The organism is Paenibacillus sp. GM2FR, assembly GCF_002803325.1.
In the GTDB taxonomy this organism is placed as follows: domain Bacteria; phylum Bacillota; class Bacilli; order Paenibacillales; family Paenibacillaceae; genus Paenibacillus_AQ; species Paenibacillus_AQ lautus.
In genome coordinates, this window is the sequence record NZ_MKZM01000008.1 from 518,218 (window position 1) to 575,888 (window position 57,671).

Annotated in this window: 53 protein-coding genes (2 of these 53 only partly in view); 35 read left to right on the forward strand and 18 right to left on the reverse strand. The window is 51.5% G+C overall.

Features of this window, described 5'->3' with window-relative positions; translation table 11 throughout:
- The 12 genes from PAEVO_RS02500 to PAEVO_RS02555 form a co-directional block, all read left to right on the forward strand.
- Nucleotides 1-86, forward strand: the 3' end of a protein-coding gene (locus tag PAEVO_RS02500) for a hypothetical protein (RefSeq protein WP_100536126.1). 376 nt of this gene lie to the left of the window's left edge; the window shows 86 of its 462 coding nt (coding positions 377-462); its start codon lies beyond the left edge, outside the window; it ends in the stop codon at nucleotides 84-86.
- Nucleotides 87-119: 33 nt separating this feature from the next.
- Nucleotides 120-1,094 (forward strand): Gfo/Idh/MocA family protein, encoded by a 975-nt coding sequence (locus PAEVO_RS02505; RefSeq protein WP_100536127.1) that lies wholly within the window; start codon nucleotides 120-122, stop codon nucleotides 1,092-1,094.
- Nucleotides 1,095-1,338: 244 nt separating this feature from the next.
- Entirely contained in the window at nucleotides 1,339-5,013 is a 3,675-nt protein-coding gene (locus PAEVO_RS02510; protein WP_100536128.1) for a nitrate reductase subunit alpha, read from the forward strand.
- Entirely contained in the window at nucleotides 5,003-6,538 is a 1,536-nt protein-coding gene (narH, locus tag PAEVO_RS02515; protein ID WP_100536129.1) for a nitrate reductase subunit beta, read from the forward strand. Before PAEVO_RS02510 ends, narH begins: the two co-directional genes overlap by 11 nt.
- Nucleotides 6,531-7,109 carry a nitrate reductase molybdenum cofactor assembly chaperone gene (narJ, locus tag PAEVO_RS02520; RefSeq protein WP_100536130.1) on the forward strand — a complete coding sequence of 193 codons (579 nt, stop codon included), beginning with the start codon at nucleotides 6,531-6,533 and terminating at the stop codon, nucleotides 7,107-7,109. The genes narH and narJ overlap by 8 nt, the downstream gene beginning before the upstream one ends.
- On the forward strand, nucleotides 7,096-7,788 hold the full coding sequence (gene narI, locus PAEVO_RS02525; protein ID WP_100536131.1) for a respiratory nitrate reductase subunit gamma: 693 nt from the start codon (nucleotides 7,096-7,098) through the stop codon (nucleotides 7,786-7,788). Before narJ ends, narI begins: the two co-directional genes overlap by 14 nt.
- 51 nt (nucleotides 7,789-7,839) lie before the next feature.
- Nucleotides 7,840-8,304 (forward strand): GAF domain-containing protein, encoded by a 465-nt coding sequence (locus PAEVO_RS02530; protein WP_100536132.1) that lies wholly within the window; start codon nucleotides 7,840-7,842, stop codon nucleotides 8,302-8,304.
- Entirely contained in the window at nucleotides 8,301-9,383 is a 1,083-nt protein-coding gene (locus PAEVO_RS02535) for a sensor histidine kinase (RefSeq protein ID WP_100536133.1), read from the forward strand. The genes PAEVO_RS02530 and PAEVO_RS02535 overlap by 4 nt, the downstream gene beginning before the upstream one ends.
- Nucleotides 9,380-10,027: a response regulator transcription factor gene (locus PAEVO_RS02540; RefSeq protein ID WP_071223733.1), complete on the forward strand. Its 648-nt coding sequence runs from the start codon at nucleotides 9,380-9,382 to the stop codon at nucleotides 10,025-10,027. Before PAEVO_RS02535 ends, PAEVO_RS02540 begins: the two co-directional genes overlap by 4 nt.
- A gap of 167 nt (nucleotides 10,028-10,194) precedes the next feature.
- Nucleotides 10,195-11,709, forward strand: a complete 1,515-nt coding sequence (locus PAEVO_RS02545) for a nitrate/nitrite transporter (protein ID WP_100536134.1) — start codon at nucleotides 10,195-10,197, stop codon at nucleotides 11,707-11,709.
- 51 nt (nucleotides 11,710-11,760) lie between these two features.
- Nucleotides 11,761-12,486, forward strand: a complete 726-nt coding sequence (locus PAEVO_RS02550; protein WP_100536135.1) for a YwiC-like family protein — start codon at nucleotides 11,761-11,763, stop codon at nucleotides 12,484-12,486.
- 79 nt (nucleotides 12,487-12,565) lie between these two features.
- Nucleotides 12,566-12,802 carry a DUF6953 family protein gene (locus PAEVO_RS02555; protein ID WP_041621962.1) on the forward strand — a complete coding sequence of 79 codons (237 nt, stop codon included), beginning with the start codon at nucleotides 12,566-12,568 and terminating at the stop codon, nucleotides 12,800-12,802.
- Between the two features lie 107 nt (nucleotides 12,803-12,909).
- Here PAEVO_RS02555 and PAEVO_RS02560 read toward each other — a convergent pair whose 3' ends face one another.
- The 4 genes from PAEVO_RS02560 to PAEVO_RS02575 form a co-directional block, all read right to left on the reverse strand.
- Nucleotides 12,910-15,399, reverse strand: a complete 2,490-nt coding sequence (locus tag PAEVO_RS02560) for a glycoside hydrolase family 38 N-terminal domain-containing protein (RefSeq protein WP_100536136.1) — start codon at nucleotides 15,397-15,399, stop codon at nucleotides 12,910-12,912.
- A gap of 21 nt (nucleotides 15,400-15,420) precedes the next feature.
- Nucleotides 15,421-16,425, reverse strand: coding sequence for an ROK family protein (locus tag PAEVO_RS02565; RefSeq protein ID WP_100536137.1), 1,005 nt, complete (start codon nucleotides 16,423-16,425; stop codon nucleotides 15,421-15,423).
- The gene (locus PAEVO_RS02570) at nucleotides 16,412-18,298 is read right to left on the reverse strand and encodes a class I mannose-6-phosphate isomerase (protein WP_100536138.1); all 1,887 of its coding nucleotides are present in this window, start codon (nucleotides 18,296-18,298) and stop codon (nucleotides 16,412-16,414) included. The genes PAEVO_RS02565 and PAEVO_RS02570 overlap by 14 nt, the downstream gene beginning before the upstream one ends.
- Nucleotides 18,299-18,420: 122 nt before the next feature.
- Nucleotides 18,421-19,353, reverse strand: a complete 933-nt coding sequence (locus PAEVO_RS02575; RefSeq protein ID WP_100536139.1) for an AraC family transcriptional regulator — start codon at nucleotides 19,351-19,353, stop codon at nucleotides 18,421-18,423.
- A gap of 207 nt (nucleotides 19,354-19,560) precedes the next feature.
- Between PAEVO_RS02575 and PAEVO_RS02580 the strand changes: the two genes are divergently transcribed.
- Nucleotides 19,561-20,151: a YdhK family protein gene (locus PAEVO_RS02580; protein ID WP_100536140.1), complete on the forward strand. Its 591-nt coding sequence runs from the start codon at nucleotides 19,561-19,563 to the stop codon at nucleotides 20,149-20,151.
- 72 nt (nucleotides 20,152-20,223) lie between these two features.
- Here the strand turns inward: PAEVO_RS02580 and PAEVO_RS02585 are convergent, their stop codons facing one another.
- Nucleotides 20,224-21,129 carry a TIGR01777 family oxidoreductase gene (locus PAEVO_RS02585; RefSeq protein ID WP_100536141.1) on the reverse strand — a complete coding sequence of 302 codons (906 nt, stop codon included), beginning with the start codon at nucleotides 21,127-21,129 and terminating at the stop codon, nucleotides 20,224-20,226.
- A gap of 224 nt (nucleotides 21,130-21,353) precedes the next feature.
- Between PAEVO_RS02585 and PAEVO_RS02590 the strand changes: the two genes are divergently transcribed.
- Nucleotides 21,354-22,319 carry an arsenic resistance protein gene (locus tag PAEVO_RS02590; RefSeq protein WP_100536142.1) on the forward strand — a complete coding sequence of 322 codons (966 nt, stop codon included), beginning with the start codon at nucleotides 21,354-21,356 and terminating at the stop codon, nucleotides 22,317-22,319.
- Between the two features lie 13 nt (nucleotides 22,320-22,332).
- Here the strand turns inward: PAEVO_RS02590 and PAEVO_RS02595 are convergent, their stop codons facing one another.
- The 5 genes from PAEVO_RS02595 to PAEVO_RS02615 all read right to left on the reverse strand — a co-directional run bounded on the left by PAEVO_RS02595 (nucleotide 22,333) and on the right by PAEVO_RS02615 (nucleotide 28,058).
- Entirely contained in the window at nucleotides 22,333-23,523 is a 1,191-nt protein-coding gene (locus tag PAEVO_RS02595; RefSeq protein WP_100536143.1) for an ornithine--oxo-acid transaminase, read from the reverse strand.
- A 94-nt stretch (nucleotides 23,524-23,617) separates the two neighbouring features.
- Nucleotides 23,618-24,523, reverse strand: a complete 906-nt coding sequence (gene rocF / locus PAEVO_RS02600) for an arginase (protein WP_100539304.1) — start codon at nucleotides 24,521-24,523, stop codon at nucleotides 23,618-23,620.
- Between the two features lie 232 nt (nucleotides 24,524-24,755).
- Nucleotides 24,756-26,117: an ABC transporter substrate-binding protein gene (locus tag PAEVO_RS02605; protein WP_100536144.1), complete on the reverse strand. Its 1,362-nt coding sequence runs from the start codon at nucleotides 26,115-26,117 to the stop codon at nucleotides 24,756-24,758.
- A 139-nt stretch (nucleotides 26,118-26,256) separates the two neighbouring features.
- On the reverse strand, nucleotides 26,257-27,081 hold the full coding sequence (locus PAEVO_RS02610; RefSeq protein ID WP_100536145.1) for a carbohydrate ABC transporter permease: 825 nt from the start codon (nucleotides 27,079-27,081) through the stop codon (nucleotides 26,257-26,259).
- A complete protein-coding gene (locus tag PAEVO_RS02615; protein WP_100536146.1) occupies nucleotides 27,078-28,058 on the reverse strand; it encodes a carbohydrate ABC transporter permease in 981 nt (326 codons plus the stop codon). Before PAEVO_RS02615 ends, PAEVO_RS02610 begins: the two co-directional genes overlap by 4 nt.
- A gap of 237 nt (nucleotides 28,059-28,295) precedes the next feature.
- On the opposite strand from PAEVO_RS02615, the gene PAEVO_RS02620 reads away from it, so the two are divergent.
- The 7 genes from PAEVO_RS02620 (at nucleotide 28,296) to PAEVO_RS02650 (ending at nucleotide 35,253) form a co-directional block, all read left to right on the forward strand.
- Entirely contained in the window at nucleotides 28,296-29,279 is a 984-nt protein-coding gene (locus PAEVO_RS02620) for a LacI family DNA-binding transcriptional regulator (RefSeq protein ID WP_100536147.1), read from the forward strand.
- Nucleotides 29,279-30,157, forward strand: a complete 879-nt coding sequence (rbsK, locus tag PAEVO_RS02625) for a ribokinase (RefSeq protein WP_100536148.1) — start codon at nucleotides 29,279-29,281, stop codon at nucleotides 30,155-30,157. Before PAEVO_RS02620 ends, rbsK begins: the two co-directional genes overlap by 1 nt.
- A gap of 2 nt (nucleotides 30,158-30,159) precedes the next feature.
- Entirely contained in the window at nucleotides 30,160-30,558 is a 399-nt protein-coding gene (gene rbsD, locus PAEVO_RS02630; RefSeq protein ID WP_100536149.1) for a D-ribose pyranase, read from the forward strand.
- Between the two features lie 15 nt (nucleotides 30,559-30,573).
- Entirely contained in the window at nucleotides 30,574-32,055 is a 1,482-nt protein-coding gene (locus PAEVO_RS02635) for a sugar ABC transporter ATP-binding protein (protein WP_100536150.1), read from the forward strand.
- Nucleotide 32,056: 1 nt separating this feature from the next.
- Nucleotides 32,057-33,025: a ribose ABC transporter permease RbsC gene (gene rbsC / locus PAEVO_RS02640; RefSeq protein WP_076320794.1), complete on the forward strand. Its 969-nt coding sequence runs from the start codon at nucleotides 32,057-32,059 to the stop codon at nucleotides 33,023-33,025.
- A 15-nt stretch (nucleotides 33,026-33,040) separates the two neighbouring features.
- Complete coding sequence (gene rbsB / locus PAEVO_RS02645; RefSeq protein ID WP_100536151.1) at nucleotides 33,041-33,958, forward strand: ribose ABC transporter substrate-binding protein RbsB; 918 nt, start codon at nucleotides 33,041-33,043, stop codon at nucleotides 33,956-33,958.
- A 218-nt stretch (nucleotides 33,959-34,176) separates the two neighbouring features.
- A complete protein-coding gene (locus PAEVO_RS02650) occupies nucleotides 34,177-35,253 on the forward strand; it encodes a Gfo/Idh/MocA family protein (RefSeq protein ID WP_100536152.1) in 1,077 nt (358 codons plus the stop codon).
- Nucleotides 35,254-35,391: 138 nt separating this feature from the next.
- Here PAEVO_RS02650 and PAEVO_RS02655 read toward each other — a convergent pair whose 3' ends face one another.
- On the reverse strand, nucleotides 35,392-37,014 hold the full coding sequence (locus PAEVO_RS02655; RefSeq protein ID WP_100536153.1) for a response regulator: 1,623 nt from the start codon (nucleotides 37,012-37,014) through the stop codon (nucleotides 35,392-35,394).
- Complete coding sequence (locus PAEVO_RS02660) at nucleotides 37,011-38,747, reverse strand: sensor histidine kinase (protein ID WP_100536154.1); 1,737 nt, start codon at nucleotides 38,745-38,747, stop codon at nucleotides 37,011-37,013. Before PAEVO_RS02660 ends, PAEVO_RS02655 begins: the two co-directional genes overlap by 4 nt.
- 315 nt (nucleotides 38,748-39,062) lie before the next feature.
- Between PAEVO_RS02660 and PAEVO_RS02665 the strand changes: the two genes are divergently transcribed.
- The 5 genes from PAEVO_RS02665 to PAEVO_RS02685 all read left to right on the forward strand — a co-directional run bounded on the left by PAEVO_RS02665 (nucleotide 39,063) and on the right by PAEVO_RS02685 (nucleotide 44,779).
- A complete protein-coding gene (locus PAEVO_RS02665) occupies nucleotides 39,063-39,992 on the forward strand; it encodes an ABC transporter permease (RefSeq protein WP_100536155.1) in 930 nt (309 codons plus the stop codon).
- A 20-nt stretch (nucleotides 39,993-40,012) separates the two neighbouring features.
- Complete coding sequence (locus PAEVO_RS02670; RefSeq protein WP_100536156.1) at nucleotides 40,013-40,933, forward strand: carbohydrate ABC transporter permease; 921 nt, start codon at nucleotides 40,013-40,015, stop codon at nucleotides 40,931-40,933.
- A 43-nt stretch (nucleotides 40,934-40,976) separates the two neighbouring features.
- Complete coding sequence (locus tag PAEVO_RS02675; RefSeq protein ID WP_100536157.1) at nucleotides 40,977-42,596, forward strand: extracellular solute-binding protein; 1,620 nt, start codon at nucleotides 40,977-40,979, stop codon at nucleotides 42,594-42,596.
- Nucleotides 42,597-42,929: 333 nt separating this feature from the next.
- On the forward strand, nucleotides 42,930-43,664 hold the full coding sequence (locus PAEVO_RS02680) for a ThuA domain-containing protein (RefSeq protein WP_100536158.1): 735 nt from the start codon (nucleotides 42,930-42,932) through the stop codon (nucleotides 43,662-43,664).
- A 29-nt stretch (nucleotides 43,665-43,693) separates the two neighbouring features.
- A complete protein-coding gene (locus PAEVO_RS02685) occupies nucleotides 43,694-44,779 on the forward strand; it encodes a Gfo/Idh/MocA family protein (RefSeq protein ID WP_100536159.1) in 1,086 nt (361 codons plus the stop codon).
- Here PAEVO_RS02685 and PAEVO_RS02690 read toward each other — a convergent pair.
- From PAEVO_RS02690 to PAEVO_RS02700, 3 genes are all read right to left on the reverse strand, one after another.
- Nucleotides 44,774-45,748 (reverse strand): hypothetical protein, encoded by a 975-nt coding sequence (locus tag PAEVO_RS02690; protein WP_100536160.1) that lies wholly within the window; start codon nucleotides 45,746-45,748, stop codon nucleotides 44,774-44,776. The two genes, PAEVO_RS02685 and PAEVO_RS02690, sit on opposite strands and share 6 nt — an antisense overlap.
- Before the next feature lie 256 nt (nucleotides 45,749-46,004).
- Nucleotides 46,005-46,568 carry a redoxin domain-containing protein gene (locus PAEVO_RS02695; protein ID WP_100536161.1) on the reverse strand — a complete coding sequence of 188 codons (564 nt, stop codon included), beginning with the start codon at nucleotides 46,566-46,568 and terminating at the stop codon, nucleotides 46,005-46,007.
- 86 nt (nucleotides 46,569-46,654) lie between these two features.
- A complete protein-coding gene (locus PAEVO_RS02700; protein ID WP_165789605.1) occupies nucleotides 46,655-47,323 on the reverse strand; it encodes a Crp/Fnr family transcriptional regulator in 669 nt (222 codons plus the stop codon).
- Between the two features lie 185 nt (nucleotides 47,324-47,508).
- Between PAEVO_RS02700 and PAEVO_RS02705 the strand changes: the two genes are divergently transcribed.
- Together PAEVO_RS02705 and PAEVO_RS02710 are read left to right on the forward strand one after the other, a co-directional pair.
- Complete coding sequence (locus tag PAEVO_RS02705; protein ID WP_100536163.1) at nucleotides 47,509-49,140, forward strand: cobyric acid synthase; 1,632 nt, start codon at nucleotides 47,509-47,511, stop codon at nucleotides 49,138-49,140.
- A gap of 3 nt (nucleotides 49,141-49,143) precedes the next feature.
- On the forward strand, nucleotides 49,144-49,296 hold the full coding sequence (locus PAEVO_RS02710; RefSeq protein ID WP_207797443.1) for a hypothetical protein: 153 nt from the start codon (nucleotides 49,144-49,146) through the stop codon (nucleotides 49,294-49,296).
- 456 nt (nucleotides 49,297-49,752) lie between these two features.
- Here the strand turns inward: PAEVO_RS02710 and PAEVO_RS02720 are convergent, their stop codons facing one another.
- Together PAEVO_RS02720 and PAEVO_RS02725 are read right to left on the reverse strand one after the other, a co-directional pair.
- The gene (locus PAEVO_RS02720; RefSeq protein WP_100536165.1) at nucleotides 49,753-50,970 is read right to left on the reverse strand and encodes an MFS transporter; all 1,218 of its coding nucleotides are present in this window, start codon (nucleotides 50,968-50,970) and stop codon (nucleotides 49,753-49,755) included.
- A 123-nt stretch (nucleotides 50,971-51,093) separates the two neighbouring features.
- A complete protein-coding gene (locus tag PAEVO_RS02725) occupies nucleotides 51,094-51,945 on the reverse strand; it encodes an AraC family transcriptional regulator (RefSeq protein WP_100536166.1) in 852 nt (283 codons plus the stop codon).
- A gap of 69 nt (nucleotides 51,946-52,014) precedes the next feature.
- On the opposite strand from PAEVO_RS02725, the gene PAEVO_RS34585 reads away from it, so the two are divergent.
- The 3 genes from PAEVO_RS34585 (at nucleotide 52,015) to PAEVO_RS02740 (ending at nucleotide 53,756) form a co-directional block, all read left to right on the forward strand.
- The gene (locus PAEVO_RS34585) at nucleotides 52,015-52,458 is read left to right on the forward strand and encodes a transposase (RefSeq protein ID WP_279300461.1); all 444 of its coding nucleotides are present in this window, start codon (nucleotides 52,015-52,017) and stop codon (nucleotides 52,456-52,458) included.
- 192 nt (nucleotides 52,459-52,650) lie between these two features.
- Nucleotides 52,651-53,523 carry a hypothetical protein gene (locus PAEVO_RS02735; protein ID WP_100536168.1) on the forward strand — a complete coding sequence of 291 codons (873 nt, stop codon included), beginning with the start codon at nucleotides 52,651-52,653 and terminating at the stop codon, nucleotides 53,521-53,523.
- Nucleotides 53,524-53,546: 23 nt separating this feature from the next.
- A complete protein-coding gene (locus tag PAEVO_RS02740; RefSeq protein ID WP_243390615.1) occupies nucleotides 53,547-53,756 on the forward strand; it encodes a glutaredoxin family protein in 210 nt (69 codons plus the stop codon).
- Nucleotides 53,757-53,950: 194 nt separating this feature from the next.
- On the opposite strand, the gene PAEVO_RS02745 is transcribed toward PAEVO_RS02740, so the two are convergent.
- The gene (locus PAEVO_RS02745; protein WP_100536169.1) at nucleotides 53,951-54,889 is read right to left on the reverse strand and encodes an NAD(P)-dependent oxidoreductase; all 939 of its coding nucleotides are present in this window, start codon (nucleotides 54,887-54,889) and stop codon (nucleotides 53,951-53,953) included.
- 330 nt (nucleotides 54,890-55,219) lie between these two features.
- Between PAEVO_RS02745 and PAEVO_RS02750 the strand changes: the two genes are divergently transcribed.
- The 4 genes in view from PAEVO_RS02750 to PAEVO_RS02765 are tightly spaced (at most 24 nt apart) and all read left to right on the forward strand, a layout consistent with a single transcriptional unit that may run on beyond the window.
- Nucleotides 55,220-55,435, forward strand: a complete 216-nt coding sequence (locus PAEVO_RS02750; protein ID WP_100536170.1) for a hypothetical protein — start codon at nucleotides 55,220-55,222, stop codon at nucleotides 55,433-55,435.
- A 24-nt stretch (nucleotides 55,436-55,459) separates the two neighbouring features.
- Nucleotides 55,460-56,140 carry a hypothetical protein gene (locus tag PAEVO_RS02755; protein WP_100536171.1) on the forward strand — a complete coding sequence of 227 codons (681 nt, stop codon included), beginning with the start codon at nucleotides 55,460-55,462 and terminating at the stop codon, nucleotides 56,138-56,140.
- Entirely contained in the window at nucleotides 56,137-57,336 is a 1,200-nt protein-coding gene (locus PAEVO_RS02760) for a glutathionylspermidine synthase family protein (protein ID WP_100536172.1), read from the forward strand. Before PAEVO_RS02755 ends, PAEVO_RS02760 begins: the two co-directional genes overlap by 4 nt.
- A protein-coding gene (locus PAEVO_RS02765) for a hypothetical protein (RefSeq protein WP_100536173.1) crosses the window boundary here: on the forward strand, nucleotides 57,337-57,671 show its 5' end (the start). The gene runs 340 nt beyond the window's last position; the window shows 335 of its 675 coding nt (coding positions 1-335); it begins with the start codon at nucleotides 57,337-57,339; its stop codon lies off the right edge, out of view. It abuts the gene before it with no gap.

A 57,671-nucleotide genomic window follows, 5' to 3' on the forward strand; every position in this document is an offset into this window, starting at 1 on the left:
CGGAGATCGTCATCATCGCTTATGTCCTGATGCTGGTTGTGTTCGCTGCAGGATTTGTATATCAATGGCTGAGAAGAAAACCATAGTGTCTCTAATCAAAGGGGAGGTCTTAGGATTACATGGCATTGCGAATTGGAATCATAGGCACAGGCTGGTTTAGCAAAGTACATGCAGATATTTTGTCCAACATGGATGGAGTTAACGTTGCCGCCTTCGTTGGGACGAGTCAGGAGAAAGCGGAACAAGCGGTGCGGGGCTATGCCGGGGCCAAGGCGTACAGCAACGTTGAACAGATGCTGGATGCAACGAAGCCGGATGCGGTTTATATCTGCGTCCCGCCGTTTGCGCACGGAGAGATCGAAGCCCAGATCGTGGAGCGGGGCATTCCTTTTTTGGTCGAAAAGCCGCTGGGCTCGAACCTGGATACGCCAAGGCAGATTCTGCATGAGGTGAAGAAGGCCGGTTTGATTACGTCTGCCGGGTACCATTTCCGTTATACGGATGCAGCCATCAAGGCTGCCGAGCTGCTGGAAAGCCGGGAGATCGGGATGGCGCTTGGCTACTGGATGGGAGACATGCCGCAGGTGTACTGGTGGAGACAGCAGGAAGGCTCGGGAGGGCAATTCATCGAGCAAACCACCCATATAGTTGACCTGCTTCGCTGCCTGCTGGGTGAAGCGGATGAAGTGTATGCGGCTTATGCCCATCGAGCAATGAAGGATATTCATGAGGGGGTAACGGTGCACGACGTAGGTACCGCGACGCTGAAATTAAAATCCGGCGCCGTGGCAACGATCTCCAATACCTGCATGCTGCCGGAGTCGGATCGGGCCGGCTTGGATATTTATACGGAGCAGGGGGTCATCGGCATTCAATCCGATAAACTCATCGTTAAGGAAAAAGGAAGAATGACGGAAATCCGCAATGCAGCTAATCCTTATCTTCGAGAGAATGAAGCTTTCATCCATGCGCTGCGCACAGGCGATGCTTCCGGAATCTTATCGACCTATGAGGATGCCGTCAAAACCATGGAAGTTACCTTTGCTGCTTTGCAGTCGGCCGAAACGGGGGTCCCGGTGAAGATCGGGGAATGATCATATCCCGTTAGAACCCCAAGATGTCCCAGAAGACCATCAGGTCTTCCGGGGGCATCTTTTTTTCGTTTCAAAGAGAACCGTGCATGAATCGCGCCTGCCTTAACCAAGGGAATTCTCGCAGGAATATAGGTGTTTCCCTAATAGGAACCGATGAAGAAGGCACCCATAATAAAGCTATACGAAGGACGGCACATTGATTCCCCAATCATTGTCTTTCAAGCAGAAGGAGTTGAACTGTCCTATGAAACGAAAGTCGGGGCTGAAGTTCTTCAAGAGGATGGAAAGCTATTCTGACAATTGGTCCGTTCTGGAGGAGAAAAGCAGGGAATGGGAAGATATGTACCGCAAGCGCTGGTCGCATGACAAAGTGGTACGGACGACGCATGGCGTGAACTGCACAGGCTCCTGCAGCTGGAAGGTTTTTGTAAAGAACGGGATCATCACTTGGGAAAACCAGCAGATTGATTATCCCTCCTGCGGGCCGGATATGCCGGAATTCGAACCGCGCGGCTGTCCGCGCGGAGCTTCATTTTCCTGGTATGAATACAGTCCGCTGCGGGTGAAATACCCTTATATGCGCGGCCGGCTATGGCATATGTGGCAAGAAGCCTTAAGCCAACACAGCGATCCGATCGCCGCTTGGGCCAGCATCGTCGAAGATCCGGAGAAATCCAAGTCCTATAAACAAGCACGCGGGAAAGGCGGTCATGTCCGTGTGTCCTGGCAGGAGGCCACGAAGCTGATCGCCGCCCAGTTAATCTATACGATCCGTAAATACGGCCCGGACCGCATTGCCGGGTTTACGCCCATTCCGGCCATGTCGATGATCAGTTATGCTTCAGGGGCCAGATTTATTTCCCTGCTTGGGGGAGAAATGCTCAGCTTCTATGACTGGTATGCGGACTTGCCGCCGGCATCTCCACAAATCTGGGGAGAGCAGACCGACGTGCCGGAGTCCAGCGATTGGTACAATGCCGGTTACCTTATCATGTGGGGCTCGAACGTGCCGTTAACGCGGACGCCGGACGCCCACTTCATGACGGAGGTGCGGTACAAAGGCACGAAGGTTGTGTCGGTCGCGCCGGACTATGCCGAGAACGTTAAGTTCGCCGACAACTGGCTGGCTCCGAATCCCGGAACCGATGCGGCCATTGCACAGGCCATGACGCATGTCATCTTGAAAGAATTCTATCATGATCGTCAGGAACCGATGTTCCTGAATTATGCGAAGCAATATACGGATATGCCTTTCCTGATTCTATTGGATGAGTTTGAGGGGGGATACAAGGCAGGACGTTTCCTCCGGGCAAGCGATCTGGGAGATACCACGCAGCATGCCGAGTGGAAGCCGGTGATTATCGACGAGAACACCAATGAAATCACGGTTCCGAACGGCACGATGGGACAGCGCTGGGAGCAGGACAAGAAATGGAACCTGATCCTGGAGCGCGAGGACGGCTCGGTCATTGCGCCGGCGCTATCCGTGGAGCCTCAGGGTGGGGAGCGGCAGGTCATTTCCTTCCCGTTCTTCGACAACAACGCCAACGGCACCTTCAAACGCCAAATTCCGGCGAAGACCATTCAGTTGGCGGACGGAACGGAGCGTCTGGTGGTAACGGTTTACGATCTGATGCTGAGCCAATATGGCATTGGACAGGCAGACAGCGGGCTGGGTGCAGACGGATATAAGGATGCGGACTCCTTCTATACCCCGGCCTGGCAGGAGAAGATCACCGGTGTGAAGCCCTCCGTCGTAGTCCAGATCGCCCGGGAATTTGCGCAGAATTCGCTGGATACCGGCGGCCGCTCCATGATCATCATGGGCGCGGGTATTAATCACTGGTTCAACAGCGACACGATCTACCGCTCCATTTTGAATCTGGTCATTCTAACGGCTTCCCAAGGCGTAAACGGCGGCGGCTGGGCGCATTACGTCGGCCAGGAGAAATGCCGCCCGATCGAGGGCTGGTCCACGGTCGCCTTCGCCAAAGACTGGCAGGGACCGCCGCGTCAGCAAAACGCCACTTCGTTCTTTTATTTTGCGACCGACCAATGGAAGTACGAAGAGATGGGTGCCGATTCCCTGAAATCGCCAACGGGCGGGGAGATCCGTTACCAGCATCCGGCGGATTACAACGTGCTCGCCGCGAGACTGGGATGGCTCCCATCTTATCCGCAGTTTAACAAAAACAGCTTGAAGTTTGCGGAGGAAGCAGCTCAGCTGGGGAAAACCACCCATGAGGAAATTGTGAAGCATACGCTTGAACAAGTTGTTTCCGGGGATACGAAGTTTGCGGCCGAAGATCCCGATGCGCCTGAAAACTTCCCGAGATCGCTGTTCGTTTGGCGTTCGAACCTGATCTCGAGCTCTGCCAAGGGTCAGGAATATTTCATGAAGCATTTATTGGGCGCTTCCGACAGCCTGCTCTCGACGCCGAATGAAGAGGATAAGCCGGAGGAAATGGTCTGGCGCGATAACGTGGAAGGCAAGCTGGATCTGCTGGTTGCCTTGGACTTCCGGATGACATCAACTCCGATGTACGCAGATGTCGTTCTTCCGGCAGCAACCTGGTATGAGAAAACGGACTTGTCTTCAACCGATATGCATCCTTTCGTGCATCCGTTTAACCCGGCAGTCGATCCCCTCTGGGAATCACGGTCGGACTGGGATATATACAGAACGATTGCCGAAGTCTTCTCCGACATGGCGAAGACTCATCTGCCGGGAATTTATAAGGATTTGGTCACCACACCGCTCTCTCATGACTCCATTAGCGAGATTGCCCAGCCATACGGTGAAGTGAAGGATTGGCGCAAGGGCGAGATCGAAGCGATTCCGGGCAAAACGATGCCTAATCTGACGGTGGTTGAGCGGGACTATACGAAAATTCACGATAAATATATTACGCTCGGTCCGAACCTGGCTACAGGCAAAGTCGGAGCTCACGGCGTCAGCTTCTCGGTCGCCGAAGAGTATGAAGAGCTGAAGCGTTTGAACGGAACGTATTTCGATGACACCATCAAAAATGGCCTGCCCAAACTCCATACGGCAAGAAATGCGGCGGACGCCATTTTGAATCTGTCTTCGGCCACGAATGGCAAAGTATCACAGCGAGCCTGGGAATCGGCGGAGCAGGACACCGGCGTGCAGTTGAAAGACATTTCCGCGGACCGCGCCGCAGAGCGCATCACGTTCCAGAGCATTACGGCCCAGCCGCGGGAGGTTATTCCGACGCCGGTATTCAGCGGATCGAACAAAATGGGAAGAAGATACTCCCCGTTCACAACGAATATTGAACGGCTCGTGCCTTTCCGTACGCTGACCGGCAGACAGCATTTTTATATCGACCACGAAATTTTCCAGCAGTTCGGAGAGGCGCTGCCGGTGTATAAACCGACGCTTCCGCCCATGGTATTCGGACCGCGCGACAAGCAGATTACCGGGGGGAAGGATACACTCGTGCTCCGATATCTGACGCCGCATGGCAAATGGAACATTCACAGCACCTATCAGGATAATCTGCACATGCTGACGCTGTTCCGCGGAGGCCCGACGGTATGGATTAACAACGATGACGCAGCGGCTAATGACATCCAGGACAACGATTGGCTGGAAGTCTACAACCGCAATGGCGTTGTCACCGCCCGCGCCGTCGTCAGCCACCGTATGCCGAAAGGCACGATGTACATGTATCACGCCCAGGATAAACACATCAACGTGCCGGGCTCGGAAATTACGAAGGACCGCGGAGGCAGCCACAACGCGCCGACGAGAATACATGTGAAGCCGACCCAGATGGTCGGGGGCTATGCGCAGCTCAGCTATGGATTTAACTACTACGGACCGATCGGCAACCAGCGGGATGTGTACGTGGCTGTCCGCAAAATGAAAGAGGTGGATTGGCTTGAAGATTAAGGCACAAGTCGCCATGGTCATGAATCTGGATAAATGCATCGGCTGCCATACGTGCAGCGTCACCTGCAAGAGCACCTGGACGAACCGTCCGGGTGCGGAATACATGTGGTTTAACAACGTGGAAACGAAGCCGGGCGTAGGCTATCCGATCCGCTGGGAAGACCAGGAGAAGTACAAGGGAGGCTGGACGCTGAAAAAGGGCAAGCTGCAGCTGAAATCCGGCAGTAAGCTGTCCAAAATCGCGCTCGGCAAAATCTTTTACAATCCGGATATGCCGGAAATGAAAGATTACTATGAGCCGTGGACCTATAACTATGAGCATCTAACCAATGCCGGGGAGAAGAAGCATCAGCCGGTGGCCCGTCCGAAATCGGCGGTAACCGGCGAGACGATGAATCTGGAATGGGGTCCGAACTGGGAAGACGATCTGGCGGGAGCCCATGTGACCGGCCCAAAAGATCCGAATATCGAAAAGATCGAGGAAGAAATCAAGTTCAACTTTGAACAGGCGTTCATGATGTATTTGCCCCGCCTGTGCGAGCACTGCCTGAACCCGAGCTGCGTAGCGTCCTGTCCTTCCGGAGCCATGTACAAGCGGGATGAAGACGGCATCGTATTGGTGGACCAGGAAGCCTGCCGCGGCTGGCGGTACTGCATGACGGGCTGCCCGTACAAAAAGGTGTATTTCAACTGGAAAACGAACAAGGCGGAGAAATGCACCTTCTGTTTTCCGAGAATTGAAGCCGGGCTGCCTACGGTATGCTCCGAAACCTGTACAGGACGTATCCGGTACTTGGGCGTGCTGCTGTACGATGCCGACAAGGTACAGGAGGCAGCCTCCACGCCGGATGAGAAGGATCTCTATCAAGCTCAGTGCGATCTGTTCCTGGATCCGCATGATCCGGCTGTGATCGAGCAGGCGCGCAAGGACGGATTAACCGAAGAATGGATCGAAGCTGCCCAAAACTCGCCCGTATATAAACTGGCCATTGAATACAAGCTGGCCTTTCCGCTCCATCCGGAGTACCGGACGCTGCCGATGGTTTGGTACGTGCCGCCGCTCAGTCCGATCATGAACTATTTTGAAGGCAGGGATTCGATTGAGAACCCGGACATGATTTTCCCGGCAATCGAGGAGATGCGTACACCGATCCAGTATCTCGCGAATCTGCTCACGGCAGGGGATACGGTGACGGTGAAGGAAGCTCTGCAAAAAATGGCCATGATGCGTTCTTACATGCGTGCGCAATCGTCGGGGACTGCGTTTGATGAGACACGGCTAGCACGGGTTGGCTTGACCGCTTATCAAATGAATCAGATGTACCGGCTGCTTGCCATCGCTAAATACGATGACCGATTTGTTGTTCCGACTTCGCATAAAGAAAGCCATATGGATGTTTACCGTTCACAGGGTTCCGAAGGCTTTAGCGCAAGCTGCGGCGGCTGCGGACCGGAGGGTTTGCAGGGCAAAACGGGCAAAGAGCTGTACGAAGAAAACTTCTACGGGGGGATCTGGCGTGATTAATCTCGGAAAGCTGCATGATAATAAACATGTTTTCGGCTTTTTCGCTCAGCAGCTCACGTATCCGGAAAAGCTGGACTTCCATCCGTCGGTCATGGAGGAGTCGCTTGGCTCCTCAGACCCGGCCTATGAATCCGTCAGAACGTACTGGACGACCATGCATGAATACAGCATGGAACAGATTGAAGAGCTCTACGTCCAGACCTTCGACTTTCAGGCGAAATCTACGTTGTATATGACCTATTATAAATTTGAGGATGGCAGGGAACGTGGTCAGATGCTTGCCAGACTTAAAGAGACGTATGAGATGTTTGGCCTCGGCATCGAGGGCTCGGAATTATCGGATTATCTTCCGCTGATGTGTGAGTTTTTGTATGCAGCGAATTGGCAGGGGCGTGAAAAGGAAGCGGCGGAGAGCCTGGATTTGATGATGGCTGTCATGGAAGACGGTACCTATCATCTGCTGAAAGCTTTAGAGAAGTATAAGAGTCCGTATCGCTATCTCATTCAAGGTCTGCGAGAGACGTTCAAAGCGTGTGTCCATCGGGAGGCGGCAGCTCATGAGCATGATTAATCAGTTTCTGTGGGTCATTTTCCCCTACATCTGTCTTGCCGTGTTTATTGTCGGTCATATTTACCGATACCGTACGGACCAGTTTAACTGGACGGCAAAATCCAGTGAGTTTATCGAGAAGAAGCATCTCAAGCTCGGCAGTCTCATGTTTCATCTAGGCATCATCCCGGTTATCGGAGGGCACGTCGCAGGTCTAGCTATCCCTCAATCCTGGATGGAGTCGCTGGGCGTCAGTGATCATATGTACCATATCGGGGCGGTGTATATCGGGAGCGCATTTGGCTTTCTAACGCTGGCAGGTATGGTATTGTTAACCGCCAGGCGGTTCACCATTCGAAATGTCCGAAAACTCAGCTCCGCATCCGATATGATGGTTAATGTCCTCCTGCTGTTTATCGTATTTATGGGGATGTACAGCACGCTCGTCACGAACGCGGTGCAGCCGGAATTCAATTATCGGGAAACGGTCTCCGTGTGGTTCCGTGGGTTGTTTATGCTCCGTCCGGATGCTTCATTGATGGTGAATGTGCCACTATCGTTTAAAATTCACATTCTGGCGGGATTTGGCATTTTCGGCTTATGGCCGTTTACCCGATTGGTGCATGTGTGGAGTGTTCCGTTGAATTATGTGGGTAGAAGATATATCCTGTATAGAAAGCACCGTAAATTTGAATCGTAGAGCGGAAGAAGGCTGTTTGGCCTTCTTTTCTACGTCAGAGGAGTAATGGAAATGAAGAATCAGCCGATCTTTAATTACCAAAGTGAAATGGATAAGCTTCGAGCCCGGTTTCAATTCGATTTCGTGTCCATGGCGTTGGTGCAGCCGGCTGAAGACCGATTTGTATTGACCTGGCAGTATGCCTCGGGAAACATAAACGAGAGGTATAAGCGTATCGTTTTACATTCCGGCAAAGGCATCGCCGGCATGGTGTTTAAGACCGGAAAACCGATGCTGATTCAAAACGTGAATGCCGATATTGAATCAAAGGACTTGTATAATTATCCGATTATCGTTGCCGAGCAGTTGAAAAGCCTTGGCGCATTACCGCTGTGGGAAGGCTCTCGCGTCAGGGGGGTTTTGCTTGTGGGCTATCGCAAGGAAAACGTGCTGGATCCACTGTCCTTTGAATCGTTTCAGGAAGGAATAGGCACGGAATTTGGGGCTTTTTATGCCAAGGAGGTATCACAGCCTTGATTCAAATGACGGATGAGCATTTAAGCGAACTGCTTAGAAATATGTATCAGAATAGCATGGAGGCCATTTTTTTTATTGACGAAAAGGGCAGCGTGGTGGCAATGAATCCGGCAGCGGAGAACATCCTAGACATTGAAGTGATCGAGAGGATGCAGTCCGGTGCGGATGGTTCCTTCTGCCAAACCTGCAAAGGCTACACCGATGAACAGGATCTCATAACCTGCTCCACTTGCTATCTGGATTATCCGGATGGAGAGTTTTCATCGTTCCAAGTCTATCTGAAGACACGTGGCGAAGGAATCGTTCCCTATGCGGCCAGTTACCATATCATCGATGAAGCTCGCGGCATCCGGGTCATGATGCTCCTCGATCTGACGAAGCAGCAGAAGACACAGGAAATACTGCAGCGGACGAATATGCTGAAATACGTTATCAAGGCACAGGAGGACGAGCGCAAGCGGATATCCCGCGAACTGCATGATAGCGTGGCTCAAGAGCTGCTCAGCTCACTGGTCGACCTGCGTGTTGTTAAATATATGAACGTGGGCGAGGATGTGCTCAAGAAACTGCACCAGACCGAGGTATCTTTAACCAGGCTTCTGGATGATATCCGGCATTTATCCGTTGAACTCAGGCCGGCTTCATTAGATGATTTGGGGCTTGAGGCTGCCTTCCGCTCCCATTTTAAATGGATTGGAAAGAACTACGGAGTGCTGGTTGATTTTTCTGCCGAGTTAGCGGCAGCACGCTACGGCAGCGAGATTGAAACGGTTGTGTACCGGGTATGCCAGGAAGCGGTGCTGAATGCCATGAAATATTCAGGAACGGATGAGGTGCATGTACGCTTATGTGAAGTGAATGGCTACCTTCAGTTAACCGTCCGGGACCGTGGAGTCGGGTTTAACAGGGTCATTGATGAAGCTAAGGGAACCGGACTGGGACTGTACGGGATGCGCGAACGCGCAGAGCTGGTCGGTGGTCAGTTTATTTTGCTTTCCGCTCCCGGTGAGGGTACGACGATTCAGCTTAACATTCCGCTTACGAATGGTGACGACAAGCTGGAGGTGATGGGTACATGAAAATTGTGATTGCGGATGATCATGCCGTGGTCCGCAGCGGATTTTCCATGATTCTGAATTACCAGGAAGATATGGAGGTTGTCGCGACGGCGGCAGACGGCATGGAAGCTTACACCATGGTGGCGAAGCACCGGCCGAATGTGCTGTTGATGGATTTAAGCATGCCTCCCGGCGAAAGCGGGCTGATTGCGACCGGCAAGATCAGCAGTGAATTTCCGGAAACGAAAATTCTGATTCTAACCATGTATGATGATGACGATTATCTGTTTCATGTTTTAAAAAACGGGGCTTCAGGTTACGTACTCAAAAATGCGCCGGATGATGAATTAATCTCCGCCATCCGCATGGTGCATAAGGGAGGGACCTATATCCATCCCCAGATGGCTACATCCCTGGTTCGGGAGTTTATTAAGAAAGATAGTGAGAGTGCGGAGCAAGATCCGTTTAACAGTCTGTCCAAAAGGGAGATTGAGATCCTGCCTCTGATCGCCAAGGGTTATGGCAATAAGGAAATCGCAGAAAAACTATTCGTATCGGTCAAGACGGTGGAAGCGCACAAGGCCAAAATCATGGAAAAGCTGAATTTGAAAAGCCGTCCGGAGTTAGTGGAATATGCATTGAAGAAAAAATTGCTGGATTTTTAGTCCTTACATATACAAGAGGGCGCAATTAAGGGTCGTTGCTTTAAGGAATAGGGAAGTTCCCCGGAGAGATTCAGGGAACTTCCCTATTAGCATTGTGAATAGGTGCACGTACAATAGGAGCTGGGGATCAATATGCCATTCATTATGCTTTAGAAAAGGTGATGGAAATGATCAAAAAGCTGCAGCTTCCGCTGCAAACAATGAATCTGGTGCTTGGCTTTATGGTATGGGTCATCATCTCCGCGCTCCTGCCGTTTATTCGAGAGGACATCTCCATTTCGGCCGACCGGCTCGCGATTCTGACGGCTATTCCGGTGGTGCTGGGTTCCGTTCTCCGGATTCCGCTTGGCTATTACGCCAATGTGGTGGGAGCACGAATTGTTTTTATCGCCAGCTTCATCCTGCTGCTGTTTCCGGTCTATTTTATCAGCGCGGCTTCCTCCTTTACGCATCTGGTGATCGGAGGTTTGTTCCTGGGGATCGGGGGGGCCGTGTTCTCGGTTGGCGTGACCTCATTGCCTAAATATTATGCGAAAGAGAAGCTGGGACTCGTGAATGGGATTTACGGGATGGGCAACATCGGTACCGCCATTACCACATTTGCTGCACCGGTCATCGCGACTCAGATCGGATGGTCCAAAACCGTCCAGCTGTATTTGGTTCTACTTCTGATATTTGCCGTGCTAAATGCATTTTTAGGCGATCGCAAAGAAATAAAGGTAAAAACACCGGTAATGGAACAGATCAAGGGCGTGTATAAAAATGAAAAATTGTGGTTTTTCTCGCTTTTTTATTTTATTACATTCGGTTCGTTCGTGGCCTTTACAGTGTACTTGCCAAACTTCCTGGTGACCCATTTTGAGCTTGCGAAGGTGGACGCCGGGATGCGGACGGCAGGGTTCATTTTGGTAGCCACTTTATTACGTCCCGTAGGCGGCTGGCTTGCGGATAAATTTAAACCGCTGTTCTTATTAATGGGCGTATTCATAGGGCTCACGGCTGCGGCCATCCTGTTGGCATTCTCTCCGTCCATTGGCTTATATACGGCCGGATGCTTAACCATTGCCGTTGGTGCCGGTCTCGGAAACGGGGTTATTTTCAAACTCGTGCCCCTTTACTTCAACAAGCAGGCCGGCATTGTAAACGGTATTGTGTCCATGATGGGCGGCCTTGGCGGATTCTTCCCGCCGCTGATGCTTTCCTTCATCCATTCGGCTACGGGGCAGTACTCCATTGGATTTATGGCCTTATCGCAGGTTGCGCTCGCCAGTTTCGTTATTGTGGTATGGATGTACTACCAGGACAAACTCACCGTACAATCGGAGGTGTTTAACTCCACCGACCAGGGGATTCTGGTTACGGATCCGAACGGTAGGATCAATGCCGTCAATCCGGCATTCACGAAGTTAACCGGATATTCGGAGGAGGAAGTACTCGGCAAAAATCCGAGCGTATTGAAGTCCGGAAGACAATCACCGGCGTTTTATCAGGCGATGTGGTCTGAAATCAGGGAACACGGGAGCTGGCAGGGGGAGATTTGGAACCGCCGGAAAGACGGAGAAGAGTACTTGGAGCTGCTGACGATTAACGCGGTAAAGGACGAATCGGGTGACATCGTTCAGTATGTGGGTACCTTCAGCGATATTACTTATCATCCGCCTGGCCGTTGTTCGAATGGCTGAAGATATGAATCACGATGGCTATGAGTTGATGGATTGGAGAGGGGGAAACGCATGAAAAAGACGAGGATTGTCATCCCGCGGGAGCATGGTGGCTGGGCTATGGTCAGTGTACCCTATATCATAGGAATGGCGGCAGCCAAGCCGGCTCTGCTGCACCTTCCGCTATTTTTGGCGTGGTTATGTTTATACATGGCATCCTATCCGTTTCTGCAATCCTTAAAGAAGACGTCCCAACGTAAAACTTGGATATCCTGGGGGATCATTTATACCCTTATCGCCGTGGTTTTTCTGATTCCGGTGCTTGTCTTCAAACCGTCGATGCTCTGGTTTGCACCTGTGCTGCTCATCCTGATCATGGTGAACGTTTGGCATGTCCTTCAGAAAGCGGAGCGTGCACTGTTAAATGATATTTGCGCGATTCTGCTGTTCTGTACCGGAGGTGCCGCAGCTTATATGCTGGGAGGCGGTGGTTTCGATTCGATCCTTGCCGCCGTCATTGCGTATAATTTCCTTTATTTCACAGGTACTGTGTTCTTCGTCAAATCCGTCTTCCGTGAACGCAAAAACAGACGCTGGACCGTATACGCAAAATGGTATCATGCTGTGATGTTGGTTCTGCCGATCATCTTCGGGAATCCATGGATGTGTCTGCCATTCCTTTTTCCGTTCATTAAGACGTTACTGTATTCCGGAAAAGCAATGAAACCGATGAAGGTCGGAATCATCGAGATTGTAGGTTCCGTCCAGTTTTTGTTGCTGTCCATGATGTTGATGTAGTCTGCCGTTTTCATAAAAATCGATTCCATCGTCCATTCTGTTATAATAAGTGGAGGCTACAGAAGGGAACGATGTTTATATGACATATACAGCGCAGCAGGTGGCTGAATGGATGGTGGAGGAAATCCGGTTTACGGGTAATTTGTATCAGACGGAGGCCATCCGCTATGTACGCGAGAACTTCGGGGAAGAGTTTGTTTTCGTTAACGAAAACGGGAATGCCTCACTGTCCAAGGACGTGAAGAAGGCATTCCGCAAACTGCATGGCGGTCGGATCGCTTGGGATCGTGACGGATTCATGTGGGCATGGACGTAGTCTTGCTTCGAAAAAAATAATAAGGGCTGGAGCGGCTTGAAGGCCATCCTGCCTATCATAATGAGAACAGCTGCCTTGAAACCAGGGCAGCTGTTTTTCATTACGACTTATTTGATTCGGTGAACCGTGAATTGTCCGGTTGAAGCGTGCAGGGTCTTCGCAGCCTGCTCCGGGTCCAGCTGGCGATGCCGTTCTACCGCATAGCGGAACTCGTAGAAGCCGCCAAGCGTAGCCTTGAAGTTGGTTTCCCAGTAGTTGGTCAATATCCAGGCATACGTGGAAGGACGGCTGTCCGCAGGCTGCATGGTGTGGAGCTGCCGGGGCGCGTGCTCCAGCGTTCCCAGCTGTACGAGCGGCGTGTCTGTCATGGACAGGATGAGCGCTTCCCGTTCTTTAGCCGAGTGCCAGAATATCCCCTCTTGGACGCTGGTGTAATCCAGGCAGGATCCGGGAATCTGATCCTTCCATGGGCGGATGTGACAGCCTGCTTTTTCTACATATAGCTCGGCTTCAGTGCCCATGGTGAATGGCAAAGCCACGTAAACATTTTCCGGCAGCCAGACGCTGTCTTTGTGGAAGCGGACGGACACCTCGACACGAGGCTGATTCGCATACATCTTGATGTGGAGGGCATAGTAGCTGAGCCCTTTCACGTCAAAGACCAGCTCCACCAGGGCAAACAGGGGTCCGTTGTCCAGCACGGTGACTCGGGTCAAGCGTCCGGTATCCCGCTGGACGTTCGTGCCCTTCCGGTTGCGTCCCATGCGGCGGCGGGTTGAGCATATTTCGGACGGATTATGCTCATCCTGTGCCGGCGTTACCTCGTACACGGGGGTGAATGGCGCGTGCTCGCGTGCATCGTCCAGCAGGTCTGCCGAGCGTGTCTTATCGATCCATGCCGTAATGCCTTCGTTCATCTCCCATTCGATCCGGAAGGATTCGGATTCGATCGAACGCTTGCCCACCACGATTGGATATGGAGTTATGGGCTGAGTCTGGATGTCTGCGATTCCTTCGCACGCAATCGGTTCGGTGTTGCGCGCGGTCACCATGTTCCCGAATTCGGAGAGGGCATCTGGTGTTTCGTGCGGATGGATGTACAAGATCCGGGACTCATCCGGTTCAAGTGAGAGCTGCGTGACAAGCGCCCCCGTGTGTGCCAATTGGTACGGTAGCGCCTGCCCGGTCGTTTCGTCGATGAGCTCGAACTTTTTCTTCAAGATCACATGTTCCCAACCATCCAGCGGGATGGCGACCTGCAGCGTCGCCGCGGCCGGCTCCGTGTTGATCACCTCGTAGCGCAAGGGACGATGAGGGGCAAGCAGTGCGCCCTGACGGGTCACGAGCGCTTTGTCCAATGCCCGGTAAGCAAGTTTGCTGGCTTCCGCCGCATAGGCCTGCTTCCGTACCTCCAGCATTTGCACCTGCGGATGCCATGGCTCATACACGGAGGAATGATAGCCCCATGTATGCTCCGCGTACATGGTCAGCGCCTGTGAGGCATCCTCGATCTCGGCGAGGCTTGCCGCACCATGGGCCGGATCGAGCCGCTTGACTTTGCGAAGGGTACGCTGGGCATCCCGGTAAATCTGGGTATGCATCGCTGTTGAAGCCACCCCATCGGTCCACCAGTCCGGCCAATCCCCCCGGTGTACCGGAAGCTCGGACAGGTCCTCCTGTTTCAAGGCCGCAAAAAATTCGGACAGCGTAGCCAGCTTAATGGTGATTCGGTCGCCGTATTGTTCATTCCACTTCGTCATCCACTCCGCGATATCCGCATTCGGGGATGCATTGTCCGTGCCCAGGCCGGAGACCATGACCGGAACGAAGGAATACGGGTAGGCTTCCTGCTCGAGATTCCATAAATACCGGTTAATCCGTAAAGCAGCGATGTCGTTATGACGTTGTTCAGGCTCCATCAGGTTATGCTGAAGCTCGTCCTTGATGATGTATTTACCCAGTGCGTCCGGACAGAACCCGAGCTCGTTGCCGAACATGTAATGCTCGCCGTTCCAAACAAGCAGTCTGCCGCCGTTCGGGCTTTCCCACCAGAACGGAGTTTGTTTGCGGCCCAACGGATACATGCCGTGATGCGTATGAATGCATGAAAATAGATGCTCGATGTTATTTTGCAGCAGGCTATCCGCGTACCCCCAGCCGTACCCGTTAATGTCGGCGGTCATGGCGCTGTCGATCCGATGTCCGAAGGTCTCCGCGAACCTTTGCGCCTTGCCGTGGTTCCGCAGTAGGAGGTCGTAATCCGGGAGTTCGGTCATATTGAGATAGGTTCCGGACAGTTCGATATCGCCGCGTTTTACCGCTTGTTGAAAAGCTTCTTTTTCTGCCGGAGTTGCAGCCTCGAGAAATTTCTCTACGGCCCAAAAGGTTTCGCAAGTCCAGCGGAATGTTTTCCATTCCGGGCGATCTCCGCTGTTTGCGGCTTCCGCGATGCCTAGTGCCTGGCGGATAAAATCAACATGGTACTGCTCAATCCTCTCTTGGCGCTCGGTGTAGCCGATATCCGTGTGAGAATGATGAATGACATAAATCGTCCAGGGGCGGGCGGGTTCATGACCGCCTTGGGTGGATAGGTTCATATAATGGTGACCTCCTATAGATTAATTGGGAGCGGATGCATGATGATCCGTATCCTCGAATAGCTTCTCAATGCCGTTATACACAGCCGCCGTCCCATCCGCGAGACCGTGAACAGGAACGGCGTACCTGCCTAAAGCCAGTTGGATATCTCTTTCCCATAAGGGTAAGCTGCCCGAGATTTGTCCGCCCAGCACCAGGCGGCTCGGTTTGAACTCGGATAGATAAGGCAGCAGCATCTCTCCCAGCTTGCTGCCGTATTCCCGGAATACATCCTGAGCTTGTGCGTTACCGCTCTTGGCTGCTTCAGCGAGATCGGCTACGTCGATCCCGTCAGCCAGGAGCCCCCGCTCCGAAGCCATGTTCAGAATACCCCTTCTCCCGAAATAGCTGTCCACGATGTGATCCCGGTAAGGCTCCGCAAACAGCATTCCGCTGCTTGGGATGCCGTGCCTGCCGGCTACGATTTGACCATTCTCCACAAAGGCAGAGCCGAGGCCTGTACCGAGCGTAAGGCATAGGAGACGTTCCGAAGGGAACCGGATGGAGGCCCCAAGCCCGAACATGAAGGCGTCATTCCCGAACCGGATATCGGCGGCGGTCAGTCGATTCATCGTGACACCCGGGAAGAATGGCTTGAGTCTCTGAAATTCGAAGCGGAGCAGATCCCGAACCGACAGCTTGAACAGAGCTTCATATTTGCCGATGCCTTGAAGAAGCGCGATGCCTTTTGCGTAATCGAAGGGCCCCGGGAAAGCAAAGCCGATCCGAATGGAATCGTGATAATCCAACGGCCGGTAGGCCGAAGCGTAATAGGTGATCAGATCATGACAGGCTTGGGCGAAGCTGGCGATCGTATCGGCCGCAGCCCCTTGCGATTCCGAGGGCCGGGTTAGGAACGATCCGGGAACAAGCTGCCCGTTCACGATAAGCGCTCCCTTCAAGGCGGTGCCGCCGGCATCCAGCGCGATGGTAATGGGGGCCGGGGTGGGCATGCCCCCAGGATCCGCCCCATCATTCCGTAACATGGAAATTCTCCGTTCCGGTTGTCCGGGAAGGCGGAAGCAGGGGATGATTCCACTCGGGATTGACTCTGGCGGCAATCAAGGTGCATGGGGACCCGGACAGGTTCTCCAGACGGTATTCTCCCACACATGCCGGGACGATGTAGGATTCCGCGTATCCCCATTCAACGGCCGCACCCTCGTCCGCTGCCGGTACAAGGCGGACGCGTTCGCCATCCACGAGGTTGTACATGACGAATTCTCCTTGTGTGTCCGCATTCCATGTTTCATGCAGGGTCAGCCTGCTGACCTGGAACAGCAGATCATCCCGTTGACCGAGCAGCTCCTCCGAACTGCTGCCTTGTCGCCTTATGACGGTTGGCTGGGCGATAAGACCGTTTTCTACCGCTGACGTATTCATGGCGTCATTGATATTGTGGCGTGCATGCTCAGGGTTCATCGGGCGTGGCTTGCCATCCGCGTCCAGCCGCAGATAATCGTAGATTTTGAACGTAAACCACCAGGTGGTCGAGGAGATTTCCAGCACCAGATTATCCCTGCCGGAGCAGTGGACTGTGCCCGGTGGAATGAGGTAGAGATCCCCCGTTTGCGAGTAGTACTCGTTAACGTAGTCGGAAAGCTCAAGCGGCTCTTCCCGAAGTTGGGCGTCTTCCACTGCTGCAAGCAGCCGTCCGCCGCTTATTCCTTCCTTCAGCCCGAGATACACCTTGGCTCCCGGGGCATTCCGCATGATGTAGTACGACTCTTGCTGTGTCATATGTTCATTGAACCGCGACTCGGCATATTCTTGCAGCGGATGCACCTGCAGCGACAGTTCGCCGCCCTGCATCGTATCTAGATAATCAAACCGGATCGGGAAGTAATCGCCGAATAGCCGGGCGTTCCGCTCTCCCATGATCTCTTGGGGAGCCGATTCCATTAATAACGTGAACGGAACCTCAAGGGTGATATCCTGCACGCGCAGCAGAAGTGTATTCTCGGGAGCGATGGGTTCAAAGCTCCAGGCACAGTTCGGCCATTCGTCGGGAAGACCGCACAATTCCTTAAGGTATTGACCGCCCCATATCCCCGGAGCAAAAAACGGCTTGACCCGAAACGGCTGCCGACTAGCTTTATGCAGTACGTTCACCAAGTCTGCTGTCGGCAGCCACACCGGCTCTTCCGGACGATTTAAGTCCATGTAGTAAGCTTGGTTATCCGAGTGTTCGGAATGGGTATAATGGGCTAACCAGTCGCGACGGTAAGTCTCCCAGACGGGCCATTCGAGAAATAAACAATTCTTGTAAGTCTCAACCTTATCGTTGGAGCTGCCCAAGCCAAAGCTGCCCATATGCTGGGCATGGCGCCGCTGCTGATTTTCGCGGGAATAATCGGCGTAGAAGCGAAGGTCGGGGGTCTGGCCTTCAAGCAGCGAAGCACCGGGTCCGTGCAGTACGTATATGCCTTGCATTGCATCAAATTCAAGCGCGCTTTTTTTCAAGGCAGTCCGTGCGTCCTGTTGAAAATATTGAATGGGGAGGACATCGGTTGCTTTATAGCCGAATGCCCGATTATCAGTCAGATATGAAGCCATCTCGACCCGGAGCTCGGCTTCGGGTTTGACGTAATTGGATGTGGAATCGCATGAGAAGGCGATCCCTTCCTGCTCACAGGTTTGCTGAAGCTTCCCCAGCAGTTTATCGAAACCGGCGCCGTGCGTTCCGTCAAGTGTAATGAAGGTACTGCGCTTTTCTTGTACTAGATGCTGGTTTTTTTGTTTGTAGGCCGACATGATAAGCGAGCACCAGGAGTCGATCCCATTCTTCATAAATAGGGGTTGGTTGCGAAAGTCCAAGTGGTTGATTGGGTGTGATTGAAAGGCCGTTGCAGGTTTCATGGATTGATGGATCCTCCCTTCAGGAATGTCTGTTACGACTTCATTGTAGAAGGGCAAGGGAGGATCCGTCTTTATAAAAAGAGGAAGTGTTTTTGTACGATCAGGACATCGGCCCCTAAGCACTAAAGCTCGGAGTCGTAACGTCCTTCCGAAAACTGCGATCGCCGGAAGCGGGCCGGGGTTACGCCAAGCTTGGACGTAAACACCCGGGTGAAGTAGTGCACGGACTCGAATCCGCAAGAGACGGCAATCTCTTTGATCTGCCGGTCTGTATTCAGAAGCAGGTGTTTAGCCTGCTGCACGCGCTGCTCCTGCACATAATGAACAAAGGATTGATGTCCGTATTTACGGAACAGCCGGGTCAAATGACGGGTCGTAACGTGAAGATGGCCAGCCACCCGCTCCAGAGAGAGCGGCTCGCCCAGATTATCCTTGATAAACAATTCGGCTTGATGAAACATCGAAGCCCCTTCTTCGTTTGCTCCAACTTCGGAAGGTTCTTGGTAGAAACCGGGGCCGTGCGCAGCCAGAATCGATAATAGGAGCGAAATCGCCATGCTGTTCAGCATATGCGGCGGGTGCTGCTTACCGCCAGAGCCCGAATGAAACACCGATAACAGCGAAAGCCACAAGAGTCCGGGCGCTTGCCCGGCACCTTCCTGAAGCACCGGAATGCCTTGGCTGGCTAACCTTCGAAAAGCAGCCGTATGGAGATCGTTGTTTGCCGATTCATCCAGTTCAAAGGCAACATAACATAAAGCCAAGCCTTCCCTGCTCTTAATTTGGTGCTGAATGCCCGGCCTGGAGAGAAACAGGGTGCCTGGATGAAGATGGAATTCTGTCTCGTTTTCGATATACGAGCCGCAGCCTGTCAACACGTAACAAGCTTCAAAAAATGAATGCTTATGCTCCGTATTGTCGAAGTGGCGCGGCATAAATCCCCAGTAGTGGATCCGGACGTTCAGTTCCTGCTGTTCAATACGGTTCAAGGTTCGGTTTAATATGGAATTGGCCCGTTTAAATAAGGGGATGAAAGCATCGTCATCGATGTGCATGGGAGATGGTACTCCTTTTCGGAATTGGCGGATTTCCCTGCCAAGAATATGGGCTAAATGGGACTAATGATCACTCTCTATTTTATATCATAGATATGTTTTTATTGAAAAAATGGGTATCGTGATGTCATGCATAGACAGCTACACAAGTTCTTCATAAGTAGTTGCTATGCTATGAACATTCAATATAAGAGAGGAGTTCATTACATGTCAGCTACGAAACGATTGAAGCCGCTTTTTCTGGTTACGTTAGCATCCCTTATCCTCATACTGGGTGCCTGCGGAAATACGAAAAGCGCAGATCCGGATAGCAAGGAAAGCACGGAGGCCACCGGGAACATGGATGGCATGGATCATGGCAGCATGAATCATTCCGGCTCGGGCGAGGTTCCGGATGGGTTGAAGTCGGCAGAGAATCCAACCTATGCGGTCCAGACCCAGGCGATGATTGAATCCGATCACATGCCCGGAATGAAGGGGGCAAAAGCAACGATAGTCGGAGCTTATGATACGACGGTGTACACCATATCGTATACGCCGACGAACGGCGGACCCGAAGTGAAGGATCATAAATGGGTAATTCATGAGGAGCTGAAGGAAGCCGGAAAGGAGCCCTTGGAACCTGGAACGGAAGCGGTCGTGAATGCGGATCATATGGAGGGGATGAAGGGAGCCACTGCCGTCATCGATTCCGCCGAACAAACGACGGTCTATATGGTGGATTTCACGACAACAACCGGCGAAGAAGTCAAGAACCATAAGTGGGTGACAGAGAGTGAGTTATCCCCGGTCCAATAAAGTTTCATAGAATAAAACCATCGCTCTCTTAAGACAAGAGAGCGATGGTTTTTTATGCATATGGGGGGATGCTCAGCTTCCTTTGATCTGCTGCAGTGCACCCGTCACTTCCGGATATCGAAACTGGAAGCCGTGACGCAGCGCTTTGGCCGGAAGGATTCGCTGGCCCTTTAGCAGAATGAGCGACATTTCACCCAGGATGGCTTGGAGCATGAAGGCAGGCAGGGGGAGCCAATGCGGACGGTGATAAACCTTGGCGACGCTCCTGCCGAATTCCTCATTCGTGACCGCATGCGGGGAAGCGGCGTTCACGGCTCCTGAAATGTCCTCGTGCCGGATGCAATAATCGATTAAATCCACGATGTCGTCGATATGTATCCAGGATAGCCATTGCTTGCCGCTGCCGATCTTGCCGCCAACGCCCAGTTTGTAAGGCAGCAGCATTTTGGGGAGTGCACCGCCTTGATTGCCAAGCACGACGCTGATGCGCAGCTTGATTAACCGGTCGACCGGGATGCGGTCGGCCGCCTGCTCCCATTGCTGCACAACCTCGGACGGGAAGTCCATAATCGTTGCAGGGCTTTCCTCATCAAACGTTGCCTGCTCGGATGTGCCGTATATGGCCATCGCCGATGCTTGAAGAATGACCGGAGGTTTGTGTTCCAGGCGGTGCATCAGGTCGGCTACGGCAGATACGGTTCGTTGCCGGGATTGAAGAATTCTCTGCTTGCCTGCTTGCGTCCAGCGCTGGCTCAGGGAGGAACCCGCAAGGTTAACGAGTGCATCCAAATCCTCAAGCCGCTCCGGATGAGACTTCATCTCATCCCAAGTCAAGTAGGATACCTGCTTTTTTATCTGATGAGCGGGAGTTTCCGGCTTCAACCTGGTGACGATGATAACGTCATGGCCGTCGCGCTGCCAGCGCTTGCTTAATGCTTGGCCAATGAAACCGGTGCCCCCGCAGATGGCTATTCTCATGAGTGAACCTCCTTAAACGTATAATTAACCCGTCAAAACTTGGCTGAGAATCATTACTCGTAATGCATTAAAATGAGCGGAGAAGGTAATAAGAGTACGTTTCCTTACGAAGATGAAGCCAATATTATACAATCCATTATACAAGAAATGAGGTATGATTCCGTTATATGATTTTTCGGTCATCACTTCAGTTTGTCATGATTCGAAACGGGAAGGGGTGCGGGATGGGACTAATAGAGAAACTTCAAACTTTGATCATTATGGGCGCGGTGGCGATGGGGCTGGCATTGGGGCAGCTGCCGGCTGCCGCAGACTATGCGGAATATGGGATTGTTCCTTTTTTGCTGCTGATGTTATATGGATTATTTTTGACGATACCGCTGCAGCAGCTAAGAGAGGCGTTCAAGAACATCAAGTTTCTGGGGGCGAGCACGCTCATTAATTTTATCTGGACGCCGCTGCTTGCCTGGGGACTTGGCGCTGTCATTCTGTCGGATCACCCGGCGCTCTGGATCGGATTCATCATGCTGATGGTGACCCCCTGTACCGACTGGTATTTGGTGTTTACCTCGATTGCCAAGGGGAACGTGCCCTTGTCAACCTCGATACTGCCCGTTAATCTGATCCTCCAGGTGCTGCTCCTTCCGCTATATTTGCTCTTGTTCTCCGGCACGATCGAAACGATAGCGATGGCAACGCTGATCGAAAGCGTGCTGCTTGTGCTCGTTGTTCCGGTTACTCTTGCACATCTCACCCGTTTCTTGCTGAGAGCGAAGAAAGAGGTGTTGGAGCACAAGCTGATGCCATTCTTTGGCCGGGCACAGATTGTCTTTCTGGGTCTTGCCATAGTCGCGATGTTTGCGTCTCAAGGGTCATACTTATGGAACAACTTGGACATGATGTATATCCTCATTGTTCCGATCTTGATTTATTTCATGATGAATTACATGCTGGGCAGCGTGGTAGGCAGAATGCTGCGTTTCTCCTACGAGGATTCGGTCAGCCTTCATTTAACGATCATTGCCCGGAACTCCCCGGTAGCCCTCGCGATCGCCGTGACGGCTTTTCCGGAACAGCCCGTGATTGCCCTTGCCTTGGTCATCGGACCGCTGATCGAACTGCCCGTGCTTGCCGCTGTCTCTCAGCTGCTGCTAGTAACAAGAAGAATGAAGCGAAAGTCGATTTCATAACTAGATCGATTCGTCACGCAAACGCCTGCCTTAAGATCTCCGCTGCCTGGTCCAGCTCCGTTTTTGTGATAATGAGCGGAGGGGCGAAGCGGATAATGGATTCATGGGTTTCTTTGCAGAGCAGGCCGAGATCCTTTAGTTTCTCGCAGTAGGATCTGGCCGGGACCTTGAGTTCCATGCCGATAAATAAACCTCTGCCGCGCACCTCCTTAATATCGGGATGCGGGATGGATCGAAGCAGCTGGAGAAAATATTCGCCGAGCTCCAGGGAGCGAACCTCCAGCCCTTCCTCAATGCATACATCCATGGAGGCGATGGCCACCGCGCAGCCGAGCGGATTCCCGCCAAAGGTGGAGCCGTGGGACCCCGGCTCGAATACACCGAGAATATCCGCATCCGCCGCCACGGCAGAGACGGGAAAGACGCCGCCGCCGAGCGCTTTTCCGAGAATGTACATATCCGGCACGATCAACTCCCAGTCGCAGGCAAAGCGTTTACCCGTTCGGCCAAAACCCGTCTGGATTTCGTCCGCAAGCATAAGGACGTTGTGCTGCCTGCACAGCTCCAGTGCGCCGCGAAGGTATCCGTCAGGCGGAATGACGATGCCGGATTCGCCTTGGATCGGCTCCACAAGAAAGGCGGCCGTATTCGGTGAAATGGCCTGCTCCAGCGCTTCCAGGTCCCCATAAGGGATGATTTTGAAGCCCGGCGTGAACGGACCGAAGTCCTCACGGTATTCGGTGGATGAGGAGAAAGAGGTAACGGTGATGGTTCGGCCGTGGAAATTGCCTTCGCAGACGATGATTTCGGCCTGATCTGCCGGTATACCTTTCTTCCGGTAAGCATAGCGACGTGCTGCCTTAAGCGCTGTCTCAACCGCCTCGGCTCCCGTATTCATGGGAAGCATCATGCCTTTGCCGGTAAAAGCGGACAGCTTCTCGTAAAAGACGCCCAATTGATCATGATGAAATGCGCGCGAGGTCAGGGTCACTTTATCTGCCTGTTCCTTCAAGGCCCGGATAATGCGGGGGTGACAATGACCTGCGTTCAGCGCCGAGTAGGCGCTCAACATGTCGATATACTGCTTGCCGTCCGAATCCGTCACATGGATGCCTGCAGCTTCGGCAATGACGATGGGAAGGGGGTGGTAGTTTCTCGCGCCGTACCGTTCGGCTTTCTCGATATGGGAGTTGGAAGGGTTCATGGCGTAACCTCCTTGGGAGTCTAAAGAAACCTGTAACGCGGAAAATGCCTTATACCGCGCTTAAGAGGCTTCTCATATCAAGCATGGTGCCATGTCACAAGATGCTTTCGCCCAGCATGGAGGCGATTAAGCCGACAAGCAGCCGGGAAGTCTTCTGCCCGCGGTCCAGCAGCGGGTTGTTCTCCACGAATTCGGCTGAGGTCAGAATACCGGATTCCGACAGCATTTCCATGGCCAGGTGCGCTTCCCGGTAGCTCAGCCCGCCTTGTACCGGCGTTCCTGTTCCCGGTGCGATCTTTGGATCGACGCTGTCAATATCAAAGGAGAGATGAACGCCATCCGTCCCCATTGACGATATTCGGATGGCTTCCTCCATGACCCGGAACATGCCCATGCGGTCGATATCCTGCATGGTGAAGCAGGTAATGCCTTCCTGGCGGATGAAATCCCGTTCGCCCTGATCGAGGGAGCGTGCGCCAATGAGCACTACGTGTTCCGGCTTGATTGTTGATTTTACGCCGCCAACTGAGGTTAGCCGCGCATCGCCTTTTCCCAAGCTGACGGCCAGCGACATGCCGTGGATATTGCCGCTTGGGGTGGTATCCGGCGTATTGAGATCGGAGTGGGCATCGATCCAGATGACGCCCAGGCTTTGGTAGTGCCGCGTAAGCCCGGCTAGTGTGCCGATTGCAATGCTATGGTCACCGCCAAGGACAAGCGGGAAGACACCCGATTCTGCCAGGGCGGACACACGAGTTGCGAGCTGCTCGTTAATCGTTATGACTTCTTTCAGATGTTTTAGTTGAGGATGGTGCGCTTCATCCTTGTGTTCGGGGAGCGCAGCAAAGTCATCGACCTGGTAGGATACACCGAGTGTGTCAAGCTTGCGTTTCAGACCGGCTCCGAATATCGCGTTCGGTCCCTGTCCGGCGCCACGTCGGGTAGCTCCCCGGTCGAAAGGCACCGGGACAATTGTTACGGTGGACGGAAGATTTCTCATCATAGGCTCACCTCCACTTTGTATCAGTGTATTCAGGAGCCCGGCTGCGTGACTTGGGCAAACCCCTATGCAAGCTGACCAATGTGGAAGGTTTTGGATACCACGAGAAAAACACCCTTGATGCATGATTCATGAGGTGACCGTAGAGGGCCCCATGATGCAGCATGAAGGGTGTGTAATACGTTCAATTCGATTCATGCTTCATCGTATGAGTACGCGGCATGATCGACGTTTATTTTACCGTTTTATTATAGGTCTCGATCTTGGAGCTGATCTCCTGGGCGGCTTTGTCCAGTGCTTCCTGCGCCGTTTTTTGACCGTTCAGCACTTCCTCGATGGCCGTTTCCGTCAGCTGGCGGGCTTCAGGGAACACGCCCATGACAGCGCCTTGCGTTGCCAGATTGGCCGTCGTTTGATGCAATTGATCCACGGCCGTCTGGAATTGAGGATATTTCTCCAGATTTTCCTTTACCAGGGTCTCTTCGTAAGCTTTGGTTGTTACCGGGAAGTAACCGGTGTTGACATGCCAGTAGGCTTGCGTTTGCGGCTCGGCCAAATATTTCATGAATTCCCAGGCTGCCTGCTGCTCTTCTTCCGATTTGTTGTTCATCAGCCACAGGCTTGCACCGCCGATAATAACGCCGCCATCCCCGCCGTCAGCCGGTTTAGGCAGGAAAGCTGTGCCGACTTCGAATTTGCCTTCCGCTGCGCTGACGATACCGCGGAGCGAAGCCGTGGAGTCCAGCGTCATGGCGATTTGGCCGGCTGCAAAAGCCTTTTTGGTGTCATCCGTTTTACGTCCCAGGTTCAGCAGAACTTTATCGTCCAGCATTTGCTTCCACCATTCCAGCGTCTTCACGGCAGCGCCGTTGTTGACTTGCGAAGCGGTTGCCGGGGAAGTGCGGCCGTTGCCGTTGTTCAGCAGCTCAACGCCTTGGTTCGCAAGGAATTGCTCCATGAACCAGCCGTAGATCGCGAAGGATGCGCCGGCTTGGCCGCCTTTCGTTAGCGCCTTAGCCGCTTCGGCTACCTCTTCGTAGGTTTTTGGAGGATTTTCCGGATCCAGTCCGGCCGCTTTAAAGGCATCCTTGTTGTAGTAAAGAATCGGGTTGGAGGAGTTGAATGGCATCGAATACAATTGGTTGTCGAATGTATAGTAATTTTTAATATTCGGTTCCAAGGAGGAAATGTCGTATGCTTCCGCATCCATGAAGTCCTGAACCGGACGGATCGCCTTGGTGTCCATCATGAAACGACTGCCGATTTCGTACACCTGAATCATGGTCGGGCCGCTGTTCGATCCCAAGGAAGCCTTCAGCTTGTTCAAGCTTTCATCGTACGTTCCTTGAAACACGCCCTCTACCTGAATATCCTTGTGGGCTGCGTTAAAATCGGAGATCAGCTTGTCCGCGACGGTCCCGAGCTCACCGCTCATGGAATGCCACCATACGACCTTAACAGGTTCTTTGGCCGGTTCGCTGCCGGCGGCAACGGTCGTTTCTCCAGCGGCTGGCGTATTGCTGCAAGCGGCGCTGATCAGCATGAAGCAGGAAAGCAGGAGCAGCGCGAAGGACCTTTTACCAAAACGTTTCATGATCGGTTAATCTCTCCCTTTTTGAAAATGGTTTTTTGAAAATAAAGTATGGTTTGATCTATCAGAAATTGCGTGGGACCGATTTTTATCGATAACCGGCACGCAAGGCTGAACATGCAGGGTCCGGCTATATTAGCCATCAGCCCTTCAAAGCACCTGCCGTGATGCCGCGTACAAGGGGTTTCAGCCCGAGTGCAAGCAGCAGCAGGGAAGGAAGCAGCAGCAGGAGTACGCCGGAGAGAATCAGATTCCACGAATTCATCTCTTCGAACTGCAGCATGCCGATCCCGATTTGGACGGTTCGCATCTCGACGCGGTTGGTTGTCAGGAGCGGCCACAGGTACATGTTCCAATGGTTCAGGAACGAGTACACGCCCAGCGTGGCAATTCCGGGGATGGATAACGGCAGCACCATGCTCAAGAAATTGCGGACATGTCCACAGCCGTCCACGCGGGCCGCTTCAAACAGCTCCTTCGGCAGCTGCAGGAAGGCCTGTCTGAGCAGGAAGGTTCCGAAGGCCGTGGCCAGAAATGGAATGATGAGGCCTTGATAGGTATCCAGCCAGTTCAGGCTTTTGACCGTCAAATAATTCGGAATCATGATCACTTCCCACGGAATCATCATGGTGGCGAGAAAGAGGCTGAACAGCAGCGTTTTTCCCGGGAACCGCAGGAAAGCGAAAGCGTATGCCGCCAAACTCGCGGTCACGATCTGCCCAAGCATGATGGCGATGGAAACAACGAGGCTGTTTCCGATAAAGGTAAGAACGGGAATCGTATCGATCACCTTGGTGAAATTGGACAGATTGATGGCTTCGGGAAGCAGAGGCGGCGGATATACGGCCGACTCGGCCTCGCTCATCAGCGATGTCGACAAGGTGTACAGGAGCGGAAAAGCCACAGTCAATGAACCGAGTAGCAGCGCGACGTAGATGAAGCTTTTGGGCATGAGACGCATGCTCATTGATAATGCACCTTCTTCTCCACGAATTTAAATTGAAAGACGGTCAGCAGCAGAATGATCGCAAACAGGATGAGTGCTTGCGCGCTGCCGATGCCGAAGCGGAAGTTGACGAATGCATCCTGATAGATGTTGAATACGATGACGTTGGTGCTGTTCATCGGACCGCCCTTGGTCAGGATGTTGATCTGTCCGAATGCTTGGAAGGCGCCGATAACCGAGACAACGGACGTGAAGAATAACGTAGGGGAGATCAGCGGCATCGTAATCCGGAAGAAGGTTCTCAGCGGACCGGAGCCGTCCATTTTGGTGCTGTCGTAGATATCCTCGGATACGCCCTGCATGCCGCTCAGCATCAGGATGTAATTAAATCCAAGATTCATCCAGACGGTCATGAGCGCAACGGAGATCATGGCCCATTTCGGATCGGTCAGCCATTGAATGGGCTGAGTGCCGAGCAGCGACAGAAAGTAATTCAGTATGCCCAACGTCGGATGGTAGAGAATCATCCAGATCATCGAGCCGGTGCCGACGGATACGGCCATCGGCAGCGAGAAGATGAAGCGGAATATTTTCATGCCTTTCAGCTTATTGTGCGTCAGGGCTGCGAGCAGTATGGCTGCCGCCATGCCGGTCGGGACCGTCAGCACGATAAACAGCAGCGTGTTGCCGAAGCTTGTATAAAACATCTCGGAGGCTAGTATTTCCTTGAAATTATCGAACCCTACAAATTCGGCTACCCGGCCTTGGGGATCGGTCAGGAACAAGCTAAGATAAACCGATTTGAGCAGCGGGTAGAACAGGAACAGACCGAAAATGAGCAGCGAAGGTGCTAAACATGCATAAGCAAGCATGATTTCCCTGCGCCTTGTTTTCTTGATGGAGATCGGTTTTGCCGCTGTCGCAAGCTCAGCTTCGCTGACCGGCGGCGTCAAAGAGTGACCCGGAGATGGAAGCGTAAAATCTTTTTCCATAATCATGTTTACCTCACTTTCCTGCTTGGCCTTACAGGTATTGAGTATAGGAGTCGGATGTAAAATCCAGTAAAGGATTTTGTAAGAATACCGTAATTTATTGCCGGACATTTTTAGTTGTTGAAGGAGCGTTTGTCAGCGCACGGTACAAAAATATTCCAATCCTTAAAGGCTTGCAGGTTGAGAAGGGATGTGATATCTTATAGCTGTAACCGGTTACACATAAATGAGGTGATGACGGTAATGGCAACGATCAAGGATGTGGCAAATCGGGCCGGTGTGTCCGTAGCCACGGTTTCACGGGTTTTAAATGGAAACGGTTACGTGCATGAGGACACCAGGTCCAAGGTAGAACAAAGCATTCGCGAGCTGAATTATACGCCGAATGAAGTAGCACGTTCTTTATATAAAAGAAAATCCAAATTGATTGGACTTTTGCTTCCGGATATTATGAACCCTTATTTCCCGCAGCTTGCTCGCGGAGTTGAGGATGAGATGCAGGAGAATGATTATCGGCTGATATTCGGGAACAGCGACGAGAGCAAGAAGAAGGAAATGGAGTACATCCAAACCTTTGTCCAAAATAATGTGGTTGGTGTCATATCATCGACCAATGATCCGGATGCCGACATGTATACAGAGCTGAACATTCCCGTTGTGTTTCTGGACCGCACCTCGTCGGACCGCCCTTCCGTTTACGCGGATGGTCGGCAGGGAGGAAGGATAGCCGCCCAGGAGATCGTGCGGCGAGGGAGTAAAGCTGTAACGGTCATTCAAGGTCCGGCGGATGTGCGGCCTGCTCAGGAACGTTTTGAAGGAGCCGTTGAGGTTCTGGAAGAACAGGCGGCTGCGTATCAAGTGCTGAAAACGACATCGTTTTCTTTAACCGATGCCGAAGAATTCGCCCAGAAAGTGTTCAGCGAGTTTCCGGACACGGACGGCGTAATCGCCAGTAACGATATCATGGCATCGGCCGTGGTGAAGGAAGCGCATCGGCTGGGGAAAAGGGTGCCGGAAGACGTACAAATTATCGGATTTGACGATATTTTGCTCAGCAGGCTGCTGGCCCCTCCGCTGTCCACGATTCATCAGCCGGCGTATGAAATGGGCCGGGAAGCGGCCAGATTGCTTATCGGACTTATTGAGGGGCAGCACATTGAGAAAAGCAATATCGAATTCTCGGTAGAATTTATAGAGCGGCAGACAACGAGAAAGGTGGAATCATAATGGCGAAAATTGTGGTAATCGGAAGCGCGTCGATGGACTTGGTGGTCACCTCCACCAAGCGCCCCGGCGCGGGAGAGACGGTGCTTGGCGACAGCTTTAAGACGGTACCCGGAGGGAAGGGAGCCAACCAGGCCGTCGCGGCGGCGAGACTGGGCGCAGAGGTGACGATGATTGGCTGTGTAGGCGATGACTCCTTCGGCGAAACGATTTTGAGTAATTTGCAGTCGAATGGCGTTGTTACGAACCATGTGGAACCGGTTACAGGTATGGAAAGCGGAACCGCACACATCATTTTGGCAGAGGGAGACAACAGCATCGTGGTGGTGAAGGCTGCCAACGATCGGATCACCCCGGATTATGTTGATCAGGCAGCAGAAGTGATCAAGGCCGCGGATATCGTGTTGATTCAGCAGGAGATTCCGGAAGAAACGGTGGTGCACGTGAGTGAGTTATGCGCGAATTATCAGGTGCCATTGATGCTGAACCCGGCTCCTGCCCGCCCGGTGCCGAGCGTTGTTATTGAACGGGCGGCATACATTACGCCAAACGAGCACGAAGCGGCTATCCTATTCGGAGATGAGCCATTAGGCGACGTGCTGCGCCGTTATCCGAACAAACTGATCGTGACGGAAGGCAAGCGGGGCGTTCGTTATTTCGACGGCAACGAAGAGGTTGTGGTTCCCGGCTACAAGGTTGATGCCGTGGACACGACGGGAGCCGGCGATACCTTCAACGGTGCCTTTGCCGTGGCTCTGTCCGAAGGCATGGGCATTGCCGACAGCCTGAGATTTGCGAACCGCGCAGCTTCCTTGTCGGTCATGAAGTTCGGAGCGCAGGGCGGAATGCCGTCTCGCCTCGAAGTGGAAGGGAGTCTTTGATCATGAAGAAGAACGGCATGCTGAACAGTCACATCGCGAAAGTGCTGGCAGATCTGGGACACACCGATACCATCGTTGTTGGCGACGTGGGCCTTCCGATTCCTCCCGGCGTTCCCAAGATTGACTTGGCATTAACGCTGGGGACGCCAAGCTTTACCGAGGTGGTGAATGCGATTGCCAATGATATGGTGATTGAAAAAATCGTCATTGCTGAAGAAATGAAGCTTGATAATAAGGAAACACTGCACTATATACAGGAGAACTTTCACGGTTGCGAGATCGAGGCCTGCTCGCATGAGCAGTTCAAGGCACGGACGCGAAACGCCAAGGCGGTTATCCGTACAGGCGAAGCCAAGCCCTACGCGAACTGCATTTTGCAGGCCGGTGTTCATTTCGGTTAAAAAGGAGGAAGCACCATGAACATTGAGATGACGAACATCCATAAATCTTTTAGCACGAACCGGGTGCTGGCAGGTGTGGACTTTGATCTCCGGGAAGGAGAGGTCCATGCTCTGATGGGAGAGAACGGCGCGGGTAAATCGACGCTGATGAATATATTAACCGGTCTTCACAGCCGGGATGAAGGCAAGATTGTCATCGACGGTAAGGAAACCTATTTTGCTAATCCGAAGGAAGCGGAAGAGAAAGGCGTTGCCTTCATCCATCAGGAGCTTAACATCTGGCCGGAGATGACGGTTCTGGATAACTTGTTTATCGGCAAGGAGATGACGTCCGGCCTCGGTTTCCTCAATATGAAACAAATGAAGGCGCTTGCGAAGGAACAGTTCGATAAATTAGCGGTGACGATACCATTGACGCAGGAGGCGGGAGAATGCTCCGTCGGACAGCAGCAGATGATTGAGATCGCCAAAGCGCTCATGACCAAAGCGAAAGTCATTATTATGGACGAGCCGACGGCGGCGCTGACCGAAAGGGAAATCGAGAAGCTGTTTGATGTCATCCGTTCATTGAAAAAACAAGGCGTATCCATCGTCTACATTTCCCACCGGATGGAGGAAATTTTTACGATCTGCGACCGAATCACGGTCATGCGGGATGGGAAATCCGTTGATACCAAAGCCATTCCGGACACGAATTTTGACGAAGTTGTCAAAAAGATGGTCGGACGGGAGCTGACCGAGCGATATCCCGCACGACATCCATCTCCGGGCGAACCGGTGCTGGAAGTGAAAAATATGACGGGCAAGGGCCGGTTCGAGAATGTGAGTTTCTCGGTTCGTGCCGGCGAGATCGTAGGCGTGTCCGGTTTGATGGGCGCGGGACGCACCGAGATGATGCGAGCGATATTCGGATTGGACCCGCTGGATAGCGGCGAAATCTGGGTGCGCGGAAAGAAAGTTTCGATCAAGAAGCCGGATGATGCCGTGAAACACGGTATTGGATTCATAACAGAGGACCGCAAGGATGAAGGGTTGGTCCTGGATTTCTCGGTCCGTGAAAATATGGCGCTGCCCAATCTGTTCAGCTTCTCATCCAGAGGGTTTATCTCCGGGAAGAAGGAGCAGGATTTCGTGGACACGTTGACGAAGCGGCTGCAGATTAAAACCCATTCCTCCGAGACGCAGGCACGCAATCTGTCGGGCGGTAACCAGCAGAAGGTCGTAATCGCCAAGTGGATCGGCATTGGACCGAGCGTGCTCATCCTGGACGAGCCCACACGCGGCGTGGACGTTGGGGCGAAGCGGGAAATTTACCAGCTGATGAATGAGCTGACCGAACGCGGCGTGGCGATCCTGATGGTTTCGTCGGAGCTGCCGGAGGTGCTCGGGATGAGCGACCGGATTCTGGTTGTTCACGAAGGCAGAATTTCCGGTGAATTGGATCGCGAACAAGCCACGCAGGAACACATCATGACTCTAGCTACAGGAGGTCAGTAATATGACAACTATTAACGATGCCAAGGCGGAAAAAGGGTTTAAGGTATCAGGTTTGACGCAAAAGCTCGGTCCGCTGCTCGGACTGATCATTCTGATCGTTATCGTATCCGTTCTGAATCCAAGCTTCTTGGAACCGCTTAACATTCTGAACCTGCTGCGTCAGGTATCGATTAACGCATTAATTGCATTCGGTATGACGTTTGTTATCCTGACAGGCGGCATTGACCTGTCGGTCGGTTCGATTCTCGCACTCTCCAGCGCATTTGTCGCCAATATGATGGTGGCCGGGTTTGACCCGATCCTATCGATCATCATCGGCGTTGCGCTTGGCGGTGTCATGGGGATGATCAACGGTCTCATGATTACCAAAGGGAAAATGGCGCCGTTTATCGCCACTTTGGCTACCATGACGATATTCCGAGGACTTACGCTGGTCTATACGAACGGTAACCCGATTACGGGTCTCGGCGACAGCCTTGCATTCCAATTGTTCGGCCGCGGTTACCTGCTTGGTATTCCGGTACCTGCCATTACGATGATCATCACGTTTGCCGTGCTGTGGGTCATCCTGCATAAAACGTCGTTTGGCCGCAAGACCTATGCCATCGGCGGTAACGAAAAAGCATCGCTAGTATCCGGTATTAAAGTACCGCGCGTGAAAATTATGATCTACTCCTTGGCAGGGATGCTGTCCGCGCTTGCCGGCGCGATTCTAACCTCTCGTTTGAATTCCGCACAGCCGACAGCAGGGACGTCCTATGAATTGGATGCCATCGCAGCCGTTGTTCTGGGCGGTACAAGCCTGACCGGCGGTCGCGGCCGGATCGTCGGTACGTTAATCGGTGTGCTGATCATTGGCATACTGAACAACGGACTCAACCTGCTCGGCGTGAACTCTTTCTATCAGATGGTTGTCAAAGGCGTCGTGATTGCGATTGCCGTACTGCTCGACCGTAGAAAATCGGCTTAAGGGGGAGAATGAACGATGAAAAAAACAACTTTGCTGCTCGTATCACTTATGCTGATCTTCATAACAGGCTGTTCGCTGGAGCCGCCGGAATGGGCGAAGCCCAAGGCTAGCGGAGATATAAAAGACATCAAAATCGGTCTTTCCATCTCGACCTTGAATAACCCGTTCTTTGTCTCCTTGAAGGATGGCGTCGTCGCCGAAGCGGCGAAGCAGGGAATGGAAGTCGTTGTCGTTGACGCACAGAACGACTCGGCTAAGCAGAGCAATGACGTCGACGACTTGATTCAGCAGGGCGTCAACGCACTGTTGATTAACCCGACGGATTCGTCTGCGATTTCAACCGTGGTGCAAACGGCGAATAGCTTGGGCATTCCGGTCATTACACTCGACCGCTCGGCGGATCAAGGTGAGGTCGCTGCGCTGGTTGCCTCCGATAACGTCAAAGGCGGTCAGATGGCAGCCGAGTATATCGTGGAACAACTGGGCAAAGATACGAAGGTCATTGAGCTCGAAGGCGTTCCGGGCGCTTCCGCGACGCGTGAACGCGGCAAGGGTTTCCATGATATCGCAGATGAGCAGTTGAACGTGGTCGCGAAGCAAGCAGCGGATTTTGACCGGACAAAGGGTCTTACCGTGACGGAAAATCTGCTGCAGGGCAATCCGGATGCCAAAGCGATATTTGCCCATAATGACGAGATGGCCCTGGGCGCAATCGAAGCGATCCAAAGCTCGGGCAAAGACATCATGGTCATCGGCTTTGACGGTAATGACGATGCGCTGAAGTCCATCGAAGCCGGCAACCTGACGGCCACGGTAGCCCAGCAGCCGGAGCTGATCGGTCAGCTCGCTGTCGGCGCAGCCAAGGACGTGCTGCAGGGCAAAGAGGTGGAAGCGAATATCGCTGCACCGCTGAAACTGGTTGTGAAGGAGTAATCTGGCGGGATGAAGGAGCGTTACCTTATGCGATAGAAGCAGGGTAACGCTTTTTTTTTGCCATCCTGATCATTCCATCCCGGGCTGCGAAGTAACTCACAGCCTTGCGATGACAGCAGGAATACAATATCGTAAAAGGGAACAGTTATTTCGCATATGATATGATAATGGTTGTGTATGCGTTTACTGCTTAGATGTGAAAAAGGAGCTATGTAACTATGACAATGGAGAAAAGAAAACATGCGATTGTGATCGTAGGTTATGGCGGAATGGGCAGCTACCATGCCAAGCTGATTAAGGACAATGCATTTCTCGAGGTTACGGGTACCTACGATATTTTGAAAGATCGCCGGGAAGTGTCCCAGCAGGACGGGTATCCTGCCTACGAGAGTTATGAGCAGGTATTAAACGATGCTGCGGTTGACGTGGTGCTCATTGCTACACCTAATGATGTGCACAAGGAATTGGCACTTCAGGCGTTTAAAGCCGGCAAGCATGTTATCTGCGAGAAGCCGGTGACATTGTCCGTCAGTGACTTCAAAGAGATGGTGTCTGCAGCCGATGCTGCTGGCCGGGTGCTGATGGTTCATCAGAACCGCCGCTGGGACGAGGACTTCCTGACGATTAAGCAAATGTATAACGAGAAGACAATTGGCGATTTGTTCCGTATCGAATCCAGGGTACACGGGGCGAACGGCATTCCGGGCGACTGGCGCCATCTGGAAGCCCACGGCGGCGGCATGCTGCTGGACTGGGGCGTGCATTTGCTGGACCAGATCCTGTTCATGGTGGACAGCCGGATGACCAGCCTGAGCAGCCGCTTAAGCTTTATTTTGGGCGATGAGGTGGATGACGGCTTTGAGTCGGTTATCGAATTCGAGAACGGCGTATCGGTTCTGATTGAAGTGGGGACGACGAACTTCATTACGCTGCCACGCTGGTACGTCAAAGGAACCGAGGGAACCGGTATTATTGAGGATTGGTCGTTAAACGGAAGAATCGTTACCCGGAACCAGGATGCCGTGAAAGTGGAGCCGAAGCCGATTCAAGCCGGGGTAGGCTTGACCAAAACGATGGCGCCTCCTTCCGAAGAAGCTACCATTACGGGAGCTCTGCCGGAGCCATACCGTCAATCCAGCAGCTTCTTCGATAACTTTGCGGCCGTGATCCAAGGCGAGGCTGAACCGATTGTGAAGAACGAGGAAGTGCTGCGCGTCCTGAACCTGATCGAAGCGGTGTTTGAATCGGCCCGAACGGGAGCAACGCTCAAGGATTTCGATATTTACCCTGCGTAATCTATACAGATTTGCACTTATTATTATAGAAAAAGTACCGCGTCCGCCAAGCGAATTAGGCTTGAGGCTGCGGTACTTTTTATTTTTCATGTTGTGGTTGCTGACAGCTCATTCGCGAAACTCGTCGAGCGTGTAATGTTATTTCGCATGATCGACCTTTCCGGAACTCCCGGCTTGCAGCACCCGTCTGTAATCGCTGGGCGCCCAGCCCGTATCCTGCTTGAACAGCTTCGAGAAATAGGAATAGTTGGCGTACCCCACCTTAGCCGCAATCTGGTACACCGACAATGGAGTCGTCTCCAGCAGATGCTTGGCTGCCTTGATGCGGGACTGAATGATGTAAGTACCCAAAGAGACGCCCGTCTCTTTCTTGAACACGCGGGCCAAATAATCCGGGTTAAGATAGACGATTTCCGCCAGGCTCGTTCGCGTCAGCTCATCCCCGTAATGGCTTTGAATATAATGCTTGATCTCCTCCACCACCGTATGCGAATGGTCGGCGTAGGCATGATATTCTGCTGCCGTGCTGACGAGATATTCCATATATTTCTCCATATCTTCAATCGAGTTCAAGGATTGCAGGAACAGCTGGTCATTGGTTTTGCCGGTATACAGCTTATGTGCCTGGATCTCTTTGCCCTTCAGATAGGAATACACCAGCTGCACGATATCCAAGCGGAACAGACGCAGCACCGAGGCGTTGTAGACGCCATTCTTGGCTAGGTTTTGCAAGTATTTGCGGGTTTCTCCCAGAAACCCAGCCGGATTGTTACCGCTGAGAAGCGCTTCCCAGTCTTGCAGCGGCGGAGGGGCGTACGCGGTTTCTTGCAGGGAATGGTGTTCCAGAAAAACAATCTGATTCCGCTTTTTGATCATATCCTCATTCATTTGTAGCAGAATCCGAATGGACTTGTTGATTTCCTCCAAAGCCACCGAAATCGATACGCTGCAGCAAGCATCGCTCCGGAGAAATTGATTGGCTTTGTCAATGAACGAAGTGCAGATGGATTCAATGACCCCGGTATCCGGAGGATGATTCCATTTCAGCATGACCATCCAATTGTAATCCCTATATTCCATAGCGGCTTCAACCGTGAAGAGCGGGTCCTGGAACAATTCGGACAGCACGTTGAGAAATGCATAGTCAAACAGGTCTTTGTCTTCTTTGCCCAAACTTTTATCATGCGGAAAAATGGTGATGAGCACAGGAAGAAATAGATCCGACAACTCATAGGACAGGTTCTGTTCCGCGATATATCCTGCGATGGCGACCCGGTCCGAAGAAGCTTTCCTTTCCTTTATCAGCTTGCTCCAAAAATGCTCCTGGAGCTTTTTTTGATTTTTTTTCCACAGCTGCCCGTCTTGTATCGCTTCCTGATCGCTTTGCTGTTCCTTTGCTTTATAGGCAGCCTTGGAAATGATGAGGCTAAGCTTATCGAATTCAATCGGCTTCAGGAAATAGTCAAAGCTTTGCAGCTCAATAGCCTTCTGCGCATAATTGAAATCAGCGTAATTGGTCAGGAAGATCGTCTGAATGCTGTATTGTTCCTCGCGTATCCAGGCGAGAAGCTCCAGCCCGCTGCCTTGCGGCATTTCGATATCGCAGATGAGGATCTGGACCGAATGCTGCTGCAGTATATCCCTTGCCTGTGCAACGCTGTAAGCGGTATGGACCTGTTCGATCGAGAGGGCTTTCCAATCGATTTTCTTCTCCAGTGCGGCCACGACAAAATAATCATCATCAACCAGCAATACGTTCATTGAATTTCTCCTCTCCATTCCTGCACGGATTGTGGAAGCGTTAATATGACGCAAGCGCCGCCCTCTTCTCGATTTGAAAATTCCACATGTGCCCTGCGATGATAGAGCAGCTCCAGCCGCTGAAGGGTGTTCATGATCCCGATGTGTTTCCCTTCGCTTTGATCCAGCGGCTTACCGTTTGCCAGCTTATCCAATACGTCTTCCGGAAAGCCGGGGCCGGTATCGGAGATCCGGATGACCGCGTAAGGCTTATCGTCCTCCACCTGCAAGCTGACGGTCAGGCGAATTTGCAGCACCTGATCTCTGGATACGGCGTATTTCACCGCGTTTTCAATAAAGGTCTGGAGCACCAGAGGGGGGATCGTGAGGCCGGCAAGCTCTTGTTCAAACCCGATATGATAAGAAAAGGCATCGCGGTAGCGGTGCTTCTGAATCTCCAGGTAAATCCGGACATGCTCGATCTCGTCCGCAAGCCGCACGAGGTTATCGCCGCTTTGAAAGATGTAACGAAAATATTTGGATGTGGACAGCGACATATATTCGATTTCCTTAAACATCTGCATTTGCGCCATGCTGTAGATGTTCGTCAGGCAGTTCAGGAAAAAATGGGGGTTGATCTGCAGCTTCATATAATCCAGCTGGATTCTTTGCTTCTCCAGCTCCTGCTCGTAGATATCGATTTTAAACTTCTTGATCTGTTCGATCAGGTGTTTGAATTGGGAGTTGACCTGCTCGAGCTCGATGATCTCGCTGCTCATGAAATCCAAATTTTCGCTATCCTCATGGATGCGCCTTACGTTTTCCGAGAAATTCTGAATCGGCTTTAACACCTTCTTCTTGAAATACAGCATAACCACGCTGAGCGTGCACGTCAGTATAACAAACAGCAGCATAATGAGGAGTTGGGCGATCATGATGGTCTCAAATACGCCGAATTGAATGACCAGCTGCACGTTGAAGGAGGCGTTCGAGAATCCCTCAGTGACCGTTGTCCGCGGTTGTGACAAGCTAAAGGGGGAAGCTTTGGCAGCTTCGACCTTGGCCCCCAGCTCGCCGGTACCGGCACTCGAAAGGGCTGCCCCTTGATCATCCACAAGAGAAACGTAACCGTCCTCGCCCAAATCCAGCTGTTGGAGCGGCCGGATCAGATCGTCAGCGGAGATGAGGCAGATCAGATACCGGTTATGGTAAGGGACGATGTTGATGATGTAATGCGTGTCCTGAACAAGGATCGGATTCCAGTTGGAGTAGAACGTTTCGTATACGTTTTTGGAATCCGTGAGGGAGACGATCTGTTCCTTTAGCTCCAGGAACTCCGTATACGATAGGGACATGGGCGCATAGTTCTGGAAAAAATCCTGCTCTTTTAAATAGAAGAAGAAGTTGTATTCTTGGCCGTAGTTTTTTTGAAGCTCGTTGAACCGTTTATGCACTCTTTCGCTCGACTTGATGTAATCCACGTAGTCTGTGCCGAGGGTATCCATGATCTTGATGCTCTCATCATTCGCCAGCGTCCAGCCCATATAGTGGTTGATGTAGGAGAAGTCATGATTGATCTGCCTGATATACAGATTCGCCGTATCCTGCAAATATCGAGTCGATTGCTGCTTCACGATGAAGATGGAAGCGAAGCTGATCACGAGATCCACCACGAGGGCAAAAATCGAGATAAAGAGCATGATTTTCACATAGTGACGGATGGGATAAGGCTTGTTATTGAGTGCTTTAACCATAGGGATGCCGTGTTTCCTTTCAATTCGCCTGTACATGTAAGCGTTTTAATAGTGGTACTGATCATTATAAATGGAAAAGACGAAAAAAACAGGAGCGAACGAGAGCGCATTTTCCATAAAGTCCGGATACCACATCGTAAAGTCCGGATAATAGCATGCTTTGCATGGGGACTCGAGGATTCCTTGAACTGGAACAAGGCGAAGGTCCGAATAGGACATCATGAGGTCCAAATAACGATTCCGGAGCGAAGTATACTGAAATTGCTTACGTGACATACCGGATTCACGACGACGAGTACAGAAAGGGGAATCGATTTGAAAGCAGGCCAACTGAATAGAACCACACACCCAACCCTCGGGCGGATCAGAAAAAATTGGGGCCTGTATTTGCTGCTGCTGCCTGCGGTAGTGCTGGTTTTGTTGTTTTCTTACGTACCGATGTACGGGATCTTGATCGCATTCAAGGATTACAGTCCCGCTCTCGGGATTATGGACAGCCCCTGGGCAGGCCTGAAGTATTTCGAGAAGTTTTTTAACTCCTATCAATTCTCGTCAACCATTACCAATACGCTGGTCATCAGCTTATACAGCGTGGCGACATTCCCGATTCCGATCATGCTTGCCTTGATGGTCAATCAAATGCGCCAGAATGGGTTCAAGCGCTTCTTCCAGACCGTAACCTATATGCCGCATTTTATATCCACGGTCGTGATGGTGGGACTCATGCTGATTCTGTTCTCGCCGGGCTCGGGATTGATCGGGAATATCTTCCGGCTCTTCGGTGCACAAGCGCCGAACCTGATGGGATCGGCCGGCTTGTTCAGCAGCGTGTATGTATGGTCGGACGTGTGGCAGCATACGGGCTGGGACAGCATTATCTATATCGCGGCTTTATCTGCGGTGAGCCCCAGCTTGTACGAAGCGGCCACGATGGACGGGGCAAGCCGGTGGCAGAAAATCCGGTTTATCGATATTCCGATGCTGATGCCTACGGTCGTGACCTTGCTTATATTGCGGATCGGCAGCTTGCTTGGCGTCGGCTTCGAGAAGGTTTACCTTATGCAAAACAGTCTCAATATTACCTCCAGTGAGGTCATCTCCACGTATGTGTACAAAATCGGGATGCTGAGCAGCCAATACAGCTTCTCGTCGGCCATCAATTTGTTTAATACGGTCATTAATTTTGCTCTGTTGATTCTGGTCAACCAGATTTCGAAAAAATACAGCGAAAACAGTTTGTGGTAACGCAAGAGAGGAAGGGTTCTATGGGTGTAGTGGAAGTAAGAGAGAAGACGGCGCCGCGGCAGAGGAATACCCGATCTTCCGACAAGGTGCTGGAAATCGGCCTGTATGTATTCGCTGTCTTGATGCTGATCGTGTTAATTTATCCGCTGTACTTCATCATCATCGCTTCGTTCAGCGAGCCGGCGGCGGTTGCGAATGGACAGGTATGGCTGTGGCCTAAGGAATTTACGCTGGCAGGCTATCAAGAATTGCTGAAGCACTCTAATATATGGATTGGGTACCGAAATACGATTGTGTATACGATTGTGGGTACCGCCATCGGCTTGGTGGTTAACATATCCGCAGCTTACGCGCTTTCGCGCAAAGACCTCGTGGGCCGCAAGTATATATCGCTGCTCTTTATTTTTACGATGTTCTTTAACGGCGGTTTGATTCCGACCTTTATGACGATCCGCGATTTCCAGCTGTACGATACGTTTCTGGTCATGGTGCTGCCGTTCTCGGTTGCCGCCTTCAACATCATTGTGGCGCGGACTTTTTTCCAAAGCAGCATTCCGGAGGATTTATGGGAGGCGGCGCAGCTCGATGGCTGCGGAAATCTGAGATATTTCGTGACTATCGTGATTCCGCTCTCGAAAGCGGTCATCTCGGTCATCGCCTTGTGGACGGCCGTGGGTCACTGGAATTCCTATTTCAATGCCCTGATCTATTTAAAAGATACGAACCTGTACCCCTTACAGCTCATCCTGCGAAATATTCTGGTCACCAACCAGATGCAGTCCGCCATGGGTACCGGAGAAGCCGCGGCCATCGCGCTGCGACTGGCCAATATTATGCGCTACGCGGTCATTATCGTCGCAACGGTGCCGATCATGTGCATCTACCCGTTTGTACAGAAGTATTTCAATCAGGGGGTGATGATCGGAGCCGTGAAGTCGTAACACCGATGAATTTATGAAAAATAAGTATTGGGGGAATGGTTGAATGGGAACAAACAATGTAAAGAGGAAGCACCGCCTGAAGCTGGCTGCCGTCATCATGTTGGCCGCAATCCTGCTGCTGAATCTGGCGGGCTGCAGCGGCGGCAAGAAGGAGGACGCCAATTCGGATGCCGAAGCCGCTTTTAACATAGAAGGCCTGCCGATCGTGAATGAGCCGATTACGCTGGACGTGCTGACCGTTCGCTGGGGCAATATGGGAGATACGTTCCTCCAGAACCAGTGGCTCAAGGATTTGGAGAAGGAGACCAACGTCAAAATCAATTGGCAGATCATGTCCTCCAATGATTGGGGCGAGCAAAAATCGATCATGCTGGCGAGCGGTACGCTGCCGGATATCATTTTCGGCGATATCGTGTTCAGCGATTCCGACATCGTGAACAACCTGTCGTATTTCCGCCCGCTGGACGACTACATCGATCAATACATGCCGAACCTGAAGGCGGCGCTGGAAGAAACGCCAGAAATGAAAAAGATGAGCACATTCCCGGACGGGAAAATCTACTCCTTGCCGGCGCGGCTGCCGTCAAGGCCGAAAGCATCGATTCAGCCGATCATCAACAAAGCCTGGCTGGATCAGCTCGGACTGGAAGTACCGGACAACACGGACGAGTTGTATAACGTATTTAAAGCGTTCAAAGAAGGAGATCCGAACGGCAATGGCAAGGCTGACGAAATTCCGGTCAGCGGATCGGGGAACATCAGCATTGATCTGTTGAATCCGTTCGGCATCACGGACATCAACGGAAACAGCATGATGGTTATCGATAACGAGCCCGTGTTCTACCCGGTGACGGAGAATTACAAGGAAGCGATTAAGTGGGCGCATAAGCTGTACGCCGAAGGCCTCATAGACCAGGAGATCTTCACACAGGACAGCACCATGTCCACGGCGAAGCATCAGAATCCGGATGCGGCGCTGATCGGTTTCTCCAACCAATGGGTACCGGACGCCGTATTCGGGAAATGGAAGGATCAATACATTGCGATTCCGTCCATTGCCGGACCTGACGGAAAAAGGTACCAGGGCGGCGAGCCTCAGGGCATGAGCCTGCGAAGAAACGAGTTCCTCATTACCACGTCGAACAAATATCCGGAAATTTCGGCGCGCTGGGCGGATCAGTTCTACACCAATGAAGCGAGCATTCAGAATTTCTGGGGAGCCATCGGCACGGTGATTCAGAAGAACGACGACGGAACATTTACGCTCATGAGTCCGCCGGAGGGAACGAGTGCGGATGCTTGGTACTGGGAGCAATCCGTAAGGGATTTCGGTCCCAAGTACGTAAGCCCGAGCTTCGAGAAAAACATCATACTGGATGAGACCACGGGCGACGGCTTGAAGCTGGTCATCGACAAGCTGGGCAGCGATTACGTAACGACGCCGTTCCCGAACGTGATGTACAGCGCCGAAGAATTCCAGGAGCTGCCTACGCTGACAACGGATATCGATGGTTATGTCGGCACGACCCGCGCAAAATGGATATCCGAAGGCAACATCGATGCGGAATGGGATGCGTACGTCAAGAAGCTGAACGATATGGGCCTTGAGCGGCTGGTACAGATCCGCAAGGAAGCCTATCAGCGGTATATCAGCGTCAAATAAGGATTTGACGGCAAATCGTCAGGAGCTGCCCCGCAGAACGAAATGCTGCGGGGCAGCGTGATTTTGAGGGAATGGAGTTTGACTTGAATTCAATAGGTTTTAGAGTATCAGACTTCAACGAAGAAGGCGGAATTGTTTTGGAGAAGCGAAGCGTTCCCTGAAAGCTTTCCATCGGAAAGCTCGCAACGAAAGCATATGCTATCCCCGGATTTCAACATATAACAAAACGCAAAAAAATCTGGGGGCAACAGGGATCGTAAGTATGATCCGCATTCGAAGTGATGAATAAGCTTTAATTGAATCGAATTCTAGGGAACTCAGGAGGCAGCAATCATGGGAAACATCAAAGTCACGGTATGGAATGAATACCGGCATGAGAGACATAATGAACAGGTGGCCGGCATATATCCGAATGGGATTCATCGTGCGATAGCGGATCATCTCGAACAGGTGGAAGGTTTGGAAGTAGCGACTGCCGTACTGGATGAGCCGGATCACGGCTTAACCGAAGCGCGATTGGCGAACACGGATGTGCTGCTGTGGTGGGGACATTTGGCCCATGACGAGGTCCGGGATGACATTGTGGAGAAGGTTCGGCAGCGCGTGCTGGACGGCATGGGATTGATCGTTCTGCACTCCGGCCATGGCTCCAAAATCTTCTCCCGGCTCCTTGGCACGAACACCGGGATGCTGAAGTGGCGCGACGATGGCGAGATCGAGCGTTTATGGGTCGTTGAGCCGGGCCATCCGATTGCGCAGGGACTGGGTGAATATATTGAGATTCCGCGGGAAGAAATGTATGGAGAGCGGTTCGAAATCCCGGCGCCGGATGAGCTGGTGTTCATCTCCTGGTTTGAAGGCGGCGAAGTGTTCCGCAGCGGCTGTTGTTACAGGCGCGGCAGAGGGAAGCTGTTTTATTTCCGGCCGGGCCACGAAATGTTCCCGGTCTACCATCAGCCCGAAATTCTGCAGGTCATTGCCAATGGCGTGTTCTGGGCTGCTCCTGTGAAAGGGGCCAAATCGGCTTATGGACGGGTGGCGCCTATCGCCCCTGTCGTTCAGTCCTAGTGAGAGACTAATATAAGGAGTGTTCTATGATGAATAAATTTCGAATCGGCTTAATTGGTTTGGGCGGGATGGCGCAGGAGCATATCCGCTGGATGAATGAAGAGAAAATCTATCAGTTCGTGGCTGTGAGCGACGTCAATGGCGAAGCCGTGGCCAGGGTAGGCGATCAGCTGGGGATCGAGGACGGCAAACGCTATGCGGATTTCAAAGATTTGATAGAAGATCCTGACGTGGATGCTGTCATTTCGGTTACGCCCAACAACGTGCACGCCGATATCATCCGTGCATGCTTGCAAGCGGGTAAGCCTTTCTTGGCGGAAAAGCCATTTACGCGCGTCTTTGAAGAGGCCATCTCCTTGCTGGAGCTGTATGAGAAGCAGCCCGTTCCAGCCATGATCGGGTTTACGTACCGTTATACGCCCGCTTTTCGTTATGCCAGGGAACTCATTCGTACAGGCAAACTGGGGACGATCCGTCATTTCTCCATTCAGTATTTGCAGGGGTTTGGCGTGCCGAACCAGCAGGTTCCCTACATGTGGAGATACAACAAAGCCATCACCGGGACGGGGACACTGGGAGATCTCGGTTCGCATATGATTGATATGGCCCGTTTTCTGTTTGGAGAGTTTGAAGAAATCACGGCCCAGTTACATACCATCATCCCGGAACGTCGTGACCCGGTGACGGGAGCGATGGCCAAGATCGAAGTCGATGATTTTGCCAGCTTTCAGGCACGGATGGCGGATGGCATGATGGGCGTGTTCCAGACATCACGCAATGCGTTCGGTTCAGGCAATCAGCATGAGGTGTCCATTTACGGCGACCATGGCACCGCCCACGCCAGCACGTTGGATCCGGAACGGGTGGTTTGGATTCGCGAAGAAGAGCCCGGACAGCTCGCCAGAACGACAATGGAAGTGCCGCAGCATTGCAAAGTCAAGCAGTATGCCGATTTTGCCGCGATATTGCGGGGAGCGCCTGCCGACGGAGTCCCCGGGTTTATGGACGGATACCGGAATCAAGAAGTGCTGGACGCGGTCGTCAGATCAAACGAGACCAAAACGGTGGTAGAGCTTGGTAAATCCATCGGCCAACGGATCCAGAGCTTGTCATAACGTCTTGCCCATCCAGATATACAGTGCCATCAAACTGAACAGAAACAGGCAGAAGTTGACGCCTACAAACAATCCGCGGAGCACAGGCGAGCGGTGGAACTGAAAAGGAGTACGGAGGTCTCCCGTGCCTTCGATCAGGAACAGGATCAGCACCGTGTGAATGATCGTATGGCCGATGACTTCTTTGTAACCGAATACAAGGCTTGTCATAACAAAAATGCAGGATACCAGCAGCGCCGTGAACCGGTTCATGATGCCTACGATGAACGCCCATGCCAGCCCGATTTCGATAAAAGCGCTAATCATGACAAAATGCTCAATGGTAAAACCGAAGGTAGGAAGTCCATAGCTGCCCATAACCGTGCAGGCGAGCTCGGGAATGGTCAGCTTTTCCATGGCAAGCCAAGCGAGGGACATGCCTGTGCATATATACATGACCGGGGCTGCCGTTCTTTTTATAGGAGTGCCGCACACAAACAGATAATACACAATGCCAAGATAGATCAAATAATCGATGGAATGAAACATACCGTAGGACAAGGAGGCTTGGATATAAAGCAAGAATAGGATGGCGCCGCTCAACGGCAAGGTGCGTTTATAGAGCAGGCACGCTGCGGCTGCGGAGAGGCCGAGGATAATCCACATGGAATTGGTTCGGAATTCGGGTGCGAGGTACGAGCCGCTCAGAAGCTGCAGCACCAGCCCGATAGCCAGCCCAAAACGCAGAATCACCTCGGTATGGGGCCTCAACCTGTGCAGCCATCCGTGGATTCGCACGACGGGACGCATCTTTCCCAAGGGATCGTGAAATGCGCATGTGAGCAATAAGATCAACAATGTAAACGCTAACCAAAACAGGAATGTCAGTGTAACGACGCGAGGAAAAGGCAGGGGGACCCATTCAAAGTTATCCGTAAACCATTTGACATGAATATAGATGTTGCTAAACTTGGAGAAATGCATTACCATTCAATCAGTTCCTCCCTTAACCAACTCTAGTTACCTATCCAAGATAATACAATATTAGATGAAAAAGTATATTATCGGATGAATATATCCCCCCATTTTGAAAATATTATCCCTTAAAAGCGTTCATAGGCAGCGGTTGACTTTATAGTCATAGCGTCACCAAACAAGCCGATCCACCCGGATCGGCTTGTTTTTATGTCCCATGTTAGGGGTTCTTTTTACTGCTGAATGCGGCTTAAAGACAGGCTCAACCCGGCTAAGGAAGCTGTGTTCCGGCAGCGTAACGTTCAATGGTTTCATAAGGCAGATGATCGGTAATCAGACGACCGTAATGCGCGATCCGTATGATGCCGTCCTCGTCCAATACAAACTCTGCGGGAATCCGATTGAAATTTGAACCTTCTTCCGGCGTCAGCTTGAAACCTGCCGCTTCGGCTTCATCCGTATATTGATGCACATTCGGTTGAGCCAAGGTAGCTTGTGTCTTGGCTGCCGAAGTCTCCACTCCATAGAGCGTGTAGAGCTCCGCATTCGGATCGGCAATAAGAGGAAACGGAGTATTCTGCTGACCAACATGCTGATGAAGCGCAACTTCCGGTGATTCGAATACGCAAATGACATCGAGATGATACTGCTGCCACTGAGGATATCGTTGAATAAACTGGTGCACCCTCAGATTGCACAGTGCGCAGGCTGCGTTACGGAAAAAAGCGAGAAGTAATTTACGTTCGCGATAGGTTTCCAGCGAAATCATATTTCCATGTTGATCTACCCTTTGGAATAATGGAGCATATTCTCCGGGTTGAAGCACGTTGTTCATGTTGGATTTCCTCCTGGGTTAACGGTATATAGGCGTGAGGCCTATTACCAATGTAGCAGGGAGGACTTTATTGCTCTGTGACTAGGTCACATAGCCGTTTCTGTTAGACAGCCCCGGTTTATAATTTTCACCCAGCCTCTTCCTGTTTCCAGCCATCCTTTCTTTTGGAAATGGCCCAGCGCACGGGAGACGACCTCTCTAACGGAGCCGATGTCATCGGCAAGCTCTTGGTGGGTTGTGTGCACTAGCGGATGTTCATCCGAGGTGACGCGCAGCAGTGTTCTGGCAAGGCGCTGCTCCAGCGGCAATGACTGTCTCTCCTGCAGCAGGTTTGCCATCCGCAGCGTTCCATCAAGCAGCCCGCCAAAAATAGCGCTACGGATAGGTTCGTATACCTGCAGCCAGCGGAGAAAGCAGCTTTTCAGTACATACAGCACCTCTACCTCGGACTCGGCAATGAGGGTGCCGGGATAATCCTGCCCGCTTAGCCCGCTAAGTACGAGGAGCGAACAGACTTCACCGGCTGATAGGATGTTTAACACTGATTCGTTGCCATTCTCGTTGATAATCGTGATCCGGGCCGATCCGCTGATCAGGAACATGCCATACATCGCGGCATCCTCTCGATGAAAGATTCTCGATTTGGCTTCAAAATGTTTGGTAAAAGCATTAGCTTGAATCCATTCTTCGGGGGGGACAACTTTTAAATAAGGGAAAATGTCGGTTATCTGCTTGTCATTCAGTTCAGGCTTCATGGTTGGTTTCCGCCTTTCGTTTATCATGCACGGACATGTGAAACTGCTATTCTATATAGTTAACATTTCGGGCTGACTAAGTACAAGGAAATTTATCTGGATTTCATGGGAGAAGAACGCCTTTAACGACGGTTTGCTATAATGATGTGAGTGAGCGGTTTAAGTCAGGGAGAAGGGTGAAGAAGATGAATGAAGCAGAATACATAAGGGATACACCCACGAAGATCAGGAAGGGCCAAGGAGCGGTACTCATGCTGCAGGGCACCGCTTCGGATGTAGGCAAAAGCATCGTAACGACAGCGCTATGCCGCATATTTCTACAGGATGGTTATCGCACGGCTCCATACAAATCGCAAAATATGGCGCTTAATTCCTACGTGACGCCGGATGGGAAAGAGATCGGCAGAGCACAGGGCGTACAGGCTGAAGCCTGCGGCATTGCCGCAACAACGGACATGAATCCGATCCTGATCAAGCCGATAAAGGACATGTTTTCGCAAATTGTGATCCACGGCGTGCCCCAAATGCAGATGAGTGCGATGGATTACCGGACACAGTTCCTGCCGAAGGCCAAAGAGATTGTGTTGGATGCACTGGATCGACTACGGGAGAGCTACGATATCGTTGTTATGGAAGGCGCGGGAAGTCCGGCGGAGATCAATCTTAAGGATCGGGACATTGTTAACATGAACTTGGCAGGATGGGCGGATTCGCCGGTTATTCTGGTTGCGGATATCGATCGCGGCGGCGTGTTCGCTTCCATTGTAGGTACGCTTGAACTGCTTGAGCCCCATGAAGCGGCCAGGGTCAAAGGGTTTATCATTAACAAGTTTCGTGGGGATCTGGCGCTGCTTCAGCCGGGACTGGACTGGCTTGAAGAGCGGACAGGCATTCCCGTGCTGGGCGTACTCCCCTATATTCAGGACATGCGAATCGAGGCAGAGGATTCGGTTGTCCTGGACGAGCTTCAATCTCAAAGACAGGAACAACGCGACCTTGATATTGTCGTGATCCGGTATCCGCGCATTTCGAATTTTACGGATGTTGATGCGCTGCGCTGGGAACCGGATGTTGTCGTTCGCTTCGTCCAATCGGCGGATGAACTCGGCACGCCGGACGTCATTATTTTGCCTGGTACCAAGGATACGATCAGTGACCTCGGGTTCATCCAGGATCGGGGTCTGGCCGATGCGATCTTAAGGCAGACGCAGCAGCGGGATGTGCAGCTGGTTGGCATCTGCGGAGGATATCAAATGCTGGGCGAGCAGCTGTCGGATCCGCATGCGGTCGAAGGGAGCGTTCGGGAAGCGAAGGGGCTCGAACTGCTGCCGATTCGGACTTCCTTTTTAAAGCATAAAAGGACCGTTCGGGTGAGAGGGGAATTGTTACAGGAACATCCTCTGAGGGTCGTTATTTCGGACACAGAGGCCGATTCGACGATTACGGCCTATGAAATTCATATGGGCGTGACGCAATGGAGTGCCTTGGCTGACGGCTCGGGCTACCGACCGCTTTTTTCGATTGAGGCAGATGGCACAGATTCTTTAAAGGCGACAGAAGATATTCAGCCGCACGTTGAAGGGACAGCTACTTCGGATGGCCGCATATGGGGAAGTTATCTGCATGGCTTGTTTGACAATGATGTCTTCCGCAGGTCCTGGCTGAACGGCATTCGGATGAAGAAGGGGCTGATGCCAATCTCGGAAACGTTCAAAGCAGAAGAACGCAAATTCGCGGAATTTGACCGTGTAGCGGACGTTGTTCGTAACCATGTGGATATGAAAAAAATATATGAAATCATCGGTTATGCGCATTGAATCATGTGGAATACGCAAAGGAGCTACCGAAGGATAAGCGAATACAATGAGAAGAAAAGGAAAGAGGGCAAGCCTTACAAGGTGGTCGTGATCGCTTGCACCAACAAGCTTCTCCATCACGTATACGCCATCCAAAACGAGTCCTACAAAGCATAATCCCCATATTTATCCATAACTTTCACACCATTGAAGGTTATTTGTTGCTATAAAAGTATATCAAGATTTATGAGATGACTTCGAGTTGCAATACTTGACAAACATTAGCTGTTTTATTGATGACAGCTATTTAACCTATTTTGAGCATGCCGAAAGCGTAAGTTCACATCAAATGACCTATGACGGGGTTACGGATAGCCGAATTCGCGGTTTGATGCAGGAGAAGCTTGCAGAATATGAAAGGCGCACTCCATTTTTTAATTCGTCCTGAAGGCTCATCTGCTGCTACAATCAATCATTGTTCGACAGGTGAACGGGGAGCTTGTCAAAGCCGGTTTTGAGAAGTCGGAGAAGTATCGCGATACGATGACTCCGCCATTTCAAATTTGTCGAAATCGACGTTTTGCAGCTTGTTCAAAGAATGGATTTTTTAACTATTGAACGTTGGTGTCGGGATTATTTTGTGCCAGCGTGAGTTTCCTTGCCATTCATTTGGTCAATAGTCCTGTGGCCTCGGGGGCGGACCAGCATCATTGCACCCAAGAGGACAGTCAGAATGACTATCATGACCATAGGGCTATATCGATTTGCCTGATATAAAGTGGTACTCAGAATAGGTGCAATGATGGCGGAAATTCCCTGCATGGCCGCAACTAGACCAGCTACACCACCTTGCTGTTCATTACTTACAGAAAGTGACGCGCCTGCCATAAATCCAGTCATCATAAATCCCGACCCGAGTCCAAAAACAAAAAATGCTAAATTGTAGAATGGAAGATGAGTTGTAAGAAGGAATATGAGCATACTTGCGACGAGAATCAAGGAACCGAGCAGGATCATCACCCGCGGCTCCCATTTCAGCCATTTGGACTGAACAATTTGTGAAATGAGCATTGCCATGCCCGTAAGCATTAATCCGAAGGAAACGATTCTCGCCAACTGATCAGAGGGGAGATGGAGCTGATCCTGTAAATAAAACCCGCCGACGACCTGAATCGTTACGATCCCGATCATCGTCACTAACGCTGCGAGTAGATAAAGCCTCAAACCGGATTGAAATGGACTGACTTTGACAGCCCCTTTCTGTATCGCCGGCTTCGTTGCAGGCATCAGCAGCAGGGTGACTGCCAATGCAACTACGGCTATCACAATGCCAAAATATAAAGGCCATAGCAAACCAATTAATGTGAAAATACCGGCAATGGCTGGCCCAATAACAATTCCAAGCCCATTTGCGGCACTAATGATTGCCATGCCGCTTCCTCTTTCCTTTCCCTCTGTCACATCGCCCATATAAGCCTGTGATGAGGACAGGATGGCCGGGATGAATATGCCGACCAAGCTTCTCGCCGCAATCATCAGGCCTAGCAACAGTCCGCCGTTAATCCAGTGGTTAAGACCGCAATAAAAGGTGATCGTTAATAATAAAGTACTGATGGACATGCCGATAAACCCAATCAGTATAACCGGTTTCCGCCCCTTCGCATCACTGATATTCCCCCATATCGGAGCCATAACAGCCATCATAATTGATCCGGTTGAAATCAGGATTCCGGAGTGGATTTCCTTAAGTCCTAATTCCCGTATAAGCGAGGGTGTGATCGGTGCAAGGAGCATAAGTCCCAGCATCGCTACAAAAACACTGAAAAAGACGCTTCCCTTAATTTTATTCATGTGCTTCACTCCTTGTTTCAAATTGATCATTTGATTTGGAGTATAAGCGATTTGGGTCAGTGCTTCTCCCTCCATACGGATGGAAATGCGGTCAAATGGATTAAAATAGTTTTACCTGGACGGTTATCTCCGCCACATCGAAATCTTCAACAGCTTTAACCGTATGATTTCCATACTTCCCTTTAGCGCCATAAGTACAGTCATTATCTTCAGCCAAGGGACTACGTCCGGCTGAAAGATGGTTGCAATATGCCATAGCGGTACCATTTGAGTCAAACTCAACAACAGGATAATAAACAGAGGTGCGAAATGCAGAACAATTCTTGATATCACTCCGAAAGATATTTCCCCTTTAGAAAAGCCGTTTGGTCTAGGTGTCAGAAAAAACAATTGATTCATATGCATGTTTAAAAGCTCCAATGCAGATGCTTCCATCATTAACGGGGATCTATTGTCATTTTTAAAATCAGTGATTAATTGCTTTACCAAAGCCATGCTTCTGGTATCGTATTCAAAATCATAGGAGCGGAATGACTGCTCTTTTAGTCGGTCAAACCCGAAATTCATATTTGGTGAAGTCGCCAAATGCATAGCCGCATAATCGAATAGAGAAACCGGAATGGCCAGCGAAAGTGAAACATATTGCTCTTGTGCAGAGGGAAAAAAATGAGCTTGAAAGTCCTCAATTAAAGAAAGCGCACCCCGCCCAACCGGAGTTTGATGTTCTCGACCGGATACAATTATCTGTCGTTGACCGGAAAGAGTAAACTGAAGTTCAACCATTCGTCCTCTTGAAGCAAAACAAAAAGGATACGGTTCATGATAACGAATATCGTGGTACACGATTTGGATCCCGCTGTAAGTAGTGAGCTTGTAAGCGTTCCCGGCACCGATTTCTGATTGTAGGCTATAAGATATTCCATTCTTTTGGCCAAATAACGTTTCATCGAAATATCGCTGATAGATGGACTTCAATGTTTCTATAATAATGACCCCCTGTGTTACCCATTATAAGGAAATAATAGCACAAAACCGGTGTTCATTCTGACCAAAATCATAGCGCCAGTAGGAACTGTGCAAGCGAAGGTAGGCGAAAAAAAGGAATCGATTTGCCTTAGTTCAAAAATGGTGCAACTGAAAGTCGATATGCAGAAGGTTTGGATTGATCATACAATTTGGACAAGAAGCTATATCGTTAGCGCTATATCTGAACGTGGAGATCAGAAGGACGTATTGGACCGGCTTTTACGGAACCAGCAGGACATAAGCTTGGTCAAAAGCATCCCAGGCATTGGGGACAAGTTGGCGGCTGCGATCGTAGCAGAGCTTGGTGATGAGAGTCAATTCAAGGATGCAAAACAGATTGTTGCCTATGCAGGCCTAGATCCGGGGATTTATAGCTCAGGGAAATTTACGGCCACAAGCAACCGGATCACGAAACGAGGATCCAAAAGACTTCGCCGAGCACTGTATCTAGCTGTACAGTAAGGAATGCATCCAATCATTCGGGTAATAATGATGAATAGAAAGATAACACCATGCAGGTTGCATGGTGTTATTTGCGTGGAGCGAACAGAAAAAAAGTTGATTAATTATAGGATAGGGGGGTATACTAAATATAGAGGCGGATGAAAATGAAAATTCATCTTGCAGTATATCCAATGATTGGAGTGATAGCCCATGTTGATTAGGAAGGGCACCATACTAACCTTAACGGGCATACTTGCTTTTGGATTGTTGACAGCATGCGATAACGCGAAGCAGGTCCCTGATACGGGCGGCCATGGCGGGAACCATGAACAGGAAAGCGAAAGCGAGGAAACAAACGGGCATGGTGAACATGCTGGCGGGCATGAAACTGCCTCAGATCATTACAACGCAGCGTTTACATGGAATGAACCGGCAAGGGCAGGCGCCGAATCGGAGCTGACGATTCAAATTACGGATAAAGACGGTGAACCTGTCCAGGATTTTGATGTCAATCATGAGAAGCTCCTGCATCTGATCATCGTGAATCGCGATTTGTCTTTCTTCAACCATATTCATCCGGATTACAAGGAGAATGGCGTATTTACCGTGAACACGACATTCCCGGCTGGCGGCGAATATAAATTGTTCGCAGATTTTATCCCTAAAGGTGCTGGAGGGGCCACGCTTAGCGAATGGGTTCAGATTGAGGGAGAAGAAGGAGAACCGTCGCTGATTCAAACGGATGCCAGCCTCATCAAACATGTAAACGGCAAGGAAATTGAACTGAACATAAGCAATACCTTATCGAATGAAGAGGTCGTGCTCGCCTATCATATTCAGGATGCAAAGACAAAGCAAGGAATCAACAATCTGGAGCCTTATCTGGGCGCAGTCGGGCACGTTGTCATTCTGTCCGAAGACGCGGAGCAGTACATCCATGTGCATCCTCTGGACGAGCAGAGCACAGGACCCAAAGCGGAATTTGCCACTACCTTTCCACACAGCGGCATCTACAAAATCTGGGGACAATTTCAGCATCAAGGTGAAGTGATGACCGTGCCTTTTGTTGTTGAGATAAAATAAATTTCGCTTAAGGAGTGATCGATATGACAGAACCATTGAAAATCTACACCATACCCACATGCAGCGATTGCCATCATGCCAAGCGCTACTTCAAGGAGCAGGAGGTTCCGTATACGGAGTATGATTGTACAACGAACCCGGAATATCCGGAAGAAGTGAAACGTCTGACGGGAAAACAGATTGTGCCTACGATCGTTATGGGTGACAACGTATTTATCGGATTTGCCGAGTAACTTTCAGGAAATCAGGGAATTGATTAAATAAATAAAGGTTCGTGGAAATGAAAAAGAAGCCTGGATCGTTCCCAACGGGATGATCCAGGCTTCTTTGTGTGTTGAGGATCCAGAGCGCATCGCATGGTCACCAAAGCGCGATGTGTCTTGCATGTGCCATTAGCCTCATGCGGCTTATCTCTCTCTTATGCCGATCAAGACGATGGACGCTTGCGGATCAGTTCAATTACGCTGGCGAAGTCGTCCCCGCCAAAACCGCCTTCCACCCGGCGTTTCATCAGCTCATAAATCGGCGTGAACAGCTCGGGGCTGACGCCCTGTGCCCTGCTGACCTCCCCGATGGTGTCGTGAGCTGCTTGCATCGCCAGGCTCGCATCCTTGGCGGTATAATCGCCGGTGTCGATCTGCTTCGCCATCTCCGGCAGAGTGGACATCATGGCCTGCAGAAAAGGCATCAGCAGCGAGGTTGTGAAGTCTGAAGCCTTCGCTCCCTCGGTGCCTGCAAGCGCCACGGCATGGATAAAACCGCCGAACATCCCATACATTCCGCTAAGCAGTGCCAAGTCATTCAGTGGGGCTAGGGCGGGATCAGGTCCCAAATAGTGACTTGTACCTAAGCTGTCCAAGACCTGTTCATACGTTCCGTACGCAGTCTCTGAACCGCTGTAGAGTATGACGGCATGTGGTGTGGCGATCAGGGAAGGGACGGCCATGATGCCGCCATCCAGATAATCGGCGCCCAGGCTACTCATCCACGTCTCCATGTTGCGGGCTTGCTCGGGAGTGCCGTTTGTCAGATTTACGACAACTTTACCGGAAAGCTTATCGCCTATGGGTTCCAGAATATGGCGAGCGACATCGTAATCTAGTACGCAGACGATCACGAGGGGGCTGGCGGCGATGGCATCTGCGATCTCCGTAGCGCCGGAGGCACCCAAGCCTACAAGTTCGGCGGCTTTTTCAGGTGTGCGGTTCCAGACGGTGGTGTCATATCCGCTGTTCACGAAGGTTCGGGCCAGCTTGGAGCCCATGGCGCCTAATCCGATCACGGTTACGGAAGTAAGGGTAGAGCTGTTCGCCTTCGCATTGTGCTGATGGTTAACGAGAGATGATCTATCAAGATTTGGATTCATCGGTAAAACCCCTTTCTGGACTGGAATGATACCGATTCTAAAGTATGACACTAGTGACAATGTCAAGACAGACGATCATCATGAAATTTGATGCTACACCTTATAAAACGTAAATAATCAGGTACTGTATGGCCAGAATGTTCGTTTTCATCAATTTTTTAATGGCAATTCGCAGGTGTAAATAATCAGTAGCGGTGTTATTATATGGGTTGCGTCTTTTGGAAAAGAACGCTGCGGTAAGCGTTGATAGCCCATCGTAGATTTTTTGAAACGATTCGGAATTTACCACGTATCAATACTCACTGCTTAGATGGAAGGGGTAGACACACAGTGGATAATGGGATGAACGTCATTTTGTTTGAAAAGAGGCCGGACGGTGAGCTGGTACAGATTGAAGAACGGTCATGGACGATGAACATGGTCGCTGCACTGGAGCATGTGAATTATATCGTTGTTGGCGGCCGGGAATACGAAACGATTGAAGGCAGATTAAATGTAGACACGGGCAAACTGGAGCTGCTGCTCGTTCCGATGCGGAACGATTAATTCTGTCCGAAAGGAGAAACCATCTTGAGTAATGAAAAAGACAAAAAAGATCAGCCAACATCCAAATGGCTGACGCCGGAAGGCAAACCGATTCGGGTCTTGTCGAGCTCGCTGGGCATCGCCTTGTTGGCGAACGCATTTCTGGTATCGGGCGCTGCAGCGAAAGACCTCGCTTCGGAAGCGGTTACCTCATCCGAAGAGCCGCAGCTGGTATCCTGGTCAACAGAAGAAGTGAAGAAGTATTTTGACAAGAATGTGGATTGGAACATTCCGTTTCCTAGTGAGGAAGAATTCCAGGAAGAGCCGGTAGAGGGAGCCGCTGCAGGATCGGGTTCGGGCGGCGGAACCACGATTGTCAACAACTATGGCGGGTACAATTCCGGCTTCGGCTGGGATGATCTGCTGCTCTATCACATGCTCTTTAACAATGGTTCTTATTATTCATCCAGCGGATGGTACAACAATCATCGCGGTTATTATGCGAATAACGGCAAGCCTTACAAACCCCGCACGTATTCGAGTGGTACGTTCCAGAATAAACCGGTGGTGAACTCCAATGTTCGTCCGAAAACCTCCACTTCATCTTCGGGTACGATTACGCGCCGCTCCACGTCGTCGAAGTCCGGCGGCATTGGCGGCAATTCCAGCGGGTTCAGTTCATCGGGTTCGAAATCAAGCTCCAGATCCGGCGGTTTTGGAGGATGAGTCACGACAGCGTATTCACCGTATCGGGACAGCCTGACCCCAATCGGGATGGTCGCGTATCGGAGCTCGCGGAGCTCGGCTTTACCTGGGCGGATTTGGAAGGCGAAGCCTACTGGATAGACCAGATCGTCACCATACGCCAAGAGACCTATCGTGAGCTGGAAGAAGCGGCTGCGGTATTATGGGCCATGCTGGACAAAACCGTTCGTTATATTCATCGCAATCATCATATCTACACCTTAATTGGCATTCCGCCCGTCCTGTGGCAGATGCTGGACGAATGTCCGCTGCCGGAAGAGGGATTGATCAGCCGATATGCCAGGTTTGATTTTGCTATTGCCCATGACGGCAGCATCAAGCTGCTGGAGCTGAATGCGGACACGCCTACAGGTTATGTTGAGGCTTCCATTGCAACGCCGTGGATGTGCCGTCAGGCTGGCATCTTCTCTCCCAACGAACGGATGCAAGAGCTGATCGCGCAAGCTTGGGGGGTAGAGCGTCCGGATACGGCCGCCTGCATTGCTTATGGCGAGCATAAAGAGGACTCCGGTACGATCGAAGCATTGGTTCGGCACAGCGGGCTGGACGTCCGGCTGGTGGATTGTCTTGATCTGTGGGTGGACGAAGGCATGCTGAAGGACGGCGATGGCCGGGAGATTCACCGGATGTTTGCCCTATATCCGAAGGAGTGGATGTCCGTCGATGATGGCGGAGATGCGCTTGCCTATGCCATCGAGACGGGGCGGCTGCAGCTGTTCAACTCGCCGCACAGCATTTTACTGCAATCCAAAGGACTGCTTGCCGCCATGTGGGGGATGTATGAGCTGGGTCTTTTGTTCGATGAGAAGGAACGTGCAGCCATCGTCAATTATATGCTGCCGACTTACAACAAACCGGTATTCTCCGGTAATTTTGTATCGAAGTCGATGTTCGGCCGCGAGGGTGGTTCTGTCAAGCTGTACGACCAGGCCGGACAACTCGAGGTAGAGGATCAGGACGGGTATGATACAAGCGTCATGTTTCCGACGGTCTATCAGCGGAGGGCAGACCTGGCCCGCGTCGAGACGGCGGAAGGCCATTTTCATTTACTGACAGGATTGTTCGTCCTGAATGGCAGCCCTTGTGGTTTGCTGGGACGGGCGGGCGGTTTGATTACGGGGAATTCCAGCCATTTTATCGCAATGGGAGTGAAATAAATGCAGTTGAAACAAGATAGAAGGCAGCATAGCGGTGCTCCTAAGGGAAAGAGGAAACCTCCGGTCGTTCTGGCGGTACTTCTATTATCCCTCATGGTTTTGGCGCTGAGTGCCTGCTCCGGCAATGGGTCGACGGTGTTCCACACCGGATCGGAGGAAGTATCTTCAACCTCTGCTCGCGTGCCTTGGGACTACCGGATCGTTGAAGGGACCGTTGGCGATTTGATAGGCGGCGATATGACCGTCTTGCCGGACAACGAACTTCTGCCTAACGATAACAACTATGCTACCGGGGACAACATTTGGACGCTTCAATTCATGGATGCGGAGCTAAC

Bases quoted from the DNA above. Each gene is read 5' to 3' on its own strand.
- PAEVO_RS02510 (WP_100536128.1), top strand. From the start codon at position 1,339: ATGAAACGAAAGTCGGGGCTGAAGTTCTTCAAGAGGATGGAAAGCTAT.
- PAEVO_RS02505 (WP_100536127.1), top strand. From the start codon at position 120: ATGGCATTGCGAATTGGAATCATAGGCACAGGCTGGTTTAGCAAAGTA.
- PAEVO_RS02745 (WP_100536169.1), bottom strand. From the start codon at position 54,889: ATGAATCCAAATCTTGATAGATCATCTCTCGTTAACCATCAGCACAAT.
- PAEVO_RS02570 (WP_100536138.1), bottom strand. From the start codon at position 18,298: ATGAAACCTGCAACGGCCTTTCAATCACACCCAATCAACCACTTGGAC.
- PAEVO_RS02650 (WP_100536152.1), top strand. From the start codon at position 34,177: ATGACAATGGAGAAAAGAAAACATGCGATTGTGATCGTAGGTTATGGC.
- PAEVO_RS02635 (WP_100536150.1), top strand. From the start codon at position 30,574: ATGAACATTGAGATGACGAACATCCATAAATCTTTTAGCACGAACCGG.
- rbsB (WP_100536151.1), top strand. From the start codon at position 33,041: ATGAAAAAAACAACTTTGCTGCTCGTATCACTTATGCTGATCTTCATA.
- PAEVO_RS02620 (WP_100536147.1), top strand. From the start codon at position 28,296: ATGGCAACGATCAAGGATGTGGCAAATCGGGCCGGTGTGTCCGTAGCC.
- rbsK (WP_100536148.1), top strand. From the start codon at position 29,279: ATGGCGAAAATTGTGGTAATCGGAAGCGCGTCGATGGACTTGGTGGTC.
- PAEVO_RS02700 (WP_165789605.1), bottom strand. From the start codon at position 47,323: ATGAAGCCTGAACTGAATGACAAGCAGATAACCGACATTTTCCCTTAT.
- PAEVO_RS02585 (WP_100536141.1), bottom strand. From the start codon at position 21,129: ATGAGAATAGCCATCTGCGGGGGCACCGGTTTCATTGGCCAAGCATTA.
- narI (WP_100536131.1), top strand. From the start codon at position 7,096: ATGAGCATGATTAATCAGTTTCTGTGGGTCATTTTCCCCTACATCTGT.
- PAEVO_RS02555 (WP_041621962.1), top strand. From the start codon at position 12,566: ATGACATATACAGCGCAGCAGGTGGCTGAATGGATGGTGGAGGAAATC.
- PAEVO_RS02660 (WP_100536154.1), bottom strand. From the start codon at position 38,747: ATGGTTAAAGCACTCAATAACAAGCCTTATCCCATCCGTCACTATGTG.
- PAEVO_RS02590 (WP_100536142.1), top strand. From the start codon at position 21,354: ATGGGACTAATAGAGAAACTTCAAACTTTGATCATTATGGGCGCGGTG.
- PAEVO_RS02575 (WP_100536139.1), bottom strand. From the start codon at position 19,353: ATGCACATCGATGACGATGCTTTCATCCCCTTATTTAAACGGGCCAAT.
- PAEVO_RS02740 (WP_243390615.1), top strand. From the start codon at position 53,547: ATGACAGAACCATTGAAAATCTACACCATACCCACATGCAGCGATTGC.
- PAEVO_RS02615 (WP_100536146.1), bottom strand. From the start codon at position 28,058: ATGATTATGGAAAAAGATTTTACGCTTCCATCTCCGGGTCACTCTTTG.
- PAEVO_RS02675 (WP_100536157.1), top strand. From the start codon at position 40,977: ATGGGAACAAACAATGTAAAGAGGAAGCACCGCCTGAAGCTGGCTGCC.
- PAEVO_RS02610 (WP_100536145.1), bottom strand. From the start codon at position 27,081: ATGAGCATGCGTCTCATGCCCAAAAGCTTCATCTACGTCGCGCTGCTA.
- PAEVO_RS02685 (WP_100536159.1), top strand. From the start codon at position 43,694: ATGAATAAATTTCGAATCGGCTTAATTGGTTTGGGCGGGATGGCGCAG.
- PAEVO_RS02670 (WP_100536156.1), top strand. From the start codon at position 40,013: ATGGGTGTAGTGGAAGTAAGAGAGAAGACGGCGCCGCGGCAGAGGAAT.
- rocF (WP_100539304.1), bottom strand. From the start codon at position 24,523: ATGAGAAATCTTCCGTCCACCGTAACAATTGTCCCGGTGCCTTTCGAC.
- PAEVO_RS02760 (WP_100536172.1), top strand. From the start codon at position 56,137: ATGAGTCACGACAGCGTATTCACCGTATCGGGACAGCCTGACCCCAAT.
- PAEVO_RS02545 (WP_100536134.1), top strand. From the start codon at position 10,195: ATGATCAAAAAGCTGCAGCTTCCGCTGCAAACAATGAATCTGGTGCTT.
- PAEVO_RS02680 (WP_100536158.1), top strand. From the start codon at position 42,930: ATGGGAAACATCAAAGTCACGGTATGGAATGAATACCGGCATGAGAGA.
- PAEVO_RS02560 (WP_100536136.1), bottom strand. From the start codon at position 15,399: ATGAACCTATCCACCCAAGGCGGTCATGAACCCGCCCGCCCCTGGACG.
- PAEVO_RS02720 (WP_100536165.1), bottom strand. From the start codon at position 50,970: ATGAATAAAATTAAGGGAAGCGTCTTTTTCAGTGTTTTTGTAGCGATG.
- PAEVO_RS02735 (WP_100536168.1), top strand. From the start codon at position 52,651: ATGTTGATTAGGAAGGGCACCATACTAACCTTAACGGGCATACTTGCT.
- PAEVO_RS02550 (WP_100536135.1), top strand. From the start codon at position 11,761: ATGAAAAAGACGAGGATTGTCATCCCGCGGGAGCATGGTGGCTGGGCT.
- PAEVO_RS02605 (WP_100536144.1), bottom strand. From the start codon at position 26,117: ATGAAACGTTTTGGTAAAAGGTCCTTCGCGCTGCTCCTGCTTTCCTGC.
- PAEVO_RS02690 (WP_100536160.1), bottom strand. From the start codon at position 45,748: ATGGTAATGCATTTCTCCAAGTTTAGCAACATCTATATTCATGTCAAA.
- PAEVO_RS02530 (WP_100536132.1), top strand. From the start codon at position 7,840: ATGAAGAATCAGCCGATCTTTAATTACCAAAGTGAAATGGATAAGCTT.
- PAEVO_RS02540 (WP_071223733.1), top strand. From the start codon at position 9,380: ATGAAAATTGTGATTGCGGATGATCATGCCGTGGTCCGCAGCGGATTT.
- PAEVO_RS02655 (WP_100536153.1), bottom strand. From the start codon at position 37,014: ATGAACGTATTGCTGGTTGATGATGATTATTTTGTCGTGGCCGCACTG.
- rbsD (WP_100536149.1), top strand. From the start codon at position 30,160: ATGAAGAAGAACGGCATGCTGAACAGTCACATCGCGAAAGTGCTGGCA.
- PAEVO_RS02595 (WP_100536143.1), bottom strand. From the start codon at position 23,523: ATGAACCCTTCCAACTCCCATATCGAGAAAGCCGAACGGTACGGCGCG.
- PAEVO_RS02695 (WP_100536161.1), bottom strand. From the start codon at position 46,568: ATGAACAACGTGCTTCAACCCGGAGAATATGCTCCATTATTCCAAAGG.
- rbsC (WP_076320794.1), top strand. From the start codon at position 32,057: ATGACAACTATTAACGATGCCAAGGCGGAAAAAGGGTTTAAGGTATCA.
- PAEVO_RS02705 (WP_100536163.1), top strand. From the start codon at position 47,509: ATGAATGAAGCAGAATACATAAGGGATACACCCACGAAGATCAGGAAG.
- PAEVO_RS02565 (WP_100536137.1), bottom strand. From the start codon at position 16,425: ATGTTACGGAATGATGGGGCGGATCCTGGGGGCATGCCCACCCCGGCC.
- PAEVO_RS02580 (WP_100536140.1), top strand. From the start codon at position 19,561: ATGTCAGCTACGAAACGATTGAAGCCGCTTTTTCTGGTTACGTTAGCA.
- PAEVO_RS02710 (WP_207797443.1), top strand. From the start codon at position 49,144: ATGTGGAATACGCAAAGGAGCTACCGAAGGATAAGCGAATACAATGAG.